Annotated in this window: 51 protein-coding genes and 1 pseudogene (1 of these 52 running past the window's edge); 11 read left to right on the top strand and 41 right to left on the bottom strand. The window is 34.4% G+C overall.

Annotation, left to right across the window (positions count from 1 at the left end; genetic code table 11):
* From AC0L0O_RS08490 to AC0L0O_RS08480, 3 genes are all read right to left on the bottom strand, one after another.
* On the bottom strand, window positions 1-380 hold the 5' portion of the coding sequence (locus AC0L0O_RS08490; RefSeq protein ID WP_001048553.1) for a MarR family winged helix-turn-helix transcriptional regulator. Its footprint begins 40 nt before the window's first position; only the first 380 of its 420 coding nucleotides appear in the window; it begins with the start codon at window positions 378-380; its stop codon lies off the left edge, out of view.
* 282 nt (window positions 381-662) lie between these two features.
* Complete coding sequence (cypD, locus tag AC0L0O_RS08485; RefSeq protein ID WP_473785720.1) at window positions 663-3,860, bottom strand: bifunctional P-450/NADPH--P450 reductase; 3,198 nt, start codon at window positions 3,858-3,860, stop codon at window positions 663-665.
* 600 nt (window positions 3,861-4,460) lie between these two features.
* A complete protein-coding gene (locus AC0L0O_RS08480) occupies window positions 4,461-5,939 on the bottom strand; it encodes a DHA2 family efflux MFS transporter permease subunit (RefSeq protein ID WP_000005124.1) in 1,479 nt (492 codons plus the stop codon).
* A 424-nt stretch (window positions 5,940-6,363) separates the two neighbouring features.
* On the opposite strand from AC0L0O_RS08480, the gene AC0L0O_RS08475 reads away from it, so the two are divergent.
* Window positions 6,364-6,954 (top strand): hypothetical protein, encoded by a 591-nt coding sequence (locus tag AC0L0O_RS08475; RefSeq protein WP_001077883.1) that lies wholly within the window; start codon window positions 6,364-6,366, stop codon window positions 6,952-6,954.
* Between the two features lie 240 nt (window positions 6,955-7,194).
* Here the strand turns inward: AC0L0O_RS08475 and AC0L0O_RS08470 are convergent, their stop codons facing one another.
* The 3 genes from AC0L0O_RS08470 to AC0L0O_RS08460 all read right to left on the bottom strand — a co-directional run bounded on the left by AC0L0O_RS08470 (window position 7,195) and on the right by AC0L0O_RS08460 (window position 8,894).
* On the bottom strand, window positions 7,195-7,734 hold the full coding sequence (locus AC0L0O_RS08470; protein ID WP_001100676.1) for a hypothetical protein: 540 nt from the start codon (window positions 7,732-7,734) through the stop codon (window positions 7,195-7,197).
* Window positions 7,735-8,079: 345 nt separating this feature from the next.
* On the bottom strand, window positions 8,080-8,403 hold the full coding sequence (locus tag AC0L0O_RS08465; RefSeq protein ID WP_000912145.1) for a PepSY domain-containing protein: 324 nt from the start codon (window positions 8,401-8,403) through the stop codon (window positions 8,080-8,082).
* A gap of 20 nt (window positions 8,404-8,423) precedes the next feature.
* On the bottom strand, window positions 8,424-8,894 hold the full coding sequence (locus AC0L0O_RS08460) for a lipoprotein (protein ID WP_001233655.1): 471 nt from the start codon (window positions 8,892-8,894) through the stop codon (window positions 8,424-8,426).
* Window positions 8,895-9,069: 175 nt separating this feature from the next.
* On the opposite strand from AC0L0O_RS08460, the gene AC0L0O_RS08455 reads away from it, so the two are divergent.
* Both AC0L0O_RS08455 and AC0L0O_RS08450 read left to right on the top strand, forming a co-directional pair.
* Complete coding sequence (locus tag AC0L0O_RS08455) at window positions 9,070-9,744, top strand: response regulator transcription factor (protein ID WP_001264530.1); 675 nt, start codon at window positions 9,070-9,072, stop codon at window positions 9,742-9,744.
* Window positions 9,741-11,114: a sensor histidine kinase gene (locus tag AC0L0O_RS08450; protein ID WP_000826694.1), complete on the top strand. Its 1,374-nt coding sequence runs from the start codon at window positions 9,741-9,743 to the stop codon at window positions 11,112-11,114. The genes AC0L0O_RS08455 and AC0L0O_RS08450 overlap by 4 nt, the downstream gene beginning before the upstream one ends.
* A gap of 282 nt (window positions 11,115-11,396) precedes the next feature.
* On the opposite strand, the gene AC0L0O_RS08445 is transcribed toward AC0L0O_RS08450, so the two are convergent.
* The 3 genes from AC0L0O_RS08445 to AC0L0O_RS08435 form a co-directional block, all read right to left on the bottom strand.
* Window positions 11,397-11,612: a hypothetical protein gene (locus AC0L0O_RS08445; protein WP_001104106.1), complete on the bottom strand. Its 216-nt coding sequence runs from the start codon at window positions 11,610-11,612 to the stop codon at window positions 11,397-11,399.
* Window positions 11,613-11,936: 324 nt separating this feature from the next.
* Window positions 11,937-13,382 (bottom strand): L,D-transpeptidase family protein, encoded by a 1,446-nt coding sequence (locus AC0L0O_RS08440; RefSeq protein ID WP_473785719.1) that lies wholly within the window; start codon window positions 13,380-13,382, stop codon window positions 11,937-11,939.
* A gap of 932 nt (window positions 13,383-14,314) precedes the next feature.
* The gene (locus tag AC0L0O_RS08435; RefSeq protein WP_274451250.1) at window positions 14,315-14,734 is read right to left on the bottom strand and encodes a YhfM domain-containing protein; all 420 of its coding nucleotides are present in this window, start codon (window positions 14,732-14,734) and stop codon (window positions 14,315-14,317) included.
* Between the two features lie 100 nt (window positions 14,735-14,834).
* Here AC0L0O_RS08435 and AC0L0O_RS08430 point away from each other — a divergent pair, with 100 nt between their 5' ends.
* Window positions 14,835-15,125, top strand: a complete 291-nt coding sequence (locus tag AC0L0O_RS08430) for a hypothetical protein (protein WP_001176316.1) — start codon at window positions 14,835-14,837, stop codon at window positions 15,123-15,125.
* Between the two features lie 168 nt (window positions 15,126-15,293).
* On the opposite strand, the gene cuyA is transcribed toward AC0L0O_RS08430, so the two are convergent.
* From cuyA to AC0L0O_RS08355, 15 genes are all read right to left on the bottom strand, one after another.
* A complete protein-coding gene (gene cuyA / locus AC0L0O_RS08425) occupies window positions 15,294-16,289 on the bottom strand; it encodes a D-cysteate sulfo-lyase (RefSeq protein ID WP_001046594.1) in 996 nt (331 codons plus the stop codon).
* A 352-nt stretch (window positions 16,290-16,641) separates the two neighbouring features.
* Entirely contained in the window at window positions 16,642-17,874 is a 1,233-nt protein-coding gene (locus tag AC0L0O_RS08420; protein WP_001982454.1) for a DUF4073 domain-containing protein, read from the bottom strand.
* Window positions 17,875-18,070: 196 nt separating this feature from the next.
* Window positions 18,071-19,612 carry a serine hydrolase domain-containing protein gene (locus AC0L0O_RS08415; protein WP_075395706.1) on the bottom strand — a complete coding sequence of 514 codons (1,542 nt, stop codon included), beginning with the start codon at window positions 19,610-19,612 and terminating at the stop codon, window positions 18,071-18,073.
* 449 nt (window positions 19,613-20,061) lie between these two features.
* On the bottom strand, window positions 20,062-21,207 hold the full coding sequence (locus AC0L0O_RS08410) for a hypothetical protein (RefSeq protein WP_000615346.1): 1,146 nt from the start codon (window positions 21,205-21,207) through the stop codon (window positions 20,062-20,064).
* Window positions 21,204-22,541: a F390 synthetase-related protein gene (locus AC0L0O_RS08405; RefSeq protein WP_001038122.1), complete on the bottom strand. Its 1,338-nt coding sequence runs from the start codon at window positions 22,539-22,541 to the stop codon at window positions 21,204-21,206. The genes AC0L0O_RS08410 and AC0L0O_RS08405 overlap by 4 nt, the downstream gene beginning before the upstream one ends.
* On the bottom strand, window positions 22,534-23,385 hold the full coding sequence (locus tag AC0L0O_RS08400; RefSeq protein WP_000695240.1) for an MBL fold metallo-hydrolase: 852 nt from the start codon (window positions 23,383-23,385) through the stop codon (window positions 22,534-22,536). Before AC0L0O_RS08400 ends, AC0L0O_RS08405 begins: the two co-directional genes overlap by 8 nt.
* Window positions 23,382-24,368, bottom strand: coding sequence for an NAD-dependent epimerase/dehydratase family protein (locus tag AC0L0O_RS08395; protein WP_000783231.1), 987 nt, complete (start codon window positions 24,366-24,368; stop codon window positions 23,382-23,384). Before AC0L0O_RS08395 ends, AC0L0O_RS08400 begins: the two co-directional genes overlap by 4 nt.
* Window positions 24,365-25,528 (bottom strand): ATP-grasp domain-containing protein, encoded by a 1,164-nt coding sequence (locus AC0L0O_RS08390; protein ID WP_001093154.1) that lies wholly within the window; start codon window positions 25,526-25,528, stop codon window positions 24,365-24,367. The genes AC0L0O_RS08395 and AC0L0O_RS08390 overlap by 4 nt, the downstream gene beginning before the upstream one ends.
* Window positions 25,518-26,507, bottom strand: coding sequence for a beta-ketoacyl-ACP synthase III (locus tag AC0L0O_RS08385; RefSeq protein ID WP_000833201.1), 990 nt, complete (start codon window positions 26,505-26,507; stop codon window positions 25,518-25,520). The genes AC0L0O_RS08390 and AC0L0O_RS08385 overlap by 11 nt, the downstream gene beginning before the upstream one ends.
* Before the next feature lie 618 nt (window positions 26,508-27,125).
* Window positions 27,126-27,770, bottom strand: coding sequence for a hypothetical protein (locus AC0L0O_RS08380; RefSeq protein ID WP_000583751.1), 645 nt, complete (start codon window positions 27,768-27,770; stop codon window positions 27,126-27,128).
* Between the two features lie 91 nt (window positions 27,771-27,861).
* Window positions 27,862-28,275, bottom strand: a complete 414-nt coding sequence (locus tag AC0L0O_RS08375) for a DUF6892 domain-containing protein (protein ID WP_000520202.1) — start codon at window positions 28,273-28,275, stop codon at window positions 27,862-27,864.
* 70 nt (window positions 28,276-28,345) lie between these two features.
* Entirely contained in the window at window positions 28,346-29,458 is a 1,113-nt protein-coding gene (locus tag AC0L0O_RS08370; RefSeq protein WP_000809067.1) for an aminopeptidase, read from the bottom strand.
* A gap of 349 nt (window positions 29,459-29,807) precedes the next feature.
* On the bottom strand, window positions 29,808-30,632 hold the full coding sequence (locus AC0L0O_RS08365) for a CPBP family intramembrane glutamic endopeptidase (protein ID WP_134188340.1): 825 nt from the start codon (window positions 30,630-30,632) through the stop codon (window positions 29,808-29,810).
* 109 nt (window positions 30,633-30,741) lie between these two features.
* Entirely contained in the window at window positions 30,742-31,536 is a 795-nt protein-coding gene (locus tag AC0L0O_RS08360) for a MerR family transcriptional regulator (protein WP_000288019.1), read from the bottom strand.
* Between the two features lie 145 nt (window positions 31,537-31,681).
* Window positions 31,682-32,596, bottom strand: coding sequence for a class I SAM-dependent methyltransferase (locus AC0L0O_RS08355; protein ID WP_000715168.1), 915 nt, complete (start codon window positions 32,594-32,596; stop codon window positions 31,682-31,684).
* A 209-nt stretch (window positions 32,597-32,805) separates the two neighbouring features.
* Here AC0L0O_RS08355 and AC0L0O_RS08350 point away from each other — a divergent pair, with 209 nt between their 5' ends.
* On the top strand, window positions 32,806-33,399 hold the full coding sequence (locus AC0L0O_RS08350) for an AAA family ATPase (RefSeq protein ID WP_003297926.1): 594 nt from the start codon (window positions 32,806-32,808) through the stop codon (window positions 33,397-33,399).
* Window positions 33,400-33,548: 149 nt separating this feature from the next.
* Window positions 33,549-34,667 (top strand): LPXTG cell wall anchor domain-containing protein, encoded by a 1,119-nt coding sequence (locus AC0L0O_RS08345; protein ID WP_001982154.1) that lies wholly within the window; start codon window positions 33,549-33,551, stop codon window positions 34,665-34,667.
* 64 nt (window positions 34,668-34,731) lie between these two features.
* Here AC0L0O_RS08345 and AC0L0O_RS08340 read toward each other — a convergent pair whose 3' ends face one another.
* Together AC0L0O_RS08340 and AC0L0O_RS08335 are read right to left on the bottom strand one after the other, a co-directional pair.
* Window positions 34,732-35,403 carry an ABC transporter ATP-binding protein gene (locus tag AC0L0O_RS08340; protein WP_000202582.1) on the bottom strand — a complete coding sequence of 224 codons (672 nt, stop codon included), beginning with the start codon at window positions 35,401-35,403 and terminating at the stop codon, window positions 34,732-34,734.
* Window positions 35,403-36,467 carry an ABC transporter permease gene (locus AC0L0O_RS08335; protein WP_000477731.1) on the bottom strand — a complete coding sequence of 355 codons (1,065 nt, stop codon included), beginning with the start codon at window positions 36,465-36,467 and terminating at the stop codon, window positions 35,403-35,405. Before AC0L0O_RS08335 ends, AC0L0O_RS08340 begins: the two co-directional genes overlap by 1 nt.
* A gap of 184 nt (window positions 36,468-36,651) precedes the next feature.
* Here AC0L0O_RS08335 and AC0L0O_RS08330 point away from each other — a divergent pair, with 184 nt between their 5' ends.
* Both AC0L0O_RS08330 and AC0L0O_RS08325 read left to right on the top strand, forming a co-directional pair.
* Complete coding sequence (locus tag AC0L0O_RS08330; RefSeq protein ID WP_000803748.1) at window positions 36,652-37,275, top strand: ArsR/SmtB family transcription factor; 624 nt, start codon at window positions 36,652-36,654, stop codon at window positions 37,273-37,275.
* 69 nt (window positions 37,276-37,344) lie between these two features.
* The gene (locus tag AC0L0O_RS08325) at window positions 37,345-38,604 is read left to right on the top strand and encodes an MFS transporter (RefSeq protein ID WP_000353349.1); all 1,260 of its coding nucleotides are present in this window, start codon (window positions 37,345-37,347) and stop codon (window positions 38,602-38,604) included.
* Window positions 38,605-38,790: 186 nt separating this feature from the next.
* Here the strand turns inward: AC0L0O_RS08325 and AC0L0O_RS08320 are convergent, their stop codons facing one another.
* The 7 genes from AC0L0O_RS08320 to AC0L0O_RS08290 form a co-directional block, all read right to left on the bottom strand.
* Window positions 38,791-40,167, bottom strand: coding sequence for a sensor histidine kinase (locus AC0L0O_RS08320; protein ID WP_000839502.1), 1,377 nt, complete (start codon window positions 40,165-40,167; stop codon window positions 38,791-38,793).
* Window position 40,168: 1 nt separating this feature from the next.
* Window positions 40,169-40,846 (bottom strand): response regulator transcription factor, encoded by a 678-nt coding sequence (locus AC0L0O_RS08315; RefSeq protein ID WP_000781966.1) that lies wholly within the window; start codon window positions 40,844-40,846, stop codon window positions 40,169-40,171.
* A 152-nt stretch (window positions 40,847-40,998) separates the two neighbouring features.
* Window positions 40,999-41,838: a YitT family protein gene (locus AC0L0O_RS08310; RefSeq protein ID WP_000747495.1), complete on the bottom strand. Its 840-nt coding sequence runs from the start codon at window positions 41,836-41,838 to the stop codon at window positions 40,999-41,001.
* 448 nt (window positions 41,839-42,286) lie between these two features.
* Window positions 42,287-43,639, bottom strand: coding sequence for an MFS transporter (locus AC0L0O_RS08305; protein ID WP_000790819.1), 1,353 nt, complete (start codon window positions 43,637-43,639; stop codon window positions 42,287-42,289).
* 40 nt (window positions 43,640-43,679) lie between these two features.
* Window positions 43,680-44,372 carry a LutC/YkgG family protein gene (locus AC0L0O_RS08300; protein ID WP_473785718.1) on the bottom strand — a complete coding sequence of 231 codons (693 nt, stop codon included), beginning with the start codon at window positions 44,370-44,372 and terminating at the stop codon, window positions 43,680-43,682.
* 1 nt (window position 44,373) lies between these two features.
* Window positions 44,374-45,786, bottom strand: a complete 1,413-nt coding sequence (locus AC0L0O_RS08295; RefSeq protein ID WP_000109342.1) for a LutB/LldF family L-lactate oxidation iron-sulfur protein — start codon at window positions 45,784-45,786, stop codon at window positions 44,374-44,376.
* A complete protein-coding gene (locus AC0L0O_RS08290; protein WP_473785717.1) occupies window positions 45,783-46,511 on the bottom strand; it encodes a (Fe-S)-binding protein in 729 nt (242 codons plus the stop codon). The genes AC0L0O_RS08295 and AC0L0O_RS08290 overlap by 4 nt, the downstream gene beginning before the upstream one ends.
* 183 nt (window positions 46,512-46,694) lie before the next feature.
* Between AC0L0O_RS08290 and AC0L0O_RS08285 the strand changes: the two genes are divergently transcribed.
* Window positions 46,695-47,567, top strand: coding sequence for a LysR family transcriptional regulator (locus AC0L0O_RS08285; RefSeq protein WP_283730068.1), 873 nt, complete (start codon window positions 46,695-46,697; stop codon window positions 47,565-47,567).
* Window positions 47,568-47,779: 212 nt separating this feature from the next.
* Here AC0L0O_RS08285 and AC0L0O_RS08280 read toward each other — a convergent pair whose 3' ends face one another.
* The gene (locus AC0L0O_RS08280) at window positions 47,780-48,421 is read right to left on the bottom strand and encodes a F0F1 ATP synthase subunit alpha (RefSeq protein WP_000525535.1); all 642 of its coding nucleotides are present in this window, start codon (window positions 48,419-48,421) and stop codon (window positions 47,780-47,782) included.
* 287 nt (window positions 48,422-48,708) lie between these two features.
* Between AC0L0O_RS08280 and AC0L0O_RS08275 the strand changes: the two genes are divergently transcribed.
* Complete coding sequence (locus AC0L0O_RS08275) at window positions 48,709-49,740, top strand: S66 family peptidase (protein WP_473785716.1); 1,032 nt, start codon at window positions 48,709-48,711, stop codon at window positions 49,738-49,740.
* Between the two features lie 159 nt (window positions 49,741-49,899).
* Here AC0L0O_RS08275 and AC0L0O_RS08270 read toward each other — a convergent pair.
* The 7 genes and pseudogenes from AC0L0O_RS08270 to AC0L0O_RS08240 form a co-directional block, all read right to left on the bottom strand.
* Window positions 49,900-50,166: pseudogene (locus AC0L0O_RS08270) on the bottom strand (IS4 family transposase); the annotation flags it as partial.
* A 211-nt stretch (window positions 50,167-50,377) separates the two neighbouring features.
* The gene (locus AC0L0O_RS08265) at window positions 50,378-50,629 is read right to left on the bottom strand and encodes a Rossmann-fold NAD(P)-binding domain-containing protein (protein ID WP_002036711.1); all 252 of its coding nucleotides are present in this window, start codon (window positions 50,627-50,629) and stop codon (window positions 50,378-50,380) included.
* Between the two features lie 756 nt (window positions 50,630-51,385).
* The gene (locus AC0L0O_RS08260; protein WP_000403245.1) at window positions 51,386-51,598 is read right to left on the bottom strand and encodes a DUF2164 family protein; all 213 of its coding nucleotides are present in this window, start codon (window positions 51,596-51,598) and stop codon (window positions 51,386-51,388) included.
* A 303-nt stretch (window positions 51,599-51,901) separates the two neighbouring features.
* The gene (locus tag AC0L0O_RS08255) at window positions 51,902-53,104 is read right to left on the bottom strand and encodes an MFS transporter (protein WP_001238654.1); all 1,203 of its coding nucleotides are present in this window, start codon (window positions 53,102-53,104) and stop codon (window positions 51,902-51,904) included.
* 74 nt (window positions 53,105-53,178) lie between these two features.
* Window positions 53,179-54,228, bottom strand: coding sequence for a Gfo/Idh/MocA family protein (locus AC0L0O_RS08250; protein WP_001020523.1), 1,050 nt, complete (start codon window positions 54,226-54,228; stop codon window positions 53,179-53,181).
* A 17-nt stretch (window positions 54,229-54,245) separates the two neighbouring features.
* On the bottom strand, window positions 54,246-55,106 hold the full coding sequence (locus tag AC0L0O_RS08245; protein WP_131369054.1) for an HAD-IIB family hydrolase: 861 nt from the start codon (window positions 55,104-55,106) through the stop codon (window positions 54,246-54,248).
* A complete protein-coding gene (locus AC0L0O_RS08240; protein ID WP_000855153.1) occupies window positions 55,093-56,418 on the bottom strand; it encodes a DegT/DnrJ/EryC1/StrS family aminotransferase in 1,326 nt (441 codons plus the stop codon). The genes AC0L0O_RS08245 and AC0L0O_RS08240 overlap by 14 nt, the downstream gene beginning before the upstream one ends.
* A gap of 98 nt (window positions 56,419-56,516) precedes the next feature.
* Between AC0L0O_RS08240 and AC0L0O_RS08235 the strand changes: the two genes are divergently transcribed.
* Entirely contained in the window at window positions 56,517-57,506 is a 990-nt protein-coding gene (locus AC0L0O_RS08235) for a LacI family DNA-binding transcriptional regulator (protein ID WP_000256374.1), read from the top strand.
* Window positions 57,507-57,671 lie beyond the last annotated feature (165 nt).

Raw genomic sequence — 57,671 nt, 5'->3', positions numbered from 1 at the left:
AATACTTTAATTTCTTCCTCGCTCAAATTACTCGTAACGAAATGGTGAGCGTCTGTCACTACAGGCAAAATTGTTTTCTTTAACTCGTCGCCTTTTTCAGTTAAAAACAGGTTGTGTGAACGCCGATCTTGCTCATTCAAAGCCTTCTTTACAATCCCTTTTCTCTCCATTGACTGTATCATTCTTACGACAGTAGTTTGATCTTTATCAATCGCTTCTGCTAACTCTTTTTGAGTAGTGGCTCTTTGGCTACAAAGAACACTAATAATCCCCCACTGCTCTGGCGTAACGCCAAAAGGCTTTAATTTCTTCGTAAAATAATTGGTCATTTTCACATCAGTACGATGAACAAGATAGCCTATTAAATCATGTAAGTTCATGTATCACCTCTATAAATTAATATATAAAAGAGTATAGCATACCAGTCAATTATTCACAGTGAATGTATTCGTTTTATTAATTATATGCTATAGCATATATATTATAGTAGGTCATTTTAATTGTCAAATGAATTACCTATTATTTTTCTACAGTATCCGTACAGCTTATTAAAAATAGGAAAATCCCGTATTGAATAAAAATACGGGATTGTTATAAATAAGTTATTCACTTATTGGAAAGAAATTCATTCGTTATATGTTATTTACCTAATTAAGAAACATTCATATACCAGCCCAAACATCTTTTCCATATCGCCCTTCCTCTTGTACACGATCTAACCAATTCCTTGCTTCTTGTTCACTGACTTCATGAATTTCTTGATAGGCTTGACAAAGGGTGTCTTCTACGTCAGGAGCCATTTTACTTCCATCACCACATATGTAAAGATGAGCTCCATTATCTAATAACGAAATTAAATGGATTCTATCTTCTTTTATTACATGCTGTACATATGTTTTAGGATGTCCTTCTAAGCGAGAAAAAGCTGTGTGTAAAGAGATTAATCCATCTCTTTCATCATTCTCTAGTTCTGTACGATAAAGATAATCCTTTTCAGGATGACGACAACCAAAGTATAGATGTGCTTCTCCTACGTTCATACCTTTTTGCTTTTGAACACGTCGTGCTTGTAAAAATCCACGGAATGGTGCAATTCCAGTGCCTGGTCCAACCATAATAATTGGTGTTTCTGGATTTTCAGGTAATTGAAAGTTTGATTGTGGCGTTCGAATGAAACAGATAATCTCATCTTTATTATGACGCTGAGCTAAATAATTAGAAGCGACTCCTTCATATGTCCCTTCCCCGCTCCATGCAGGCGCATTCACAACACCAACCGTAATGCTCAGACGATCCTGTGCAACGAGTGGAGAGCTTGAAATTGAATAGTAACGCGGTTTGAGCGCAGGAAGAAGTTCTAAAAAGCGTTCAAATCGGATTTCACAAGCCTCATACTTTTCAAGAAGATCCAACATTGAAATACGTTTCTTTAATATTTGTTCTTGATAAACTCCGTCTTCCAATAATGATTCCAATTCCTTTTTATGAGGAGGGCATGCTGTGAATGTCACCATTTCTCGTATTTGTGCTCGAGTGGCTGCTTCTTGCACTTCAACACTATAACTAAGAAGGTCATATAAACGAACAGGACTGTCTAAAGGTATGTGATTTACACTTCGTCCACTTGCACTCAGTATGACTTGATCCTTCCCGTTTAATCCAAAGCGTTTTAAAATTCGGTTGACATTTTTCTCGCTATTAATTGGCAGTACCCCAAGATGGTCTCCTTCTTTATATGTAGCGCCTTCTGGCAATGATATCTCAATATGTCGCGTGCTTCTTTCACTGCTAGATGATTGAAGTTCACGATTTTCTAATATAGATGCATAAACTGCTTCATATGTTCGCGCAAGAGGAGATCCCCCAAGACGACTGACAAATTGTAAACTTAATGTACTGCGTTCTTTCTCCATGTTTTTGTTAAGTTCCAATCCAAATGCCTTCATCGCATCAGACCACATTCTTTGTTTCCATTGCTCGAGCTGTTCCTCGAAATCACCACTTGCATCCGCTTCTCCACGTGTAGAAAATCTTGTTGCTCCTTTTTGCGCCATTTGCTCATCAATGTATCTTGGAATTCGCTGATAGGTACTAGCCCAATTATGGTCTCCACAACCAAAAACTGCGTATTGAACACCTTTTAGCTCATCCCCTTTTAATTCCTCCAGCCACTGCACAAACTGCCCTGCATTACTTGGCGGCTTTCCATTATAAGAAGAAGTTACAATAAGAACCGCTCCTTCTTTTGGCAAACTTCCAATTCGATCGTTAAGAGCTGCCACTTCCGTTTGAACACCTTCTAAACTAGCTGTATCTGCTAGTTCTCTTGCAATACCTTCTGCTACCCCTGTATCTGAGCCATACAGAACAAGAAGTGAAAGATTATCGGCTCCAATAATGGAAGGAGTTTTCTGAACTTGCTGCTTAATTTCATGGTTTTTTAGTTTCTCCTCTGTAGGCGCAAGAACAGTAGTATGGCTAATAGTTTGATTTCGGGGTACAATCCTAATTTTAAAATCACCAGGCTTTAGCGTTAATGTTTGTTTTACATCCAGCTGATAGTCTTCATAATCGATGAATTCAAAATGTTGAAGAAGCATTCCCATCACGAGTGTTGCTTCATGAAGTGCAAACTGCATACCGATACATGCTCGCTGACCATTTCCAAATGGCTTATAAGCATGATGAGGAACCTTATCCAGCTCTTCAAATCGTTCAGGTTGAAATTCTTCCACATTGTCTCCCCACGCGTCTTTATCCCTATGTAGCTGTGGAATAAGAACAGAAATACGATCTTCGCCTTTCTTAATTGGGTATTTTCCACCAATTACTGTATCTTCTTTTGCATAGAGACTAAATGCTGGAGCAGTAGGCCATAGACGTAGTGATTCATTTAAAATCATCCGTATATACTTTAATTTCATAACTTGTTGGTATGTTGGAGTAGAATCTGTCAAAACACGATCTACTTCTTCATAGGCTTTTTTCAATTTATCCGGATTCTTTAATAAAAAATAGATTGCAAAAGATAACAATCCACTTGTTGTCTCATGCCCAGCTATTAAAAAGGTAATAATTTGGAAACGAATATTTTCATCATCTAATTTTTCACCAGTTTCTGGATCCTGCACATTTAACATACGGGAAAGCAAATCATTTTCTTCCTGATTTTCACTACTTTTACGTTCAGCAATAATATTATCTACTAATGAAAACATAGATTGAATATCATGCTGAAATTGACGTTTCGTTCTCCACATGAGTTTGTCTTCTATATCCAACCGCTGTAATTGGTGCATCGCCTCATCTAACGCACGGGTCATACTAGTAATAAAAGGATGAGGGGTCTCACGATAAAAGCTATTAAATCGATAATTAAAACCACATAGACCAATTGTATCTAATGTAAGGCGAGTCATATCTTCCGGAACATCTACGTTTTCATTCGGATTCAGTCTTGCCCATTTTTGAACGAGTTGTACGGCAATATCGACCATCATAGCATGGTAATCTTTCATTGCTCTTTGGCTGAATGTAGGCATCAAAATATTATGAGCTTTTTGCCAGTTAGGCTCTTGAGTCTCGCTTGTAAATAATCCATCTCCAGCAAAAGCACGAACCTTTGCTAAAGCACCCTCTATACTTTTATCGAACCGTGTTTCATCACAGACTTCCGCTACCAGTTCATGTCCCGAAACGACAATGATCGTATCACTTAAAGTTTGAATTCGAAAAATGGGACCATACTCTTCTGCCAGCTTAATAAACGATAGAGTCGGTTTATCTTTATCGATTAATGGGAGATTCCCCAGCGGTCCATATGTTTTCGGCTGAGGAATGGCAGATACTTTTTTATCCATTACAAACACCCTTTCAAAAAGCATGAAATAAAGTGAAACTTTAATCAGTGGGGTTTTCTTCATCCCCCACTGATTATTAGTTGAACCAATCGGACTTTTATGGGCAGTTGATCCCCCACCTAACTTCTTTGCTTTCGCTGAATTTTGAGGTGGGGGTCTTACTGCCCATTAAAGCGGGATAAAATATCCCATTCAATAAAAAGAAGCTAGCAATGAAGCGCCTGGGATAAAAATATATAATTAATTACCTTAATGTATCTTTCCCCTAACTATTCATGATTATGATATTGCTTATAAGGTCGGTAATCTAAGTTGTTTGTTGATATTAGATTTCTAACTTGCAGCAAAAATACTACATTAAAATGAAGCGTATTATTATAATGTTTATCAGAAGTTGAGAGCTAAAGATTGTAGTATGTGGAAATCCAGTAGTTTCTCATGTCAATTCAAACAAATACGATAAGCAAGTATACTGTGTTACGAATGAAAAAGGATCTGATATGAATATCAGATCCTTTTCATTATGTGTAATTATTTCACTTTTTCTTTCAGCTCTTTTTCCCTTTTAGTAGAAATCATCATCTTGATTTTTATTTTGCTCTATCGATTTAACCTCTCAACAGCTTCCGGGCTTGTATCTACACGTTTAACGAAAAAAACTAATAGTAGCGCAACGACATTCATGCCAAGTGCTACATAGAATGAATGCTGAATTCCGGATAATAAAGCCTTCTGCGTTAACATTATCTTCGTAGCTTCTGTGAAGTTTGTTGGATCTACATGAGCCATTAAACTTTCAGCTTTTGTTTTTGTTACAGAATTCATAATGGTAACAAGAATAGCAGTACCAATTGAACCGGATACCTGTTGAGCTGTATTATTAACAGCTGTACCGTGCGGATTTAAGCGAGTTGGCAATTGATTAAGGCCATTTGTCATAAGCGGCATCATCACCATCGCCATCCCAAACATCCGCAGTGTGTAAATAAGAATAATATGTGTGTGACTAGAGTCGAGTTGTAGGTTTGCTAGCATATAAGTTGAAACGGCTGTAATGGAAAGTCCTACTATACCAAGAATACGAGGACCATATTTATCAAATAGTTTCCCTGTAATTGGTGACATAATCCCCATTATTACGGCACCTGGAAGCATCATCAGCCCAGAGCTCAGCGGTGAAATACCGCGAACGTTTTGTACATAAGCTGGTGTTAAAATCATACCCGAAAACATGGCCACTGCGTTGACAATCGCAATTACAGACGCAAGTGCAAACATTGGATACTTATAAACACGTAAATCCAATAACGGTTCATTCATTTTTAATTGACGGATAATGAAAGCAATAAGGGCAATAGCGCCTATGGTTAAGGTTGTTACGACAACTTTATTCGTCCAACCATCGGAGCTTGCAGAACTGAATCCATATAATAAACCGCCAAAACCAATAGAAGATAATAGTAATGAGAGATAATCAAGTTTTGCATTTTTGTTTTGTCTCATGACATTCTCTGATTTCCAAATCCCTAACAGCAAGCTAATGATTGCTAACGGTAAAATCATTTCAAAAAGCAAACGCCAGTCATAATACTCTACAATATAACCTGATAATGTCGGTCCAATCGCTGGGGCTGTAATCATAACTAGTCCAAAAATCCCCATTGCTGTTCCCCTTTTTTCTCTCGGAAAGCTTACTAGCATAATATTCATTAACAAAGGCCCCATGACTGAAGAACCTGCTGCTTGAACCATTCGGCCAGTCAGTAATAAACCGAAGTTCGGTGCTACAGCCGCTAAGGCCGTACCAAGAGTAAAAATCATCATAGATGTAATAAATAAGCTCCTATTGGAGAAGCGCGTTATTAAAAATGCTGATGCTGGAATTAATATACCACTTACAAGCATATATCCTGTAGAAAGCCACTGGATCGTTGAATAATCTTGAATGTCTAAATCCTTCATTATTGATGGCAAGGCTACATTTAAAAGGGAGTTATTTAGAAATGAAACAAAGGCCCCAATAAAAAGGATTACAAGCATTACATATGGTGGTTTTCTTTTATGTAACGTTTCACTCATATATTTATTTGCCCCTTCATTATAAATTGCATTGATTCGTTTAAATTGTTTGCATATACGCACAAGAATACGTTGTCCTTGCAGTATTTTGCCAAACTCTTCGCATGGATATTCTCTTTTTAGCAATTCTACTTGCTCAACTTAAAATTTTGAATGAATATGTAAACATGTTTGTTAACCAAAATTAAATGAGGCTGAAATAAACAAAAGGAGCAAATGAAAATATCCTTCGAAAATAAAGTGAAACTTTAATCAGTGTTTTTTTTACAGGAAGCCGACAACAAACAGCCGGATAAATCAACAAGACCACACACCCATTCCTTTAAATACAGGCTTGGAAATCTAGTTATATAACCATCCATAAACAGGACTAATACATAGACTAAGTCTAATATTACATTTTAAAAGTAAGGGGAATAAGTTTATGAACCAATATTGGTATTTGAATTCAAAAGGAAATGAGAAGCATTATAATAATCAAATTCCAATGTCCTCATTATATGTACAGCCCCAAATAACTAAAGCTGAGGGAATGAATCCTGAGAATTGGAGTTGTCGCTTCTATCCAGTTGGTTGGGATTCACGGGCCAATTATACGGGTTTCAATCCCCAAACCCTTCCTTTCTCTTCAGGTCATCCAATCCATTATGCAGGGATGATACCACAAGGACAGCCTACTAATTGGACTCCATTCCCAGGCCATACAGGTTTTAATTTTCAAAAACCTCCCTTCCCCTGGGCTCAACCTTTCAATCATACAGGAATGTTCGCACAAGGGCATCTTGCAGCTTTACTATCGCCGCCAGCTAAGGCCTTTAAATTTAATACCAATAACGGGGGTATTTTCGGAAACTCTCCAGGATGGGGAGGACAGATAAGTCCCATGGGATGGGGGAATAACGGAGGTTACGGCCAGCCAGGAATGCTTGGAAACTTACTTACAGTAGGAAAAGGCACTATGAATGGAATTGGAATGCTTAGTAGTCTAATGGGTATGGGGAAGTTCTTCTTTTAGTGGATTAATTATTAACCCATAAACTTGCCATGAATGCTGTTGGTTTGTAATAAAGTTTGATCAAAAGCATGCTACAAAAATTGATTTTTCAATAGGAAAAAACCAAATATTTCGAAAGAAAACTCGATCAAAATGCTTGGTTTTTTTGTTGCTAGTGAATAATTTTTCATAAAAAAGTTTAATCATTTTTCTACCTGTGTTTGCTCAACAATCGCGCCCAATTGCGATATTATTAAATTGCTACCCTTTTTTCCTTTTCGGCCAAATAAAATTGCTTATGGCAATCAAAAGATCGATACCCAACACAAGTGTCCATACTTTTAGAAAGCCAGCCAACACTTCTGTTCGCGAAGAATCGTTAATTAAATAGATTAAGACAAATAAAATTCCGGCACCTATTAGAAAAGCAAGCACATGTTGTCCCCAGCTTTTAAAGTAGTGTTTCGCATAATCCATGCCAAATCTTTTAACTGGTTTCGCTCCTTGTTTCATCACATAATATTGAAAGCGTATATCAGCCCACTCAATCATACTCCTACCGAATGCGATTGAGATTCCAATATAAATAGCAGCTATTGCATGCACTTGGGTAGCAGTCGCACCACGATACAAGTCGACACCCGTAACAACTAATAAAATTAAATCAATAACAGGTGTTAAAGCTAGGAAAAACAATCCTAATTTATTTTTCTTAAGGATATATCGTGTGAGCAGACCTAAAGTTATAACAATCCAAAACCCTATTTCACAAGCAACGATCAACCACGCAATTACATTCACTCCAACACCCCCTTGTACAACACAATTACTCGCTTTTCCTTAACAGTACCACAATATGACCCTTTAGTGGAGTAACTTTATTGCATAGGATGGTTAATTATTTTGCTTAAGTTTAGTACTTTCAGGGAATTCATAAGATGTAGAGATTGAGGCACTTAAATGAATGGCAGAAGGATAATTTTATTATTTATATTACAATACCTTAAGAGCTATGGAATAAATTCTTCTTCAACTAACCAGCTAATAGAAGCATAGAGATTCCCCACCTTTTAGGATAGTAACGTATAAACGCGAAAAAACTCCTAACTAATTTTGTTAGGAGTTTTTCACATATATGATATTTTTTTAATCCTCATTATCGATTTCTATTACGCCTGTTCTAGCACTAACTTTTAAAACATTTAATAGATTCTCAGGTGTCTTAATTTCCACTTCATATTCAAATGTAGATTGTGTTAAGCTGTCATCTTCTAATTCGAATTCTTTTTTCACATTCATAATTTCTCCATTTGTATGGGCTAAAGAAATTTCACGAACTTGTTTCTCTGTGTAGTTTTCATTCTTTTTTGCATAATTGTAACCCATACCATAATATCCACCAACAATAGCAATACCACTTACTAAAATAGCAATTACACTTATCATTATTTTCTTTTTATGTTTTAACATTTTCATCCACTCCTTCATGATTAATCCTCTATTCCAAATCTTGCTTCCAGTGCATTTTCTGCTTGCTCTAATTGATCTTCCAATATATCGTGTTCTCTTTCTTGCGTTTGATATTGTTCAATCGTTATCGTTCCAGCACGATAATCTGCTTCTAGCTGATTATCAGATAAATCTATTTTGTCATCTAATTGGTCAATTTCTTTTTTGACTGCTAAGTACGTATTTAAGTTATCTTCTTTTACTCCAACTGGTTTCGTGTTATTTGCCTTTTCTACAATAGATGAGACTTCGTTTTTGAAATCTTGTATTTGCTTCGAATCATTCGCAGCAGGTAGTGTTTTTTGTGGTTCTTGTTGTAGTTGAGCAACTTCTTTTTGTAATTTATCATTTTCCACTTTCAGTTGTTGTACTTCTGTATTGTTATCAGCTTGAGTAGAACAAGCTGTTAACAATAAACAAGAAATTGCTCCAATCAGCATCCATTTTCTCATTCGTTTTTCCTCCCTTTACATGTGCACCTTAACCTTGCCTTTATATTACTGAACAAACATTAAAGGAAGATTAATGTACAAAAAATAAAATGATATAATTAAATCGTTTCTAATCTCTCTTTAATGTTTTGGAATTATAGTGATACATATAAATAAGGAAAAAAGGAGAATGTTAATGCGAGTTCTTATTGTCGAAGATGAACAAGACTTACAAAATATATTAGTAAAGCGATTAAATGCAGAACATTATAGTGTCGATGCATGCGGGAATGGAGAAGATGCCTTAGATTATATAAACATGGCTACCTACGATTTGATCGTGCTTGACATTATGATTCCCGGAATAAATGGTTTACAAGTATTACAAAAATTACGCGCGGACAATCATACAACTCCTGTCTTGCTTCTTACAGCTAAAGATACAATTGATGATCGCGTAAAAGGACTCGACTTAGGTGCGGACGATTATTTAGTAAAGCCGTTCGCTTTTGACGAACTGCTAGCAAGAATTCGAGTGTTAATGCGAAGAAAAACAGGAAATACATCTAATGTGTTTGAAATTGCTGACCTAGTGGTGGATTGTAATATGCATAAAGTAACAAGAGGAGACCAAGTTATTACTCTTTCCAGTAAAGAATTTGCTATTTTAGAATATATGATTCGTAATAAAGAAGTTGTGTTGACACGAGATAAAATTGAGCAACATGTGTGGAATTACGACTATGAAGGTGGCTCAAATATTATTGATGTTTACGTCCGCTATCTTCGAAAAAAAATTGATAGCCAGTTTGAAACGAAGTTAATTCATACAGTAAGAGGAACTGGTTACGTATTGCGAGTAGAATCATGAAAAGACTATCAATAAAAATGAGAGTAACCCTGTGGTATACGGGGCTAATTGTAATTATTATGGCACTCGTGTTAGCTTTTATTTTAACTTCTTCAGATAAAGTTTTGCTTTTTAATATGAAAAATCAATTGAAGAGCACAGTAAAAGAAAGCGTTGAAGATATCGAGTATAAGCATGGGCAATTAAAGATGGACGATGATTTTGAAACCTTTGAAGATGGAGTAAATATCATCATTTATAATAAACAAAGTGAGCTGCTGGCAGGTAATAGTCCAACAAGCTTTAATAAAAAGATATCGCTTAAATCCGATGAAATACAAATTATTAAAGACGGTAATAAAGAATGGATCGTATATGATTTTCTCCATAATGCAGACGGCGGTGAGCAAGTCTGGGTGCGTGGAATAATGACGATGAGCCAATTATCATCAACGATGAATACACTTATCGTATTAACACTGATCTCATTTCCATTACTTATTCTCATTGCGGCAGTGGGAGGATATTTTATTACGCAAAGAGCGTTTCGACCTGTGCAGCAAATGAGTGATTCAGCCAGTAAAATTGGTGATGGTAAAGACCTTTCGAAGAGAATTAATTTAAAAGGTTCACCGAAAGACGAAATGTATCATTTAGCACAAACTTTTGACAAAATGTTTGAGCGCTTGGAGACATCATTTGAAAGTGAAAAACAATTTACATCTGACGCATCTCATGAATTAAGAACACCAACATCTGTTATTATTTCGCAATGCGAATACGCTTTATCGCAGAGAAATAATCCGAAAGAAATGGAAGAATCGTTAGAAGTAATTTTAAAGCAATCACGTAAAATGTCCGCGCTAATCTCACAACTCTTATTATTAGCAAGAGCTGACCAAGGAAACGATAATACTTTCCAATTTGAATGTATCAATATGAGTGAATTAACAGAAATCGTTGTAGAAGAACTTTCATTAATGGTTCAAGAAGCTTCGATTGATATAACAACTCATATAGAGGAAGATCTGTTTATAAAAGCAGATCAAACATTGATGATGCGTTTATTAATGAATTTATTAACGAATGCGATTGCGTATAGCAAAGCGAACGGAACTGTTCATATGCAACTGTTCCGTGACGAAACCAACATAATAGGTAAAGTCTCCGATAATGGCATAGGCATCAGTGAGCAACATATTACGAAAATTTGGGACCGCTTCTATCGAGTTGACGCAGCACGAACATCTTCAAACATTGGAAATACAGGTTTAGGATTGTCAATGGTAAAATGGATTGTCGAACTGCACGGAGGAGAAATTACAGTTGAAAGTGAATTAGGAGAAGGCAGTACTTTTACCTTTAAACTACCAATTGAAAAACAAGCCTAGTTGATGAGCAGCTGTAGCTTCAGAATAAAGATCTCTCTTCCCCCTTATATAAAAGTAATTGACGTATTTTAAACATCATTAATGAACAGGGTAAAATACGAATAGTATTCTAGAAGTTCTTTCTTGATTTCTTTTTACTTGTAAATTTGAAAGAAAGATTTCCATGCTTTAAACAAATTGTCAATTTTATCGTTTTGGACAACCTGTTCCGTTAAGTTGATATACATGTGGAAAAAACGATCGAAATAAAACCCCAGAAATCCAAAGGTCTCTGGGGTTTTATTATATATTTAGCTCTTTTTGCTTTTTGTTTTGTTTACGTCTATAAAGTAATTTTCGACTTATTAGAGAAATCACTAATAAAATCAGGATTAATACGATAAGTTGCATAAATGACAAATCAAAATATTTAGCACCTGTAACGATTAAAAGTGTAGAAATCGTGCCTTTTACAACGAAAAAAATAATAACCCATAATCCGCCTTTTTTCCAGTTCATTTTCTATTACCCTTTCCTACGCTTAAATTCATAAATGGAGCACCTTAATAGAAATCTATTATATTAACAAAAAATACATGTCTAATTAAATGCGACGATTCTATATTAAGTGAAAATGATATTCATTGTCAATTTTATTGACTATTTGAAAACCTGTTTTATCTTAACCTCTTTCCACTTTGTTTCTTATACGCAATAAACTCTTGTATTTAAACAAAAAACACCTCCATTGCATTTGCACACTTAGTATGCGAATGCAAGAGGTGTTTTTCATATATTTTCTGCTTTGTTTATTCGTATAAGTTCTTAATACATAGCTATTTTCTAGTACACAATAACTGGATCATACGTGTTCAAACTATCATATACAGTTTTTGCAACGTTAGGAAGAAGGTTCACACACCCGCCTGATCCCCCTGTTACATACGCATTATTTCCCCAGTCTTTTCGCCAGCCAGCATCGTGGAATCCTTGACCGCTATTTGTGAATGGAACCCAGTAATCTACTTTAACCGCATAATCAGCTTTCCCTACTGCGCTACCTCTTAGCGTGTATGGTGTTCGTTTGTATAGGACGTACCACACACCTGGTGATGTATCTTCACCTGTACTATGTTTACCCGTTACTACATTTGTTGTAACGACTAATTTCCCATCTTTATAAATCCAAATTTGTTGATCTGCAATGGAAACTTCTGCATATGTGTCTCCGATGCCATTATTCGCTGTTGTTTCATAGCCGATCCCTTCCTTCTTCCAACCATTTCCGTGAATATTAGAAGCAGAAAGTGATTTTTCACCTTTCTCAAAGGCTTGTTGAACTTGTTTTGTCTCTTTTTCAACATCAAGTGCCCAGCCGTATCCTTGACCTTTTACTGATATGACCGAACCAGAATGTGTTTTAAAAGCGAAGTCTTTATGTAATGTAGATTTAGCCTTATTAATTTCAGCAACCTTATTCTTAATTTCTCTCGCATCGATTGTCACCTTCATATCTTTTGACATAGAGGCATTTTGAATTAAATCTTTTGCTTTTAATGAATACACTTCATTTTGCACTTTATAATCAACAGACTGCGTAAGAAGATTCTGTAATGCCTTCTCTTCTTTTTTAATAATCGGATCGTTTTCTTTAATAGGCTGTATGTATGCAGACTTTAAATGAATTTCGCTTTTATGCTTCTGCTTATCGTAATCTTTTAGTAGACTCGTAACGTCGTACTGTTTTCCATCAACGCTCTTCGAAATAACAATTTTTCCTTGTTCAAGCTTTGCCATAGCATCTTGAGGTGCCTTTAATTTTTCATTCATAGACACGAGCTTTTCTTCTACAAGTTTTTTCATCGTTTCACTACGATACTGCTCTGCCTTTTTTGGTAGCAATGAATAATCTTTTTCCTTTGAAGAAGGGAAAAATGTCCACTGGCTTTTTAATAGTTTTTTAACTTGCGGCAAATCTTTTTCCGTCAGTTCCGTTTTTGTCTCTTTTTCATCTAAAATTTGTTGTTGATCAATATAAACTTTGTTTGCTAGTCCAGATGTTTTTAATTTCTGTATTGCCTCATCAGCGCTCATACCACCGACTTTTGTATCATTAATCGTAACATTTGAATTGAAGTGAGTTGCCTGATAATAACTCATTCCCCCAATAAGAAGTGCAATTACACCGCCACCCGCTGCGATAAGCTTCCAATTTGTAAAACGTTTTTTTGATCTTACCCGTTTTTTCTCAACTTCTTCAACTGATTCATTTACTGTATTGTTATTCATCAATCTTCCCCCGTATACATTAACGTCAATCGATTTTAAACCAAAACCATTGATTAGTGTACCTTATTTTTCCTGAAATTTCATTGTTTTTAAGTAGGTTTTATTTCATTTAATCGTTAAAAGTTAGATTTTTTATAGAAAGATATATAAATATGGTAGATAAAGTGAAAAAGGAGCTACACCAAGTGAGCTATTACGGGGCTCCTAGCATTCCCCGAATTGTAAAGAGTAATACTCTCAATGAACTTTAACTTAATGAAATAAATGTTAGAAGGTTCAAGTTAGAGGATAGCACCTTAGAATGTCTTCTATTTATGAAAAATATCCACAAAAAAGGGTCTACATGTAGACTCTTTTTTGTGAACATTTTAATATCGTATTTTTATAAAAAAAGAATTCCCCCTATACTTCCCGCTTTTCACCAAGGTTCACAACTTCTACTATTGGTCTAACTCATTTCACCCTATGCCCTTTTATCATCAACAACTTTAAGCTATTATATATGTTTGTACCACGCTTTATTGATACGTTCACTCTTTTCAGGTGTTGAAGTTTTATAATCATTCTTTGTTGTAACCCTATTATTAGAACATCCTGCAATAGTGAGACAGCATGTAGCCAATAACGCTAATAATATTAATTTCTTCAAATAGCCACTCCTACATAAGCGAAATATTATATTAAGAAAATTAAACATAACATCGAATCTTTCTAAAAACAATATATTTCCTAGTATTATTATTCATCGGCGATTTAACGGATATCTTAAGATGTACGAATCCACTTACAACCCTAGAACCTCATGTTCAGTAAGTCAATATCCAATTTCCATTTTATCCGATTTTTAATGTTTATTCCAATATAAAAAGATAGCTATTTTCGTTGAAAACTAAGTGTCTTCCAAAATAAAAAACTGTAAACCCCATATACATTTATTCAACCAACTTCTCTCCTGTAATAATCTGAAACAAAGTGGCTGCATTTTTCCCTTCTAATTGAACGTACTGACTATTCCCCGCTATGATTTCTATTTTATCCTTATTAGGAATTACCCAAATTTGATACAACGTAGCTTTCGCCTCTATTTTCGGATTTTTAAATTGAAAAACAAAATGATAATCAGCTGGACGCGACATTTGCACTTTTTTATTTTCAAAATGAGCATCATTTAATATTTTCTTTACTTGCTGAACTTGCTTATTATCTGTAACTACCTTCAAATCTTCATATGTATCATCTACATGTTTTTGCACTTTGATCGTTTGATCTTCATTTCCTATCATATTCGAACAACCCGCTATTATGAATATAACTATGGCAATAAAAACTACTGATACATTTGTCCCCTTCATATTCATCAACCTCATTTCAATTAAAATATGAATATTGTAAAATAAAGGAAATAACTTTATAGTTAGCAACATAAAGAGCAACAAGAAAGGAGTACCGTCTATGCAGTTAAAAACATACACTTGGAAAAGTTATACGTTTCTCATTGTAAGTATATTCGTTACGATTAATCTTTTCCTTTTCACACCTATTTTAGACAGAGTTGGGATAGAATATGTCGTGCCTTTCGCCTACTTCATATTAGCTTCCGCTGTTATAGCAATTCTATTAGCGATTATCTCTTTTTGTAGCCGAGATGAGAAGAAAATTTTAGCAATTATCGGTTTATGCTTTACTCTATTTAATACAGCAATTATTTTATTCTTCCTTTGGTTCGGTTACCATTTTACTTAAGTGAAATATAAATAAACTCCATAGGCCACAAATAAAATAAATAGAATCGAAATGCTGAGTACTGTATATATGATCCATTTTAAATTTGAACTCATATACTCCCTCTCCCACACTGTGATAATTCCAGTATATAACAAAAAGCATTGGATACCCAATGCTTTTTCATACTTACGCAAATAAAGATGTATTCGCATATAAAGCTGGTGAACCACCTGAATGTACGAATAAAATGTTGTCCTCTTTATTAAATGTACCTTTTCTAATTAAGTCGATTAATCCCGCTACTGCTTTACCTGTATATACTGGATCAAGTAAAATACCTTCTGTTTTCGCTAACAGCTGCACTGCTTCCACCATTTCTGGCGTTGGTAACGCGTAACCTGGTCCTACATATTCATCAAAGCATGTAACCGCTTCGCGCGGGATAAAGTTTGGAATACCAACATGAGCTGACGTTTCATCTACAAGTTTTGCTACTTTCTCTTCTTGCTCTGCTTTTCCTCTACTTACGTTAATTCCGATTACGGGGATGTTACTTTGTGTTCCAGCAAAACCTGTAATTAAACCAGCGTGCATACCGCCGCTACCACTTACGCAAACGACTGAACTGAAATCAATTCCTTGGTCAAATGATTGCGCCATAATTTCTTGCGCACAAGCAACGTATCCCATTGCGCCAGTAGGATTCGATCCACCAACTGGTATTACATATGGTGTATTCCCTTTTTCACTAACTTCTTTTGCTACTTTATGCATCTCTTCCATAAGATCTGCTCCGTTTGGTACAACAATGACATTTTCAGCACCTAGTAAATGATATAAGAAATAGTTTCCGTTAAAGTCTCGCTTCTCTTCTGGCTCAAGCCCTTCTTCTAATACAAGGATACATTTCATTTTTTCTTTTACCGCCGCTGCAAGTGTTAGGCGGCAATGATTTGACTGAATACCACCAGCTGTAATTAACGTATCTGCACCCTTTGCCTGTGCATCCGCAACTAAAAACTCTAACTTTCTCGTCTTATTACCACCAGCTGTTAAACCAAGTAAATCATCTCGTTTAAAATAAATAGTCGGCCCACCAAGTGCTTCTGAAAAATTGTTTAATTTTTCAATTGGTGTATATGACTCTGTATATTTTTTTCTCGGGAATTTAGCTAAATTCATGAATAACGCTCCTTTTGTACTTCTTTCACAATGTATGTAACGTTACTATTATTACATGTAAAAATGATGAAGTCATCTTTCTGGGGGAAAAATGTATTGGAATTCGGTTTTGGTGTATGGAATTGTATTAATAATTTTAACTCCAATACGGTACGTGAAATTATAATAATGATTTTAACCATATTACGGTACATGAAATTTATATCGACGATTTTTCAAATATATCGTTCATAACTTGAAATATATCAACGATTTTTTCAATATATCGACGATTCGACATAAAATATCGACTTACCGACAAAACTTGACAACACAAAAGGACCCACTCGATAAAAAGTAGGCCCTCTTCCAATCACTTATTTGCAGAAAATCGAAGAAGCTGCGTTAATCCTGGTTCTAAATTCATTTCGCCTTTATGGCGTACGTATACGATTTTGTCCCCGTCAAATTTGGGCGGGTTTTCTGGATTATACGTCAGCCACTCGTTCGTTCCTTTTACAGAGTACTCCATATACTCCGTTGCACCAATGATTATATTTTTACTATCATCTGCCGTTACATTTGGTGCCATTTGTGCAATTTTCGAATTACTAATTAATAATTTCTTTATTTCCTTATCACGTTTGTAATCATAAGCTGTCACCATTACATCGCTACCATATGCTTTCACTTGCAACCCTTGTTTGAATGAAGAGCCATCAGGAGCAGTCTTCTCTCCTCCATTTGGTCCAGCCGACATCCAGCCCGTTTCAATCCCGCCCGTATTTACAACAGTAAATCCTTTTTCATCTCCGCCTGCAATTTTCTTTTTACCAGCCCAGTCGGGTAAATTTAAATCCCAATGCGTATGACTCGTGAAGAAAACAACTTGCGGATAGTCTTTTAATATATCGTACAACTTATCGACGTTTAAATAATCTTGTAAGTACGGTGATTGTCTTGATCCAGACACCGTATCAGGTAAAACGTGATGAGAGAAAATGAAAATTGGCTTATTCTTATCTTTTTGACTATACTCTTCTAAATTTTGTTTTAACCAACCTAATTGCTCATCACTCATATATACTTCATCCCACATTTTTGAATCGTGGTATTTCATATATTTTTCCGTTCCTAAAAATAAAAGCGGATAACCGTCTAATTCTTTTTTATGGTACACCTTTTCTTGTCCGCTAAATTGTAAATAGCGATTAAATAACGTTTCTTCCGTTACACCATTTGGCCATGTACTTTGAGAAAGCTTTCCATCAGCTGTCCATTTACCAGCATAAAACTCATGATTCCCAACAGTTGACCATACATTTTCCGGATGCTTATTTTTGTTTAGCACACGCTTCACATCATCATATTGTGACTGTTGTCCAGTTGGCGTTATATCCCCATTCATAATAAGCGCTCTAGAAAGCGGCGTCACTTTGTTCATATCTTTTAATACGTGATCAAAATCTCCTAAATCACCTTGAATGTCACTAATAACGTTAAAAGTTGTAGCTGACTTTCGAACTTGCTCTTTCCCTTCTGCATACACTGAAAACGTCGGCAATAATGCCGCCATAACTGCTAACGAAGCAACTGTCTTTTTCATACAAATTCTCCCCCTAATAATAGAATGTACAAACTGACATATTCTGCTTTCTCTTAGGTGCTTGTCCAATTCACATTATAAGGAGGGATTGTAAAGATAGATGGAGTAAAAAATTAAGTGTTTTTTAAAAGATTTTGTTGTTTTTTGCACTCCAAAATTAATGATTCACGCCAATCTAGCTTTCTAGCCTTTAACATTACATACATGTAAATTTTGATGTTAATTTTTTTCGTTTCATACGTTGTTTTTTATTACTTTTAATTTTCGGGAAAAATCCACTAATTAATAGCGTTATAATCCATGCCATTATTAGAATGAAATTTATTGTATTACCGGAATTCAAACTAAAAACTCTCCACAAATAAGCAGCACAAAAAATGAGAACAGCAGTAACAACAAGTAAAAATGTCCTAACTACTAATCCGATGTAAGATTTCTTCTCTTGCTTAAAAATGAAAGTTCTTCTACCTTTGTACAATCTAATCACAAATAGTAGCAAATATATACTAAGTGTGGCCCCAATAACAATTGATGTAATGAAGTTAGTTTTTCTCTGCTCTGCTAGAGAAAAGTAACTTTCAGGTAATTTTCCCGTTTCATATTCAATCCATGCGTGGTAAATATCCTGTCGTAAGTCTATACCACCTTCACCATTTGTAAGGATTACCAATCCATCCTTTGTATTAGGAATAAAACCATAAAAAGAATGCCAGCCTCGATTGTCACCAGAATGATAAAGTAATTTCCATTGATTAGATAATTTTTTTTCAAATATACCTAAACCATTCTCCCCTAATATCAGCTTTTGCATTTCCTCAACACGTTCACTTTTGATGACACCATTCCCTTTATTATTTGTATCCATGCTTGCAAGTATCAATGTCATCATATCGGTAACATTTGTCTTAAGACCTGCAGCAGCCTGTTCGGTAAATTGGTAACTAGGGAGCTCCTCTCCAAAATATCCATAAGCTTTTGAAAGGTTATGGTTTTCAGGACGTTGTAAAAATGAACTAGATTTCATTCCTAAAGGTTTCATAATTTGTTCTTCCATATAACGATCAAACGGTATTCCGGTAACCTCTTCAATTACAAGTTGTAAAATTGTATATCCGCCACCAGAGTAAATTGTTTCTGAACCTGGTTTATTGGTAACCTCCACTGCTTCATTAAGCCATCCTTTTCCAGACAGAGACTCCTCAATAGAGTCAAGATGTTTCCCTGGTGCAACCCCGAGGTATCCTTTATGTGCAGATAGTCCTGCTGTATGACTTAACAATCTTCTTATGGTTACTTCATTATTATTAAACTCTGAATTAGGTAATTTCCATTTGGTCAGATATTTTCCAACGGGATCATCTAGTAATAAACGTCCTTCATCTACAAGATGCAAGATTCCCCACGCTGTAAGGTTTTTAGAAATGGAACCAGCCTGAAACAAAGTATCATCACTCACCGCTTTTTTTGCCTTTTTATCTACATAACCGTAGTTAAGTGTATAAGCAATACGTCCCTCATGCACAATTCCTATTGCAACCCCCGGTACCTCATAATCCCCCTGCCATTTTGGTACCTGTTCATCCAGCTTTTTTTTGAAATCCTCTATACTCCTATCAGTCAGCATGCCCGATTCTGCCCTCACCACATTTGTAAACCATGCTCCATTCGTAATCAATATGCAAATGATTAAACATAAAATGCTTTTGCATATTATCGATGCTTTTTGTCTATTCTTCATTTGTTCTACCCCTTTTTTCAGAATATTCTACCCATCAATCAGAGTATCCCATTCCAATATCCCGTTCTATCGATTTTTATTACTTAACCTTACAAAATTGTAATAAAAATCAAAGAGCTAAAGTTTTACTGTTCTTTATCCAAAGACCATGATATTCATCAACAAGATAGACATGAAGTTATATTTATGGTTTCAGTTAATGTCCCTAAAATACTAGTTCGGTTAAGCAATTGGATATATTCCACACTACAAATATTCATTTTATAAAAAGAAGAACCCCACACATTTTGAGTAAAATGTGTGGAGTCCTTCTGGCTTCCCTAAGTGTTTATGAAAAAGATTGATTATTTTATGTAGCTTACTAAAAAAACACTTTGTTCAATCAACTAACAGAACAAGATGAAACACTTATAACTCCTACAAATTACGAATCTTATCCCTTTTTTTGCTTAAAAGCGATGTTTTTTTGCCATCGGTTCTATATATGTATTTAATATCCACATTAATACTTTCCATACCTTTTGTTGGCTAGGTGGGAGATGAGCGTTATATACATAACTGTATTCAATTTGCTGTGTTGCACCACGATTTCTTTTGAACTCTCCAGCCCCAGCACTACAATGACAAATTAAATCTTTTTCGATAGAATCCATTGTAATAAGGAGGGAAAGGATACGGTATAAACCTTGTTGCTGGTCAGAGTTTGTATGATAGCCAAGGATTGGCGTTGTCATAACTCCATCCCTAATAAAATAAGCAATGACACCATCAATTGTGTCCCCTTTTTTTATGGCCTTTATCTCAAATAAACGATGCTGAAGAGCATTCCATAAATAAGCGGGTGTAAACATTGGGTTATGGGCGGAATATTTTTCAATATATAGTTGGTTGTATAACTGGGAAATTTGTAAAATATCATCTTTTGTTAATTCCTCATTCGTAATAATTTCATAATTGCTTTTCTCTAATAAACTTTTATCATTTAATAAGTCTTTTCGTTTTTTTCGATTCATTTTTTTATAGTGTTTCGGATCAAATAAGTATATAGAACGAGACATAATTTTATTGTAACCGACTGTAGATAGTGCTTCTGTCGTTGCGGGATATAATTTGTTATTTAAAGAGCGAAATAGAATAGTATGCTCTGGAAATTTCTCAACTAATACTTTCGTTATTTGTTCGATTTGTTGTTCGTTGATAGAGTGATAAAGATTTGTTGAAAGCATCCAATTATTTACGACAATTACTTTATTAATATTCGTTCGTCTTAGCCAATTTCCCATAAGATGAATCGGATAGGTTAATAGCTTCTCTAGCCATGGTTTTTTCAACTCCCATAGCTCTTCTAACGCATAAGATATGTAATGTGTATAAGGAGAACATACATATGAATTTTCGAACTCTGCGTTATTAAGAGTGACTGGCAAGATGAGATCATCAACTTCTAATAGAAAGAGCTGCGTGTTAACATTTTCAATAAATGCTGTAATGCCCTTTTGAAAAAAAGGCAAGAAACTATCTCGTACATACGCTCCATCTTTTTTGGATTCCCAATCAATGCTATGCAAAGAATGAACATCATGTAACTGAATCATTTATGTTCACCACGCCTTACAAAACTTTCTATTCTTTTTAATTTTTTATCATATACTTGAATATCGTAATGTGAAAAGAAAAAATGTGGTATCGCACACTTTTTAGTAGACCATAGTGTATGTAATTCTTGCATTACCTTTGATTGACATAATTCGAGATTTTCAGGTAGTGCTTTAAGTTTCATTTCAATTTTGTCTACGCTATGTTGTATTACTTTAAATTCTTGAATGTCACTAGATGCAAACAAAATTGCTCTTCTAATGAAATCTGGAAAAATAAATATTTCGCTATGATCCACTTCACTTATTCCAATAAATATATCATCACATCGACCATCAATACGTTCTAATGCTAAGAAAGGTGAGCCACAGCTGCACGGCGTCTTTTTCTCAATTAATATGTCATTGAGACGATATCGTATAATCGGCTGTGTTTTCCTCATGAAATCAGTAATAATGGGAACAAATATCCCTTTCTCTTGATCTAAGTATTCTTTTTCAATATGAACGAGGTCTTCATTCATGTGTAATGTCCCCTGCTTGCAGGTGGTAGCAAGAAAACCTTCTGTACATTGGTAAACTTGGTGTACTGTCTGCTTGAAAGTCGCAGAAATAAAGTCTCTATCAATATCTTCAAGCACTTCTGCTACAGAGATAATTTTCTTAGGACAAATTGTAATCAGTCCTTCTTGCTGCCAGTAAGCAATTTTCCGTAACATAGACGGAGGTGCAATTAAAATAGATGGCTTTACTTCATTTAATCGTGTGATATGCTGTTGAAACGAATCTAGTAAATCAAAAAAATGAAATGAGATTCGCTTATTTTTTGTCGCTTCGTATAAATTGCTATTTGCACGTAAGAAAAAAGCAATCGTGTGTTTATGTAGAATGCTAGAAGGAAGCACCTTTCCAATAATCGAGCCAGCCCACAACGTTTGTTCTTCCTCGGAAACGAGAAAAACCCCACGATTTCCACTAGTGCCCGATGATAAACCGACAGTTATATTACGAATGGTTGGTGAGAAATTCCGGGTCTTCTCTGCTTCAAATGCTACATGAAACGCTTCTTTCTTTGAAATATGTACTGTATTTAGTGTATCAAAATGTTCCATCATTACTTCTTTATCAATAATGGGGAGTGCAGACAAATTCCCTTTTTCAATTTCATGTAAAAACGGCTTATATAACTGGCGATAAAAAGGCGATGCCTCTATCGTGAACAAAAGTTGTTTTTCTATTTGTCGTTTATGAAACTGTTCCAATTGTTTGCGATTTGAAAATCTCAAGCCATATTTTGTTTTCAAGTATTGCTTGAGAATCCGTAGTTTATTCATAGTACACCCCTGCTTTAATTTTATCCCATGTATGTTCACAATGAGTTGGTACAATTTCAATCTCAGGTGATGTTTGTGATAAATGGTGTAACTTCTCAATATTCTTCTGATAAGACTTTGGATCGCTCGTTAAAAGGTTGGCAATTTTACTAGGAAATACAAGGTTTTGATACGTTTTACTGAGCCACACTGCGTCTGCACAAAGAAAGACAATTTTATTACTCTGTAAATGGACAAATATACCAAATTGACCAGTTGCATGTCCTGTTAAGTCAACAGCAAATAATGAGCCATCATCAAATACATCATAGCCCTCTTCAAACTTTCCATATGTAGAAGGTAAGTTAAGGGATGGAGTTTGATCAATGAATGACATCCTCTGCTCTAAATCCACCGGCAGTGTATCTTTTAAACACCCTTTTAATAGAGCACCAAATTTACTTCTCTTTTTAATATCCTCATAAGCTTTTGCGAAGGTTAATATTTTCGCTTTTGGAAAATCGGGTAAACCCGCTGTATGATCGCCATGAAAATGAGAAAGAATAATATATTTAATTTCTTCTGGCTGAATACCATCAAGAAGAAGTTGCTGTTTAATAGATTGCTCTTCCGTAAAATGAACAGGCGTCAGTTTTGCATATACAGAGTAAGGGAATTTTTTTGTCGCTTCTTTAAAGTGTCCTGCATATCCAGTATCAAATAGAATATATCCTAATTCTGGATGATGGAGTAATCCTACTGTTGCTGGAAAACAGATTTGTTTCCAACTGCCCTTGGAGTATGCGATTTTTTCTGGATGTGTGCAATATCCTGTATCATATAGCTTTAAAGATTTGATTTTCATTGTATTTTCCACCAGTCTACAAATTTTGTAATTCCTTCTTCTATACTGACCTTTGGAGCATATCCTAGCTCTTCTTTAGCTTTATCAATACTTAACGTCTGGCTTTTTGAAAGGACGCTAACAGTATACTTTGTAAGAATAGGTTCTTTTCCGAATAAAATAGTTTTTGAGATTCCTTCTAATATAGCCGCTAGTGTAAAAGCAGTTTTGTAGGAAATTTTTTTATATCGTACTTCCTTATCAAGGCGCTTCATTACATTTTCTATGACCTCATATAAATTGATACGTTCGTCATTTGTTATATTGTACTTTTGCCCTAATGTATGTTTTGGGGAATGCATACAAAGAAGTAAAGCATCTACAACATTCTCAACATACGTAATATCCACAAGAACATTTTCTGTACCAATTCTCGGCAAAGCCCCTTTTTCACATACTTTAATAAGACGCGGAAGAATCGCGTTATCTCCTGGTCCAAATAAAGCGCGCGGGCGTATTGTGATAACTGGTAAACCATGCGCGAAAGCTTGATCAATAGCTTGTTCAGCCATGTACTTCGTTGTTGCATAGTGATTTACAAACGTATCAGGAAGTTTCGCATTTTCTACTACATTTTGTCGCTCATCATAATAGAAATAAATGCTTGGTGTTGATACGTGGATAAGGCGTTTTATACCGTACTTTTGACTTCCCTCGATAATATGTTTCGTTCCTAACACATTTGCATTATAAAAATCTTCATATTTGCCCCAAGGGGAAGAAAGTGCACCGCTATGAAAGATATAATCTTTATCTTTACAAACTTGTAGCACACGCTCCCTGTCTTCAAGAGGACAATGAACAAACTTGATTCCATTTTGTTCTAATACCTTACCGATTGTTTTATTTCTTCCCGTTGCCGTTACTTCATAGCCCATATTCTTCAGTCGAAAGGCGAGTTTTTGTCCTAGAAAGCCCGTTCCACCAGTTACTAGCATTTTCATAAATCTTCACCATCCCACGATATGTCATATGTTGTTTGCTCTAAAATAGTCCGTTCATATTTATAACTTTCACGCCATAATTTGTACATGCTAAAAAACTGATAAAAAAATGGTTTCCAATCATTGTGACGATAAACGATATCTGGATATGAGCATAGAACTTTTAACCATCGTTTACGTTTTTGTTTACTTTTTAAATAAGGAAATCCATATAGAAGCATCGCTAACCGAATTGCACACTCTGAATTTTGTTTTGGAATGAATGCATTGTTTACTTTTTCATTAAAAAAAGCGGGCAATATTTCCTCATCGAATAAATGTAATCCACTTGTAGTACGTGGATTACATTCAATTGGAATCGCATCTCCATTCTCTGTAACGATAAAATCAAAGGCAATTTGTCCTGAGAAATTTAACTCTTTTACAATATGCGTAACAAACTGAGCAATTTTAGAATGATTTATAGGCTGAAACGCAATGGTAGCACCTAAGCCTGCCGTGAATTCCGTTTTGTACGTAGAGTGAGCTAACACTTCCCCAGATTGTGCAATACTGTAGGAACAATGCTGCGTTCCTTGTATAAACTCTTGCATAATATAATTCGACTTATGTATCATGCTTTCTTTTAGAGCAGCCTCTTTTGTCATAAATTCCACTTTATCAGAAAACCGGGAGTAAATCGGCTTTAATACAAAAGGAGTATGAGCTGGTGTTTTGTGCATCATTGATCTTATCGCTTCTTCATTATTTATTCTATATGTTGCAGGTACTTGCCACCCTAAACTTTCTACGAACTGAATAAATTCCCACTTATTATGCAGTAATAAAAGTTTTTGAAAATCATCTACTAATACATGACAAAATGCACTTAATTCCTCTTTATATTTAGATATATAAAATACTTCTTCACACGTTGGAATAAGCAAATCTACATTGTGACGTTGAATAATGGATAGTAGCGCACGGATACTTTCATTTGTTTTCCACTTTGGAGATGGGATTTCATAAAAGTAATCCGTACTCTTTGAAACTTTACTTAACGGATAAGGAATACTATCTGCAATAATAACGGTATGTCCAGCGTTATGAAACAGTCTGCATAAATGCAAAGTTGCTGGTGCACGTGCCCCTGTAATTAATACTGTTTTCTTAGTATTCAAGAAGGATGCCCCCGATAGAAAGTCCCGCAGAAGTGCCTAATAATAATATTTTATTTCCACGTTGCACTTTCTTTTGCTTAATCGCTTCGAAAAGAGCGACTGGAATAGATGCGGAAATCATATTACCATAGTCTTCAAAAATAGTCATAAAGCGTTCTTCATCTACCCCTAATTTTTTACGAATGAGTCTCATAGCTGGTCCACTTGCTTGGTGAGGAACAATTAAATCAATATCGGCTAGAGAATAACCAGTATCCATAAGGAGCTTGTCGATAAACTTCATTAAATACTTAGAAGATAGTTTAAAAATAGCTCTTCCATTCATATCGAACAAGAAGTCTTCTTTTCGTTCCTCACTATACTCCCTAGGATGAATCATCGTTCCACCGCCACGAATTTCTGATAAATGCGCACCAGAGCTATATGTTTCCATATGGGAAGCAATAATAGAAGATGAATGATCGCCTTTTGTTATGACAACAGCTGCCGCACCGTCACCGAATAAAATACTGCTTTCATTTTGTCCCCAATTTAATCCAACAGAAGAAATTTCAGAAGAAATAATAACAACATTTTTGTATCTCCCGCATTCAATTGCGTATGAAATTGTATCAAGTGCTGTTATGAAACTTAAACATGTTGAATTGATATCAAAACATGGAATACCAGAATGCTGTAGCCCGAGCTGTTCTTGAATAAGTGATGCAGTAGAAGGAATCGCCTGTTGAATCGTTCCGCTTCCGCAAATAATACAATCGATATCATCCCATGTTAACTTCGCATCTTCTACAGCTTTTTTTGCAGCCTCAGCCCCCATATAAGAAGACGTTTCCCCATCAACAAAGTATCGTGTTTTTACCCCAGCTTTTTTTAATGTCCAGCCTTCTGGTACGTCTAACATTTGATCTATTTCAAGAGAATCTACTTTTCGTTTTGGAAGATATGTGCCAATTCCTTTTATACTAATATATCTTTTCATTTTCTATCGCCTCTTAATCTTTTTATAAGTTCAAAAATTCCGTCATATATAACTACTGTTGTGGATGCATACAGATTTTTTTGTGGAATTCTGCTATCCCATTATGTACATCTAATCCTATTTTTCTTCAACAAAGAGCCAGTTCTCTACTTGAGAACTGGCTCTTTTCGCATGAGAATTCTTCAAATACATAATCTAGAAAAAACTTTTATATCAATTTAACTATATTATAACAATTATCCGAAAATAATTAATAGTATTTTTTTGTAAATAAAAGTGAATATGTGGTACAAACTTATGCGGGTTGCTAGTTTATTGAGCAGCAAATATAAATATATGGAGCGTATATACATGTAATTTTAACATCTTCTATTTTCTCTTTTGTTCCCACAAAAGTTACTGTAATTTAAAACCTAAAGTATATATCTTCATATCTTTTATACCAATTTACTATTCTATTTCGATTGAAATATGATAAATCAAACTGAGGTAGTAAATTCAGATGTAATCATATTTGAATAGTAAAAGAACGCTATTTTTTTACTAAGAATGACTTTTTTTATGCTTGATTGTAATTAATATTTTTCAGTTAATAGATGTGTAGCGATATACCTTGTATTAACAGTTATGCGTAACTTCTAGCTCGTTATTAGCATAAATTGTTCCGTAAGTAGCACAAAGTAACATTCCACCACAAACTTCACTACTCACTTGAAAGTTTATGTTATCTTCAAATGTATCTATACTATTAGGTCTAATTGTATCTACAAGTTTTTGGAAATCAAGAACCGGTAAATATTTCGTTATGATTTCATAGCTTAATAAATTATCTTCATTATTATATACATTATATTTCTGAATTTCTCTATAAATCGGACTTTGACTATACGGATCATGTTGCAATTGTCCATTTTCATCTTCGAATTTTTTTATTTCTTCTTTTACTATATAATCTGGATAATCTTCACTCCTTTCATCTTCATCACCAAATTCCCAAAATGGATATTCTATATCACATAAATGCGTTATAACCCACATTAGAAATTGCTCATTTATAAATCCAACATTTGTCTCTAACTCTTTGAATCTATTACCATAATATTTTGTAGCTTTTTCTACCTTTTCTTCTTGATTCATATTGTCCGTCGCCCCTGTTATATCGCATCCATCTAAATCTATAAAAATGCTATTGAATTTACCTAAAATGCCTAAATCAACAGTTTTACTCCAGTAGCCTTCACCATCATTATCGATTATTATCATAGTATCCTCCATTCTGCTTTGTTCATTGCATAAGAAAAAGTGACTCTTTCTTAATAAGAATCACTTCCATTATTATATAACTTGTCTCTCATTAATCCTCAATTTCAATTCCAGCTTGTTTAAATGGTTCTAATACTTTTGGGTAACACATTGAAATATATTCCACTGTTTTTAGATTTTTTAAATTTTGAAATCCTTCAACAGATATAACATCAAATAAACTGTCTTCACCATCCCAATCAGGTTTTAAAATATGATAAATTTCATTCCCACCATCAAAGCAAAGGGATTCAATCTTTTCCAAATCACTTATTTTCAAAGTTAACTCTTCTAAAAAATCTCTGATTTCAACAATTGGCCCAGCTCCTGAATACCATTCAAAATTATTCGTATGCTTATCTATTAAGTCTTTCAATTCTTTTAGAAATAGTGGCTCTTTATCTAATAAAGCTTCAATTACCACTAATTTAAAATTAAAATCTTGAAACATTTCACTCTTTCCCATTTTAATTTCCTCCTATTATTACCCCTGTCCTAGGGTTTTAATCCCCTTTACACAACTTTCAAAAAGCACTTTACCTTTTTAAATTCTCTTCATTTAATCCTAACAGCTCTGGTAAAATAAAACACCCATCTTTCCTAATCAATACATCATCAAACCAAATTTCACCCCCGCCATACTCTGGTCTTTGAATATTTACTAAATCCCAATGTATCGCTGATGCATTTCCATTGTCTGCACCTTGCAACGAATCTCCAATTGCTAGATGAAAACTACCATTTATTTTTTCATCAAATAACGTATTATTCATCGGATATAGTATGTAGGGATTAAAAGCCAACGCGAATTCTCCAATATATCTTGCTCCCTCATCCGTATCAAGAATGCGATTTATTCGCTCTGTATCATTTGCATTTGCCTCTATTATTTTTCCATTCTTAATATGTAACTTAATATTTTGAAACGCATAACCTTGTTGAACAGATACTGTATTAAATGTTATTACTCCATTTACTGAATCTTTGACAGGTGCCGTATATATTTCGCCATCCGGGATATTATCCGTACCATCCCCCTTTAAGACGCCTATTCCTTCAATGGAAAACTCCAAATCTGTTCCTTCTCCAATTATCCTCACTCGTTTTGTCTTTTCCATTAATTCTTTTAATGGCTCCATCGCTTTCGACATGTTGTTGTAATCTAACGTACATACATCATAGTAGAATTTTTCATAAGCCTCCGTGCTCATATTTGCTTCTTGTGCAGAAGCCGCATTCGGAACACGAGTTGTCACCCATCTCGTTTTATATACAGCTTCACTATGAGCTTTTCCAAATATCTTTTGATATAACTTCATTTTTTCTGCTGGTACATCTGCTAATTCATATGCATTTCTAGGACTACGGAGATTAATATACACTTGCATTTTACTTAGTCGATAACATTCCCAATCTGCTAATAACTTAAATTGTTCTTCAAATCCTGATAAAATTAATTGCCTCGTAACAGAAACATCACGCATTGATACATGTGCATATCCACCTGCTTTTTCCACTGACTTAATAATTTCACGAACTACTGCAGGGTTTATTTCTGTAACACTTTGGATCAACACTTGATCACCAGGCTGCACTTTCGTAGAATGGTTGACTAGTATATCTGCTAATTTCGATAATCCTTGTTTCATTATACTTCTCATCCTTCCCTTTCAAAAACTTAGTAAACTAAATCATTCAAGATAGAATATATAAATTCCATAGCGTAGATATCGCAGCTACACTCAAATAAAGAGTTCTTGGTAACAACCAAATGCCGTAAAAAATCATAAAAGTTTTTCTCCTAATAACTGCTGGAAAAGAAGGGAGTAAGGGCATGAAAAATACAGTAATATATACTTCCTTATCGAGCATTTGGTTGCTATGCGGGTTGAAATATAGAAAAACAATTGAAAGAATTAAAATGCTTATAGCAACGACTAATCCTATATAAATACTTATATAATTTTCATAATTCCTCGCCTTCCAATAGCAATATACTTAATACTTTCGATTGCTACTATTTATATCTTCCGCTCCATACAAAACTCTCTTTGGATTTATAACAATCATTACAACTGCTACCACTAAATAAAATATCGCGTTATACATGATTAGATTTATTAAATTTCCGTTTATAATACCAATAAAAAAATTAAAGAATTGATGGATAATGATTGGAATAATTAAATTCTGATTCAAGTTGTAAAATGCAGTCATGACGATTTTTACAGATATGATAGAGATCATAAAAAATAGAATATATTTAATTAGGTCCATGCCAACAAATCCTGTAGTAAACCAAATAGGTAGATGCCACATCCCCCACCAAAATCCAATGATTATTGAAGCTTTCAATGGTGAATACTTCTTTTGAAGCTCAATTTGTGCAAATCCTCTCCATCCTAGTTCTTCTCCTAATGGCCCCGCAAGAAAATTTTTAACAAAGAAATAGATTAGTATTCCCCATGAAGATACAGTAAAAATAGAGTCTACTTCACTATTTTTAGATATTAGAAACAAAATCAATAAAAATATAAAAGCCTGAATCATACTTGCAGTAAGAATCACAGATAATTTAAGTTTAGCCCTGAATTTATCTTTTACAAATTGTATAACGCTCTGCCCCGGATAAATTTTTTTAAATAGCATTACAAAAGCAAAAGTTGAAGACCAAGACGATATACAAAACATTACGTCAAAAATCCATACAGGGAACCCCAACATACTTGTAGCTCCTACAAGTAAAAAAAGTGGCAGAAAAATAATATTGGTTAGTACAATAAAACTAGCTACTGGCTTTTTTAATTTCTTTTCCCTATTCATGCACAATCCCCATTTCAAACTATGTATTTCGCAAATATAATAGTATTTATATTTACAGATACTCCTAGCTTAAACCTGGGGGTTACTCACAGGTCAATACATGTCTGCATTATTTTACAGGTGCATAAATTTCTAAAAATATACGCTCAAGTTCATCTTCATATGTGGTAAGTAATATATTTATATACACTAGCCCCAAAAGTTCATACCCTTGTTCTATTGCTGCTTTTCTTAAACTCGATTCCACGATATGATCAATACTCTTCCCACCAGTTGACCACCTTCCATCCTCAATAACTGTATACATACATTTTGGATGCGATAGAATTTCCCCTTCTAACTCTTTGTCAAATCCCTCTACTTTTCTTACAACTATAAATTTATCTTCTATAATACCTTCTTCATTAAAACTTATAACTCTTCGTAAAGATGTTAAAGTAACTGCTTTTTTTAAACGATCCGTATTCTTTTTCAAAGATTCATACTCATCATACGCAGTAAAATGCTCTATTTCTCCATTTACTTCTAAAGGCTTCATTTCTTTTACTACGTATTCTCCTAAGAATTGCTTTGTTTTTTTGCAATCTTCTTTTACAATTTGAAGCTTTTTTAAAAGGAGTTTTTTATATTCTATTTCCTCTAAAACTTCTTGCTCTTTCTCTTCTAGTAATAGTTTTATTCCCTCTATGCTCTTACTTTTTCTTAATTCCTGAATTTTTTTTATTTCGATATCTATTTCCCTATAGAAATTGACCGTTGTTATATCATATATATCAAAATGATTATATTTTCTATACCCATTCTCAATATCTTGCTTCGGCTTGACCAAATTTTTTTCCTCATAAAACTTCAAAGTATCCCTAGATACACCTAAAAATTTAGCGACTTGTCCAATTGTGTACATCCTGTTCTCCTTTAGCATCACTACTTAATTTGTTACATTCATACTTCATATTCTTTAAATTATCGAATTTCCCTTCCTATTAATGTTTCCCACTTGTTCTCCCACAAAAAAAGACACAGAGATTCCTCCCCGTGCCTACTAATTTTTACTTCTTCACCGCATGCACATAATGCACCGTCTCGAAAGCTTTTAAATAATCGTTTCGTCCTTCAAAATAGAATGTATTTATGTCTTCTGGCGATAAATGCTCATAAATGAGTAAGCCCGCCTTCTCTAACAGTGCTTCCATTTCGGCATAAGAAAAACATGATTTCATCGGTTCTCCGCCTATTGCAGCCATTTTCACCATATTTTCCACTCGATTGGACAGTCCCTTTTCTGTAAATAAGTTTTCATCTGGATAATCGAAAACGATAGAGCTCCCTTCTGGAACCATCGCAAATAGGCATTCTATTAAACTAGAAAGTTCCTCTTTCGTTAAATAGTACGTTACACCTAATAAACTAAAGAACGTCTTTTTATTTTCAAATCCTTCATTCTGTAACTGTTCATAGGAAAATCCTTTCGTGAAATCCATCGAAATAAAATGAAGGTTGTTTGGAATTTCAAACTCTGCTTCTTCTATTCTCTCCTTCTTAAACTGCTGTGTAGAAGGATGATCCACTTCAAATATTTCTATTTTATTTTCTAATTCTCGGTGTCTAAAACTGAACGTATCTATGCCGGCACCGAGTATGACGTATTGTTTCGCGCCTAGTGCAACTTCATGTAGTAATACTCTTTCACAATATGCCGCACGTGCTAAAGGTGTTGGTGATAATTGCACTTGTGTAATCCATTTTAATATTTCTTGTGGATTATCTTGAAACTGCTGTGCAATGTCTGTATTGAAAAAATGTATCCCTTGAACCATATTCATTTCAATGTCGTTACGTTCTTTTTGAGAAATGAACTCTTTAGCTACATAATCATCAAAGATTTTTGGATTATCAAATTCACTATGATATGCCCTTCCGAAAGCTGATACTAACGACGTTATACTTGCTTCACCTTTTTTCACGCACATACACTCCTTCATTTTCACAACAAAAATAGGGTTCCCCTGGCCAGGAGAACCCTATTATACACTTTATTTTTATATTGGTAAATTATAGCATAAATAAGTTTTTTTTGTCAATTTTTTAGCCTACTATCACTTCGGCACTTTGTATATTCTCTAGCAGGAAAATTGTCGATCCACACAGAATATTCCAGATTATAACAATAAACATGGAGGCCAATATGAAACGATTCGTCATTATTACAGTAGGAAAAACACACAGCGGAAAAACTACATTTGCAAGAGAATTAGAAAAAGAGTTCCCTCACTCTTTCGTTATGGATCAAGATAACCAAGCAGAATTTATTAACTCGCATTATGAAAAATTACAACCAGCTGAAGGCACTAATACATTTAAGCACGGTCTTTCTAAATTCATTGTTGATTATGCGAAAGAACATACGAGTTTACACCTTATTATTTGCAATTCCAATCGCAGTAAAAACGGACGACTATATTTACTAAATGAATTATTTCCACAAAATGAATATGTACGCATACTCGTTCATTTTGACATTCCAGATGATGTACTTTACGAAAGAGTAGCTCGAAGCACACGTAGTACCAATATTTTTAGAGGTGGTTATTCTAGTTTCAAAGAAGTGCTAGATCGACAACAAGCTGAATCACTTCACGAAGATGTCGTAGATCCTGTAGAAAAAGAGGCTGATTATTTGTTTGTTATTCGCAATAGTAAAGATATAAACTTTACTATAGAAAAAATTATTCATCTTGCTAAAGATTTGTCCCCTACTCCAAAATAAAAGAATTTCAAAATTACATAATCATAGATTATTATGCAAATCCTTCCTCTAAGCGCCTAACATGGTATATAATGATAAGATAATCTACTTCTATATGCTCATTTTTACACAAAACAGCTCATGCATATGAAAGAAAAGAGGTACAAAATATGAAAACAAAACAAACAATTGCTGCGTCTACACTAGCTTTAGCAATGATTGCTGGCGCAAACTCTGCTCATGCAGAAGTAAATGATGCTACTCCTCAGCAAAGTACGGGAGATCGATTAGCTGAAATTAAGCAACATAAACAAGAGTTAGATGCGAAATTGCAGCAACACAAAGAAAACGTGGATCAAACATTGAATGAACTTAACAAGGTTAAGGAAAATGTTGATACGAAGGTGAATGAACTACATGAACGTAAACAAGTTGCTGATGAAAAAATTAATGAGATTAAACAACATAAACAAGAATTAGATGCAAAACTTCAGCAAGACAAACAAATCGCCGAAGATAAAATCGCGGAAATAAAAGAGCATAAAAAACAAGTAGAAGATAAAGTTGCTGAAGTGAAAGAACATAAACAAAATATCGATAACAAAGTGAATGAGATTAAAGAACATAAACAAACTGTCGATGAAAAAGTGAATGAAATAAAGCAACATAAAGAGAACATCGATCAAAAGGTTAATGAACTTAAGGAAGTTAAAAAACAAGTAGATGAAAAGTTAGCTGAGTTAAAGAAAGCGAAACAAACTGCTGAGGACAAACTTGCTGAACTAAAAGAAAACAAACCGAATACTGGTAACACGTTAGAAGAGCTTAAGAAAATTAAAAGCAATTTAGATAGCCTTTCCGCTAACTTAGAACTAGCTAAACAAGATGTGAAAAACAAACTAGCTGCATTACAAGAAGCTAGACAAGATTTAATTAATAAAATTAACGAAATTAAACAATCGAAACAAACTGTTTCAGACGATTTATCAAAGAAAAAACAAGACTTAGATATTAAAATCAACGACTTTAAACATACTGAGAAAAAAATTGATGACAAATTAGCTGAGATACATACAACGAAGCAAAATGTAGATAACAAGATCAATGAAGTATCTCAATCGAAACAAACAGAAACAAAGACTGGTACTACAAATGCAAACAATAATGCTAGAGAACTTCCTAACGCTGGTAGTGAGCAATCAAATAATATGGCTTTAGGTATGTTATCTGTATTAGGCGGGATTTTATTAGTAACACGAAATAAAATTAAAACGTTATTCTCAAAATAAAGCCATTATACTTATTAAAAACAATTATACAAAGGCCAACCGCATGTACGGTTGGCCCTTTCCTTTATATTAACTGTCCATCTCGAAGCGTCAATATACGATCACATACATCAAGCATTCTTTCATCATGTGTAATCATAATAGCTGCTTTTTTGCTTTCTTTCACTTCGCGTTTCATCATTTCTACGACTTCACGTGCGCGTTTTGAGTCTAAGCTTGCCGTTGGTTCATCTGCTAATATTAAATCTGGGTTGTTCATGAACGCACGAGCGATTGCTACCCTTTGCTTTTCCCCACCAGACAGTTGATTTGGATAATGATTTTTTCTTTCTCCTAATCCAAATGCCGCTAATAAATGATCCGCACGCTTTTCTGATTCTTGTTTGTTTTCTTTTTTCAGCTTTGCAATGTACAGTAATTGCTCTTTTACATTTAAATATGGAACAAGGTTTGCAAACTGGAAAATGAAGCCGATTTTTTTCAAACGAATGTCTGTCATTTCCTTTTCTGATAACTTCGTAATATTTTGCTCACGAATGTATATATCCCCTTTTGATGGTGATAGTAATGCACCCGCGATTGATAATAACGTACTTTTCCCTGATCCAGAAGGACCGACGATTCCGATAAATTCTCCAGCTTTTACATCAAGCGATATCGGATGAAGGGCTGTTACTTCCGTATTCCCTTCTCCGTACACTTTACTTACTTTGTCTAATTTTAATAATGAAGTCATTACATCCCGCCTCCAATTGCTTCTAATGCATCAACTTTTAATACTTGATATAACGAAATAAGTGTTCCTAAAATACTAATGACGATAAAGATTGCTGCATATTGTGCAATCATCGGTGCTGTTAATAAGAACGGCATGCCTGCCGGTAAAATTTGTTCTAATCCTTGTACAAGAACAATACTAATTCCCATCGCAACGACTGATAAGAATAACGCCTGCACGACTAAGCTATTTGCTAAATACGAGTTCTTTGTACCAATCGCTTTTAATACGCCTAATTGCTGTGTTTTTTGCAGCGTAATGACGTAGAAGAATACACCGATTAATAACGCAGCGATAACTAGTAAGAATGCAATGATCATCGTTAACGTTCCTTGCTCTTCTTTAAACCCTGGAATACTTTGTAGTACTTCTTTTTTATTAATAACGTGAGCATTTTTAATCTCTTTATCTGTGTTAAGTGCAATTGCGCTATAATCTTTTTGGTTCGGTTGTGTAATAGCACCCCATACGTCTTCATTTACATATACGACTGGTGTATGGCTAAACATTTGGTCTTTCGTAAATCCAACGATTGTAAATTCTTTCTTTGAAACAGGATCAATAATTGTATCTCCAATATCGATTCCTTTTTCTTTAATCGATTCGTCCGCAACCATTTCATTATTTGCTGTACCTAATTTCTCACCTTTTACAATGTTCGGTTCTAAAAATGTATCGCGTTCACTTGAGAAAATAGCGATATCCACTTTTTTCGAACTATCTTTCTTTTCATACGTTGAAACTTTCACGCGAAACGGAACGGCCTCTTTCTCGCTTGCTTGATTTACTACGTTATCTACATCGTCTTTCTTAATTTGTGAACGAAGTAATTTATTTTCCGCATCATCTGCTAAAACGAACTTATTTGCCTCCATATTTTGAATCGATGAAGCATTATCATATGATAATCCATTTGCTAATCCTGAAATAACGAGGACTAAAAATGATAATAACACCATAATCAATCCGATTAATCCGTATCTTAATTTTGATTGTTTCAATTCACGCAGAGCTAAAAACATTTCGCTCGCTCCTTCCTCTTTCTTTCTATGCACTTATCATAAAAAAGAAATATGAACGGAATATGAACAGAAGATTACAGAGGAAAGATTAAATTTTCAGAAAGTATTGAAAATAAATAGAATCCTTGATACAATTCAGTCAAATAATACTGACCGAGTAAATTTATTCAAGGAGTTGATCATTTTGAAGCCCATGTTCACACTAACTACTTATAGCCAACTAAAAGCAATGAGCGATCCACTACGTGTCGAAATGATGATGCGTCTATGCGAACGTCCTTATACAGGACAACTACTATCTGAGAAATTCGGCATTTCAAGGGCGAAAATTCATTATCATTTAAAAGAATTAGAGAAAAATGGTTTTATAGAAATTGTATATACAGAAGAAAAAAATGGCATCGTTCAAAAGTTTTATCAATCTGTCGCTAGGGGCTTTACCCCTGCCGCAGAACTATTACCTCATTTAGAAATATTAAGTGAATCAGGTCGCCAAATTTTTTTACAAATGGCAGAAACAACGAAAAACCATATTCTCGCTGCTCCTGAAGAAGCTTTTATATTAAGAAAAGAAAGCGAAGACCCGGCTGAGTGGAATTACGTTTCATCCTGCTGGGAGTTTGACGCTACGCCAGAACAATTTCAAGTGTGGGTGAAAAAGTTTTATGAATTGATGGCTGAATTAAATGAGATCGCAAAAGACGCGGATAAAGATCCGAATAGTAAATCTTATTACATTTCTACTACTGCACTACAAATCGATGAAAAAGCAATGCAACGATTTGTGAAAAAAGAAGAAAAATCGTAATACGATTTTTTTTACATAAACGGTCAAATTTATTTTACCGAATAAATTTATTATAAAGGAGTAGATTAAATGGACATATTGAAAAACCGGAATTTCCTCTTATTATTTTTAGGGAGAATCTTTACAAACATAGGAGATAGCTTGTACTATGTAGCCGCGATGTGGCTCGTATATAAGCTAAGTGGTAATCCTTTTTATTCTGGATTGGCTGGTTTCCTTACGTTACTACCTTCTGCATTACAATTTCTTACCGGTCCATTCGTTGATAGATGGCCAATTAAAAACACCCTCGTCATCACACAAGTACTGCAATGCATTCTTATATTAATCATTCCTATTACACACTACTTCGACCTACTAACCGTCCAATTACTACTCATCATTATGCCAATCGTAGCTTTTATCGAACAATTCGCCTATCCCGCACAATCAAAAGCTTTACCACTTCTACTGCATAAAACACAATTATTAAAAGGAAACTCACTCTTTTCATTTGCATATCAAGGCATTGATTTAATTTGCACGACGCTTTCTGGCATATTAGTAGCGCTATTTGGCGCCATTACTTTATATGTAATCGACTCTTTTACTTTTGCGATTACTGCCCTTTTGTTCTTTTCATTGAAAATGCCACAGCAAACTGAAACAGGCACATCACTTTCAACTAAACAATATTTCTCTGATTTAAAAGAAGGCTTTTCAATCGTCTTTCGTTCATTAATGAGCGTCTTCTTAATCGGTTCAGTTGTTGCCAATTTTTCTATCGGTATGACGATGGCGATACTCCCTTCTTTCGCTGATTCTTTAGGAGGCGTGCAATCATATGGCTTCTTCTTAGCTGCTATATCAGCAGGTAGTTTAATTGGAGCATTATTCAGTTCATGGGTTGGCAAACGTAACGTTGGCCGCGCTTCTATTATTAGCTTTGCGACTGGTGCTATCTTTTGGTTTCTCTCTACGGTTGTACCGTTTCAATGGTTATCTATTTTCTTATTCGGCCTAGCTTGGGTACCGATTGGTGCAACCAACATATTATTTGCGACAATTAGTCAAATTTTAATTCCAAATCGATATATTGGACGCATCAACTCAGTGATGCGAAGTATGGGCACAATTGCTATGCCATTCGGTTCTTTAATTGGTGGATATGCTGCAAATATATTTAGTAGCCAACTCATTTTCGCACTCGCTAGCATCGGGATTTTATTTATTTCTCTTGTATGGCTACTCCATCCGAAATTACGAGCATTGCCGAAAGCTGATGAAATTACAGCGGATACTTTTGGGGTGCAGTTTAAGGAAGAGCACGGGAAAGGTGCGGCTCTATAATAGGAGTTAGGGTACGTGAAATTTATATCGGCGATTTTTCAAATATATCAGCGCAACTCGAATTATATCGGCGATTTTCACAATATATCGGCGCAACTCGAATTATATCGGCGATTTTTCGATTATATCGATTTACCGACAAAAAACGACAAAAAGAAGAGGCCGTTCCCACACAGCCTCTTCCTTCTATTTTGGAAGCTCCACCCGAACAGTAGTCCCTTCCCCTTTCGTGCTATAAACCGAAACGTTTCCGTTATGCAGTTCAACAATCTTCTGCACAATCGATAACCCTAAACCGCTGCCTTCTACATTTCTTGCTCTTGCTGTATCTACTTTGTAGAAGCGATCAAAAATACGATCCATTTCTTCTTTTTCCATTCCGATTCCATTATCGGATATAGAGATGATAACGCTAGACTCTAACTCTTCGACGAAAAACTCAATGGTCCCACCCTCATTTGAAAACTTGATGCTATTCGTGAAAATGTTACTCCATACTTGATGAAGTAAGTTCTCATCACCTTTTATAGTGATATCCGGCACATCAAATTCAATGGCAATATCTTTCTCACGCCATTTCCACTCGAGCATAAAAATGACGTCTTTAATTTGCTTCTGCAAATTGAATTCTTTTATTTGTAAAACTTTCTCTTCTTTATCTAATGAAGCGAGCGTAAGTAACTGTTTACATAAACTAGACATTCGCTTACTTTCGCCCTCAATAATTTGTAAGTAATGGTTTCTTTCTTCCACACTCATCTTTTCTGTTTGCAATGTCTTTGAAAACCCTTGTATGGAAGAAAGTGGCGACTGAAATTCATGTGAAACGTTTGAAACAAACTCTTGTCTCATTTCATCTAATTCTTTAATACTTTTCGTCATCTTTTGGAAGCTTGTAGATAGCGTCCCTATTTCATCTTTTCGTTTTACGTCTAATTCAATTTCATATTCCCCACTCGCAATTTTTTGCGTCGCGTTCGTAAATTTACGAATGGGACGAACGATGTAACCTGCTGCAATCGCAATAAAAATAATACTTAATAGTACGATAAACCCAAGTAACACCGCTAAGAAAATTCGCATCTCGCCGAATTGGTTTTGAATGTCAGGGCGAATAAATAATGCGTACTGTTTATCACCGTGCTTTAGTGGTACACCGACACTATTTATTAATTCATTATCGAAAAAACCGGTAATAAAGAGACGAGTCGGATATGTGGAAACACCATTAAACGTTTCGCCATTCAACACTTTACGGATTGTATCATCACTTATCGTCGTCTTACGAAACGCATTGCCGATACGCTTTCCATTCTTTTGATCATCTACAATATAAATTTCATACCCTAACTTCGCAATAGATTGTAAGTACGCCTCTTGATTTTCTTCGCTTTGCTTTTCATATAACGATTTAACTTCTTCCGCATACTTTAAAATCTTTTCGCTGTTATACGGTTTTAACTTCACTTGATAATATACGTTCGTTAATAAAAAGCCGATAATACTACTAAGTAGCATAATACCGACTGTCATAAATACAAATCTAGAATATAATGATTTCATTTTATTTCAGCTCCAACTTATACCCGAGTCCGCGTACTGTCGTAATTTGAAAATCATCCGTTCGTTTTGAGAAACGATCTCGGAGCCTTTTCACATGAACATCAACTGTTCGTTCATCCCCTTCAAAATCCATTCCCCATACTAGTTCAATTAACTCTTCTCTTGAAAATGTTCTTCCAGGATAGCTAGCAAGTTGTGATAATAACTCAAATTCCTTTAATGGAAGCAAAATCGTCTGCCCGTTACACTTTACTTCAACACCTTTACGATCAATTGTCGTCCCGTGAAGTGTAATTATGTCTGCACTTAGCATTTGATAACGGCGTAATAAAGCTTTCATACGGAAAATGACTTCAGCTGGTTCAAATGGTTTTACAATATAATCGTCCGTACCAGAAATGAATCCTTTTTCTTTATCAACTAACTGATCTTTCGCCGTTAATAAAATAACAGGAATATCATGATACTTACGAATTTCTTCACATAACGTATAGCCATCAACGAACGGCATCATAATGTCTACGATCGCAAGATGAATATTTTCCTTCTCTAATACTTCTTGCGCTACCTTTCCATCTTCTGCCTCAAAAACTTTAAACCCCTCTTTTTGTAAATGGTAATGTAACAACTCTCTAATATGTTTATCGTCATCAGCTAATAAAATATGTATCATCTTCATTAAACCCTCTCTTGTTCATCCTTCTACATCACTACATTAAGAAACAATTGCATTTTTTGCAAGAAAAAGAAAAAGAATCTATTTTGAAAACAGATGATTCAAAATAGATTCTTACGTTTTAGTATTAAGATTATTTTAATGAAAAACAATTTTTAAGCCTTCGAAATATCAACAAATCCTTCTCCGAACACGTCGCGAACATCGTGTATAGCGATGAACGCAGCCGGATCTGTAGTTTGAACAATCCTCTTTAGCTTCACTACTTCTTGCTTATTAATAACAACATAAAGAATGTCCTTCGGCGTTTTCGTGTAATAGCCATGACCTGAGTACACAGTAACTCCTCTACCCATTAAGCTAGTCACCTTCCCGGCAATTTCATCCGGCTTATCGGAAATAATCGTAATGGCCTTTTTCGGATTTAAACCTTCAATTACAAATTCCATTACTTTCGTTCCTACATATAACATAATAATTGTCAGCATCAGCTTTTCTGCACCAATGATGAAATAAGATGAAAACGCAACGATTAAATCAAAGAACAGTAGACCGTAGCTAATGCTCCAACCTAAGTACTTATGTGTCATCCTCGCTAAGATTGTAGTACCTGCTGTCGTTCCACCAACGCGAATGATGAGACCAATCCCGCACCCGATAAATATTCCACCGAAAATAGCATTTACGAGCATTTCATCCGAAGCAATCGTCCATCCTTCTGTTAAATGAAGAAATAGCGAGTTCGTAACTACAGCGATAATCGTATAAATCGTTGTGATTTTATTCAAAAATTTATAGCCGACTATTAATAAAATCGCATTTAAAATTAAATTGACTAAACCTGGTGACCACTCAAATAAGTAGTACGTAATAATCGTAATACCTGTTACCCCGCCTTCACCGAACTCATTCGGGATAACAAACAAATTCACACCTAACGCAAAAAGGAATGCACCAATAATAATAAAAATAATGTCTGTCGTTCTTTTTTTCATACAGTACCTCACTTCTTATGCAAATATTTCTTCAGATATAAACTCTCACCATTATATCGTGGAATATTCAAATCGAACAGTGGTTTATTTTTATTTTCATATAGGATGATAAATCAACTTTATTCTATATCCACATGTAATTTTAAAAGGGTAACAACTGTATTTATTATGTACTACAAGTAAAGTTTTGATTTCGCATGTTATTCACGCTAAAAAACAAATATGGGAAGCCATAGAATAGACTTCGTATCAAGCATTTCATTACAGAGATTTATATACAATTTTATACTTCTGTATGTTGTTGATTATTTCACTTTATTTCTTCCGGGTAATGAAAAAAACTCCATTAAATTTGCATAGTTAGTATGCAAATTCAGGAGTTTTTTCATATACTACCATTCGGTTTCATTTCTAATGCATTCAACTCACTTTTTACATCTTACTTGGCTCATTCAAAATTAGCACGAGGTTCCTCTAACCGCTTCTTACCTCTCCAGTTAAATAAGCTTTCCGTCTTCGTCTGCTGCCCTGGTTTCACAAACAACATTGCCCCCATTGCAATAGCGGCCAAAATGGCAGCTACGATAAACATAGAAGGATAGCCATAACTTACAACTAAGTATCCAGTTAAAGTCGGGGCTAAGATTGTCGCGATATTAGCGATGAAATGCATAATTCCACTATATGTTCCTGAGTAAGTAGGAGCGGTATCGACAATAATTGCCCAAAATAATGAACTTGGTAAAAAAGCAAACGCATTTCCAAGCGACATGAGTGCTAATACAGCTACGTAATTATTCATCGCTGGAATGAAGCTAAAACAAATTGCTGTCAGTAATAAAGCAATAATCGGTAACCCGGTTCGAGCTAAACGAAGGTTTCCTGTTTTACGTAAAATACGATCAGATAGCTTCGCCCCTAGTGGCAATGTGATGCAAGCTCCGAGCCAAGGAATCATCCCAAGATACCAAAGGGAAGATAATTGAAAATGGAATACATCTTGCAAGTATTTTGGTGTCCAAGTTAATATTAAAAAATTGATATATTGGAAGCAAAAATATGCTATCGTAACCATAACGAATGTCGGAACTTTAAAAAAGGAGTACCATGGCTCTTTTGGAATTTCTTTCTCTACTTTTACTGATTGAAGCACACCTTCCGTACTTCGTATTTCAGCTAGTTCTTCTTTTGTCACTCGTGGATGATCCTCAGGCATATTCGTAAAAGTAAAATACCAAATAATCGCCCATACAATCCCTATTGTACCGAGGATAAAAAACATGATTTTCCAACTAGTGAAAGATAGCAACAGAACCGCTACAGGTGCTGTTAATACTGCCCCTAACGGAACGCCAACAAAACCAAGGGATGTTAGAAAAGCCCTTTCTTTTGGAGCTGCCCAGTTTGCTGCTGTCTTATTCGAAACCGCAAAAGATGGACCTTCTGTTAATCCAAATAAAACGCGGAAAATAGCAAATCCTATTAAAGCAGACCCTCCAAAAACAGCAATCCCTATTTCTCCAGCAAAAGCAGTCGCAATTTCAAAAATAGACCAAGCCGTCGCTGCTACAATCCATACAAATTTCGGTCCTTTTTTATCTGAAAAAATACCTCCTAATAAAGAACCAATCATGTAACCGTAACCAAAATACCCTAATATAGCTCCCCACTCCTTCGGGTCAAAGCCATATTCCTTTATAATGAAAGACTGCGCATAAGCGATGGCCCCTCGATCAATATAATTTACCATCGTAATAAACGTGAGCATTGTAAAGACATAATAACGAAATTTATTCTTCATCAAAAGTCCCACTCCCCCTCGCATTCTTTTGTTTTTCATTCTAATCCTTTAATAGAATGACATGGACCTTGCCTGGGCCATGAACTCCAAAAGCTAATTCCATCTCAATATCACCTGTCCGGCTAGGCCCAGTGATAAAATTAATACAGGCAGGTAATCCATTCGAAACCTGTTCATGAATTCTAGTTACTCCTTCTGTTAAGTGTCTATAAATTGTATGTTCTGAGAGAATTGCTACATAAACTGCTGGCAAAACGCTAACTAAACGCCCGCGTCCACCACCATTCCATAAAACAACGGTTCCCGTCTCAGCGAGTCCCATTTCAGCATATGTAATTCCCATATCCACTTGAGCTGCATAATCCCGTAGTTCTCTTTCACCTTCTTTCCTTTGCCACATTCGATGAGAAACGAAATTTCCTGTTAAACACTTTCCTATTTCAAGCTGGTGTAATCTATCATCATCCCAATACACCGCAGATTGAACATTAAATTTATGTACAACATACTGAAGTGCACTCTCTATTTCTGAACGGTGTATATGACTTACTTCAGTATGTAACGTATGCAAGTTTGCAATAAACTGCTCTACTAAACTTTTGTGATCTATCTCATTAGAAAAGTGGCTAAGTGGATTGTTTTTCCACCTGGGAGGAGTAACTCCCGAGCTACGTTCTCGATTTAATTTACGTGCGATATTGTTTAAAAAAGACTCTTGTACATCCGTATTCATATTATGAATCCCTCGTTTCTTTTTTCCACCAATCACGGAATGATTGTTTCGCAGGTTTTGGAAAATCTCTACTTTCTGTCCATCCTTTTAATGGACCTGGGCCATTCGCAATATAACCATCTTTTGCAAATATCGATAACCCTGTATGTGCCATTTTAATTGCTTTCTCATAAACGAATGGATGACTCACCATAAACGTGAAACCTTTAAAGGCAAGTTGCTCAAATTTCGTTATAAACCCTTGTTCCACGACATCTTTACGATGTTCAATGAGAAGGTCATGCAATGGAATTTTCACAGGACAAACATCTGTACATGCTCCGCACAAACTTGATGCAAAAGGTAATTCTTTTAACTCTTCATATCCTTCTAATAAAGGCGCAAGTACCGCTCCAATTGGCCCGCTATAAACACTTCCATAAGCATGGCCTCCAATATTGCGATACACAGGACAAACATTTACACAAGCTCCGCACCTTATACACTTTAATACTTCTTCATAAGCAGTTCCTAAAATATCAGACCGGCCATTATCTAAAATAATTAAATGAAATTCTTCAGGTCCATCCATATCTTCATGTAAACGCGCCCCATTAATTCCTGTTACATAAGATGTAATCTTTTGGCCTGTAGCACTTCTTGTTAACATCGAAATGACTACATCAAGATCTTTCCATGTCGGAACAAGGCGTTCCATCCCCATAATCGCAATATGAACCTTTGGCAATGTCGTAGTAAGGCGAGCATTTCCTTCATTACTTATAAGCACAACTGATCCAGATTCCGCTACCGCAAAGTTACAACCGGAAATACCAATATCAGCCTCTAAAAACTCTTTACGCAATTTCTCCCTTGCAAATTGTAGTAATTGATTCGTATCAACTGGGATCTTTCTTCCTGCTTCCTTAGAAAAAAGCTCTGCTACTTGTTCCTTCGTCTTATGAATGGCCGGGGCGATTAAATGGGATGGCGTTTCTCCAGCTAATTGAATAATATACTCCCCAAGATCAGACTCTACTACTTTTACCCCCATCTCTTCTAAGTTTTTATTAAGATGTATTTCTTCTGAAACCATGGATTTTGACTTAATTACTGATCTCGCTCCTTTTTTTCTTACGATTTCAGAAACATATGATACAGCATCTTCCGCTTTGAAAGCGAAATGCACATGCCCCCCATTTTTCCGAACATTAGTAGCTAATTGTTCCAAATAACTATCTAAATTTTCGATTGTGTGCATCCGAATTTCAGATGCTGCCTCGCGCCATTCTTCCATGTTCCCTAATTCATGTGTAGCCTGTTCCCTTCCCATCCGAAGCCGATCTTGTGTAAACGGAACCGCGCTTCTCATCTGCGGATCATGCAACGCTTTATCTACTCTTTTCAAAAAATCTAGTTCCCCCGCCACACTCATTTATTCAGCCCCTTCGCCAGTACTTCTGCTACATGTAACACTTGAATATTTTTATTTTCCTTACGCAATCTTCCCCCAATATTCATAAGACATCCCATATCTGCTCCAATTAAGAGATTTGCTTCTGTCGCCTCAATATGTTTTATTTTTTCATCAACCATCGTTTCAGAAATCGAGCTCATTTTCACTGCAAAAGTACCACCAAACCCGCAGCAATCTTGGCAATATGGTAATTCTTTTATGTCTAGACCTTCTACTTGCGATAATAACTTCAGTGGTTCCTCTTTGATCCCGAGCGCCCGACTCATATGACAAGATTGATGGAAAACAGCTTTCTCAACCAACTTAGATTTCCAATCATTTTTCCCAAGTACATTTACTAAAAAGTCCGTCAACTCATACGTTCTATCCGCTAAATGAACCGCTTTTTCATACCATTCACTATCACCTTTAAACATCTCTTTATAATAATGATGAACCATGCTAGCGCAAGAACCTGAAGGGGTCACAATATATTCACTATGTTCAAATGCTTTAATCATTTGCTTTGCTGCTAGTTTTGCATCTTCTTGATATCCACTATTGTAAGCTGGTTGTCCGCAACAAGTCTGTCCTTCAGGGAAATCTAGTTCCACTCCACATTGATTCATAATTTCTACGACACTCTTACCTACTTGAGGAAAAAACACATCTGATAAACAAGTAATAAATAACGAGACTTTCATCAAAATCCCCCCTCAAAACGATATGATCTATTTTCAAGTTATTACTTTTTTGAAAATTATTTTAAATTTTTAGAATTTTCTATTTTTAAAACTTTTTGTTTATGATATCATGTGGGAGATTATATGAAAACTATCTATAAGGTTGTTTTCCCATACAAAAATGGTATAGAAAGGGACTTTGACATGGATATAAGAAAACTTCGTTACTTTATTGTAATCGCTGAAGAAAAGCAGCTTACCCGTGCTGCCCAACGACTTCATATGGCACAGCCACCTCTAAGTAGACAACTATCGCTACTAGAACAAGAATTATCAGTAAACCTCTTTGAAAGAAACGGCCGAAATATGCATTTGACTGAAGAAGGAAAAATTTTATATACGAAAGCAAAAAACATTATTCATCAATTAGAAGAAACTATTACGGAGATTAAAGATACCAGTGAAGGGCTAAGGGGCAAGCTATCTATTGGAGCATTTCATTCTTGCATTCCTTTTCTTTCTGAAAAAATACGCTATTTTCAAGATAACTATCCAAATGTGAACTTAAAAATATGGGAAGGTGGCCCTTCATACTTAATAGAGCAATTAGAAAATCGGCATATCGAACTCGCTATCTTGCGTACACCTTTTAATAAAGATGTTTTTTCTAGTATTTGTTTATCAAAGGAACCTTTCGTATTAGTCATGCCTGCTAAATGGGAACTATATCGTTCTCACCTCCCAATCCCTCTAACCGAATTAAGCCATATTCCCCTTTTACTTTTACATAAAGATAAAGAAAATAGCTATCATCAGCTCGTCATCGATGAATGCAAGTACCTTGGTATAACTTTAAATATAGCATGTGAATGTCCTGACTCAGCATTTATTCTTATGCTTATTATGACTGGCATCGGTGCCTCTATCTTGCCGAAAAGTGCTATATCTCATATCCCGCAAGAATTTATAAAAATAGTAGATTTAATAGATTTCCCTTATGAGTCTGAATCATCAATTATATGGCTGAAAGATCGGAAGCTTTCTAAAAGAGCGCAACGATTTATAGAATGTACATAAATGAATTTTAGAGGTGTAGCGATGTATTTCTACGATTCTTCACCACTATTACCTCGTTTATCAAATTATTTCTTCTATTATTATTGAACATGTTATATTAGTCGCTTATGTGAATACGAGAATAGCTTATTAATCCTTTTAAACAGAAAGTACCCACCAAATGATCATTTGATGGGTACTTCATGATACATTTATTATTTACAGGAGTTTAATTAAGACCAAATCCAAACATCATCATTATTTTCAACGTTGCTCTTTACCTCATAAACCTTTTCGATATGATCCGTTGTGTTCCAGTTAATAGAACTTCCACCCCAGCCTACATACTTCATATCAATTTTCACTTTCTCACCCGTATGAAATACTTGTCCCTTTGTTAAGAAAACATCAATAATCACTTTCTTCCCGTTTAGCGATGGATACTCCACTACGACATATTTAGTAGCACCGTCTCCCTGATCTTCCATCGTTCCTACTTTTGCTACTTCCCCAATTACATAATCAGGTGAGCCATCTTCTTTCATGTGCATGCCTAACTTGTTTGTTGTATTTTCAACTGCAGTTGCAACCATATATTCTGTAAAATTACGCATCATAGATCCAGTAGCTTTTACTTCATCTCCTACTTTCACATTTGAAAGTGAATCTATATATACGCTAACAGGTTCTTCGTATTGCTTAGATTTTACAACAATTACACCGTTATCTACTTCTACTACTCGTCCTTCTAACGTCGAGAAATTCGATTCAATAGAAGCTGCACTCGCTTTTGTTAGTTCTAATCCTGGTACATTCGTTCCTGATAATGCTGCGATTCCTAAAGCACCTGCTAAAATTAATTTTTTCATACCCATTATGAAACATCTCCATTCATGATGATTTTATTTTTGATTGGATACAACCAACCTGTAACTATTATAGTTACAGGTTATAAAGAATAGCAACCCTCTTTCTCATGCAATGATGCATACTGTACTTTTTAAATATAAAGCGTTTTTCTCTATATTCAATACTACTGCTAAATTCTTGTACACCAGCAGGTAAACGGATTGATGATGAAGAAACTAATGACATGCATCATATTTTCAATGCTACGGTTTGTATAATCGTATTTCATTACATTATGTAGGGCGGAATTCATATGTTAATAAAACCAAACAGATTACAGCCAGGAGATATCGTGGCAACAGTAAGTCCTTCATGGGGAGGCGCAGGTGATCCTGAAATAAGATGGCGTTATGAACAAGGAGTAAAGAGATTAGAAGAGGTTTTCGGTCTTACGGTTATCCCAATGCCCAATAGTTTAAAAGGTAGCGAATTCATTTATAACAACCCACAGGCTCGTGCGGAAGATTTAATGACAGCATTTAAAGATGCGCGCGTGAAAGCAATTATTGCAAATATTGGCGGTGAAGATAGCATTCGTTTACTTCCTCATATAGATTTTAATGTGATACGTGAAAACCCGAAAATTTTTATGGGATACTCTGACGTTACCGTCTCACATTTATTTTGCCATAAAGCAGGTCTTTCCTCTTTTTACGGTCCAGCAATTTTGACCGACTTTGCCGAGAATATAGAGATGGATCCATATACGGTTGAAATGGTAAATCGAACTCTCTTTTCAAATGAAATGATTGGCGAGATTCAACCAGCTCATAAATGGACGAGTGAGCGTTTAGAATGGATCGAAATAAATAAGGATACAAGACGTACGATGCAGCAAAACAACGGATATGAGTTACTTCAAGGCTCTACTACTGTACAAGGGCGCTTAATTGGTGGTTGCATTGAAGTACTTGAATTTGCAAAAGGAACGGAACTTTGGCCTGAGAAAAAACATTGGGAGGATAGTATTATCTTCTTTGAAACTTCTGAAGATCACCCAGAACCAAGTTATATAAAGTATTGGTTACGAAATTATGCAACGCAAGGCATTCTGAAAAAAGCAAAAGGAATCATTTTTGGTAAACCGAAAGATGAACAATACTATGAAGAATATAAACATGAAATACTGCAGGTTATGAAGGAACATCATTTAGAAAATTTGCCGATTCTTTATAATTTAAATTTCGGCCATACTGAACCGAAGTTTATTTTACCTTACGGTGCGATGGCAGAAATTGATTGTGAAAATGGATCTTTCTCTATTTTAGAGAGTGGCGTGGAATAAAGTGAAACTTTAATCAGTGGGGGTTCCATTCACATCGCTATCAAGTTAACATTTTGAAGTTCTCCCAGAACGAAAATTTATTCTTTTCATAGGTATTCAAGGAAATTTAGTTTATTTTTTTCGTTTTAGGGAACAATTAATTTCTTAAGTTGATAGCGATGGGGTATTGGTAACATAAATGTTCATGCTAGTTAATCGTTTACTTTTTTTCTGAGTACGTAACACCCTTTTTACTTTCTGTATACACTTGTTTTTTCTTACGTTCTCAAAGTTGTTTTTTAGTTAATCAATATATATTAACTCGTGTAAATAGTTTTTTATCCTTCCAATATAAGCATCTGTTATTTCATAGACCTGTCCTGGTTTTAAAGTATTCATAATATGTTTTAAATCAACTTTGATATACTGAGATTGTTTTTTTATAGATATTTTATGTTGTTTAATACATAACAGGTTTTAACTTATCAGAAGACTTCACCCAGTTCTTATGATTTCAGATGATTTGCTCTCTATAACCATGAACGAACTCTTCCATGGTAATTGGTTTTTACCTAGCAACTCTAACAAGCCTGACGTAACTCTTTTGGCTAGCCCTAATTTAGCTGCTGGATATATAGCAATCATCACTATGATAAAATCAGGTTTGAGTCCTTTTTGAATCATCTTTTTCTAATTTTCCATATACCGGGATTTTTATAGGTTGTTTGTTCATTTCCTTTGAAATAATTTCAGTAATTTCATAATATGTCAATGCTTTAGTCCCTGCTAAAGCGTATGATTGGAATTCGTCACCAGCTTCTGTTAATACTTTTACAGCTACTTCTCCTATATCTCGCACATCGATAAAACTCGTTCTTCCTCTTCCTGCTATTACCTCAATTTTTTTCATTTCTTAACTCTTCACCATATTGTAATAATACGTTTTGCATAAAAAGCTCGGCCTTAAAAATGTATAAGAGATTCCTGAATTTTTTCTTATTTCTTCTATTTTCACATGAGGTACTATGTTTTTTTCCACACCTAGTAACCATAGAAATACAATATGTTGAACACCAACTTCTTTCGCAACATCAACCATAGGCTGAAAATCCATCTTTCCATCAGCAAGATATGAAGGGTGATAGCCTAGCAGTAGGTCGGTGGTGAAGTTCGATTCCTGCGTAAAATATCAACCGTATAAAGAGAAATCCAATCTTGGACATCTAGAGGTGGAGCGCCCAAAAGGAGGGATTAGAGAGACGAAAGGGTTATTTTCGTCGTGGAACTGAGAAGCTCCCACTTCAAGCTTTGCAAAGTCGCGAGTAGTTCATGAGAATATCCCTTAATTATGTATATTAAAAATCTTTTTAGCCAATTAAACTCCTTATTTCAAAACTAGTAAAATCATTTTGTTCATAGAGACTACATTTTTTTAGTTTTTAGTTTTAGTTATAGCAAATGATATAGAATACAAAAACGCGTGACAGTCTTTAATGTAGACTTTCATCGACAGGTTTTTCATAACATCCTATATGAAGGAAACACCCATCCTTTATAATCAATACATTTGGATGAGTGTTTAGTAACGCATTACTTATTCTATTCTTACTGGCTATTAAGATATCTAAAATGATACCTTATTATTTCAATTTTCATTTAAACTCTATTAACTGTATATATCTTTTTCTATACTCTTTAACAACATTTCTAACCTATCCCTAGTAACTTGATTAAAATGTGGATTTAATTCCTTTATTATGAATTCAAGTAACTCATAGCTTATGTATTCACCCAATTCCAGTGAATATTGTTCAGCTAAAAAAGACTTTAATTTTTTAGAGATATCAATCTTATCCTTTTTACTAATCTTTATCTCCATTCGATAACAAACCCCTCTTAGATTAATCTTACATGCTAATCAAAATAATTTTTTAATATTTATGAAACTTTGCTGTTTACTACCTTATTGGATATACAACAAGGTAGCCTATTTATGTCATAGTATTCAATCACCTGAGAACTAGTCACTGTTGCTTATCATTTTTATTTTTGAAGTATCTCTGATGTATATATTACACATTACAATATATAAAACAAAGCCCAAATACGGAATTTTTAACTTTATCAATTTTTTTAGAGTTTCCACATAAAATTACCTTTTTCATATTATAAAAAATTTTTCCTATAAATTTTTCATACTTTCTACTTTTTTGGCACTTTCATTACTGTAAGTTGAAATTTTCCTCATTTTTAAAATAATACAGCCTAGACTCAATGCAAAAAGTGAAAATATCCCAAAAGTAACAGTGATAGTATTTAATGATAGACTCCAGCTAATTAGGAAAGATACTAGTGCCCCCCCTAAACTAGCCGATGCAATAAATAAACTAGTCACTTGATCAATATTATTTTCCATAATACGGGAAGCTAAAATTAATGTTATTGGAAAAACCCCCGCTATGACTAAACCAATAATAAAGATGATAAACAAATACATACCTGTACCTCGAACAAAGGGAAATAGAGATAAAAGAATCACTAATGTAAAGCAACTAGATGTAATGTATGTCCAATAATTAAATTTATGGGCTAGCTTACCTACAAGTATTCTTCCTATAACTATTGCTAGCCAAAAACAAGATATACTTACTGAACTGATTAATTCATTATTGGTAAGAATCATTATTGTAGATAAAAAATTTGCAAGATTAGTTTCTATGCCTGCATATAAGAATGCAAAAAGTGAAATAAATAATATAACTGTAATCTTTTCACTTTTAAATTTCAGAGTGAATGAGGAAAGGGATGCTCCTCCCTTTTCATTATTTTGAGGAGAAAAATTTAGAAATTTTGTACGTCCAAACACGTACCAAACAAACAGTGTAAAAATAAAGAATAGTAATATCCCATAAAGAATAAAATACCATTCGTAAAATCTTATAATATAATTAACTAGTAACGGAAACCCTAGCGCCCCAACCCCAAACCATACTTCAAGAATGCTAAATTTAGCAGCACTATTCCTTTCTGCTGAAATAATAAAGGAACCCACCGTAGTTTCTAACACCCCTGCTCCATAGCCTAATACAAAGCAAATAACAGATAAATATGCCCATTCTTTTATATATATAAAACCTCCTAGAACGATGGACATTACTAAAACACCTAATGTTATTGTTTTAAAATAATGATACTTTCTTACTAATATAGGTGAACTTAGAACACCAAATAAAAAACCTGTAAATTGAAAAAATATTAAAACACCTAATTGATCAGGGGTTCTTCCATAATATTGTATTAATGAAGGAATTAAACTACCTATACAAACATGTATGATTCCTACAATAAAATAAAACAAGCAACCATAATAAAACATTAACCGCATCTTTTCTCAACTCCAATCCAAAATAAAAACAGGGATTTAAGTAAAAGTTCTAAACCCCTGTTTTTACCATAAAACTAAATAGTTGCTACAGATCGCTCTTTATTACTACTGCTTTTATCAAAAAACATATCCAAAATAACTTGTGAACGAAATCCATCTTCAAATGTTGCTACAGACTTTTTAGGACCATCTTCCGCAGCCTTTGCCCATTCTAAAATTTCACTTCTAAAAGAATCAGACCATTCAAAAATCTCGTTTTCTGGATCGACTAGTAAAGGTAATGGTAATGCGATTTCATGTTTTTCCAATCCATCAAAGAGTATATATTTATTTGGCTCTTTAGAAGAATACTTATATTCTTTTTTCGTACCTATTACCTCTATACTAAAACCACAATCATCTGGAAATGAACTTTTAGATGTTGTAATATTAACAAAAACCTTATTTTCCAATTGGCCATAAACCTCAGCATAGTCATCAACAAAAACTGGTTTGCTTTCTTTTTCCTTAACATTTGTTTTGATTTTAGTTCGAACGGTATCCTCTCTAAAATCACTCTCAAATAAAAACCATAGTAAATCTATTAGATGAATTCCCAAATCTCCCAAGGCTCCACTAGTTCTATTACTTTGAAAATCATCTCGCCAAGTAAACGAAGTTCTCCTAAAAGCGCTATTTTTTTTAAAATGCAATCTTATTACTACTATTTCCCCTAATTCTTCATTTTGAATTAATTGCTTTAAAGCCTTAACATAGGATAAGTAGCGATAATTAAACCCCATTGAAGCGACTAAATTAGTATTTTTCGCTATTGTCATCATGTACTTTGCTTCCTCACAAGAAATCGCCATAGGCTTTTCACATAACACATGTTTGTTTGTTAATAATGCTTGAACAGCTTGAGATTTATGACAAAAATTCGGGGAAGATATTATTACCCCATCAACTACTTCTAGTAACTCTTCATAGCTATCAAAAACCTTCCCACCAAAATCCCCTACCAATTTATCGGCATTCTCAGAATTAACATCATACACTCCAACTAATTTACAATTATCAATAGTTGATAATGCTCTAGAATGAGCTCTTGCAATACTTCCTGCACCTATAATTCCAATATTCATTATATGAACATCTCCTTTTAATTAATAATGTGCTTTAGAGTATTTAAAATTCCAATCGAGTATTCACCTTGAGCTAACATTAAGTGTATTTTTTTAGCCTCTTCTGTTGCATTTTCTACTAAATAACCATGTCTTACAGCTTGTAGCATTCTTAAATCATTCCCACTATCGCCAAAAGCAATTGCATTTGATTTATCTAGTTCGTACTTGTCTAAAATAAATTTCACTATCTCATCTTTACCTGTTCCAAGTGGAATAAAATCTACATCATAGCAATTTTCTGGGTCACCAGCTAATGGATTACATTTGTTAATATTAACTCCAACTTGGAATATCTCTCCGATTTCTTCTATCTTTTCTAAATTCTTTGCATCAATAAATTCATTTTGCTCTTCATAATAAAAATTAAATTTGTACTTAGAACTTCCTAATTGTGTCTGAGGTCTTAAAAAAATTTCATATTTCATTTCTAGCAAGTGAATAATTCTTTCAATTTTTGAAGAATCAAAACCACCCTCTATAATTCTCTCTTTCCAAATTTGATCATCTATAGTAGTCCCATTACTATCAAAGTACGTTATTTCTGTACCTAATCCACTCGCCACAAAATGAGGAAAATACTGTATACCACCCTTTTTCATTTTTTCAACAATTGATTCTAAACTACTTCCCGTTACCCAACCAATTACTAAATCCCCTTTACTTCCTTGTTCATACAAATACTTTTCTAACAATTTCATATTGCTTCTTTTAGAATCATCCATGCTATGAGGATAATAAGTTTCATCAAAATCACAGAACACTACATATTTCGGGTTTTTAACCTGTGGTAGTCTTTCAAAATTTAAAGACTTCAAAACTTCATTACTTATTGACATTGAATAATCCCTCCAAAACGAAATTTTGCTCTTCTAACATCATATTTGGATGTAAAGGTAGATGTAATATTTCTTTATGAACTTGCTCTGTATTGAACATATTGTTTTGCAAATCATTTTCCTTTAACCACTTAGTATTTTGTTTATGAGATAATACCGGATAATAAATATCTGTTTCAATGTTATACAATTGGTACAATTTATTTTTCAACTCGTCTCTTCTTCCATTTTCAACTCTAATCGGAAAAAGGTGCCAGACATTATCTTCTGTCATCATAGGTAGCTTTATTAATTCTCTATCCTCTAAATCCTTTAACTCACGAATATATCGTTGAGCTAAATACGCTCTTTTTAAATTGTTGTATGATAAATACTTAATTCTTTCCAAACCAATAGCTGCTTGCAAATTATCAATTTTAGAATTGAATCCAAAGTCTAATACCTTTTTATTTTTTTTATCAATTTCAAATCCATGATAACTATATTGATTGCAACGTATTGCAAGATTTTCATTATTAGTAACTATTGCACCTGCCTTACCACATACACCAAAATTCTTATATGGATTAAAACTAAGGACAATAATATCTCCATATTCTCCAAGATTTGAAGAACCAATAGCTTGACATGCATCTTCAATAACTCTTAATTGATATATATCCGCGATTTCACGAATTTTTTTCATTTCACACTGCTTACCATACAAATGGACAGGTAAAATGCATTTCGTTTTTTGGGTGATAGCTTCTTCTATTTTAGATGGATCAATACAATAACTCTTCTGATCTATATCTACAAATATAGGTTTTGCTCCGACCGCTAACACAGCATTTTCAGTAGCAGCAAAACTATTAGCTGGCATAATTACTTCATCTCCCGGCTGAATACCAATAGATAACAATGACACCATAAGAGCATCTGTACCACTGCTTGTTGCAATTACAAAATTTTTATTTAAATAACTTCCGATTACTTCTTCTAGCTTTTTTGAAAATGGTCCACTTGTAAATTGACCTGTCGGTAAAACATCTTTTAAAGCTCCAATAATTTTTTCAACCTCATCTTGAGAAATCAACCGATTAACTGGCATAAATTCTATTTTCTGTATATTTTTTCTGCTATAATTGAAAATATCTTTTTCTATATCAATATCTATTTTCAATTTGTTTTTCCTAAATAATTTCTCTTTCATCTTGTGATTCGGTAATATATTACTAATTTCAAATTCTTTTTCTTTTGTTTCCCCCTGTAGGCACTTTAATAAAGCTAAATTGTCTTTACTATGTCCAGAAATTGTAGTAAGAGTTTTCACGTTAAATCACCTCTAAGAAATTATTTTGAAAATCATGAGTAGACTATATTTTATGTTATCGATTACATGTCAACATATTTTTTACGGAGGGTTTTTCTATGGTAACAATTAATGAAATAGCTAAATTATGTAATGTATCAAATGCTACCGTTTCAAGAGTTCTAAATAATCATCCTTATGTAAATTCAGAAAAACGTGAGAAAATAATAAAAGTAATGCAAGAATTCAACTATACTCCTAGTGCTATTGCTAGAAATCTTAGGATAAATAAGACACAAACCATTGCTCTATCAATTCCAAATATAGATCATCCCTTTTTCGGGAAATTAGCTAGAGAAATTTCTAAAGAATTATTAAAACACAATTACAAATTACTAATTTATCAGACTTTTTATGAGAAAAAAATAGAGCTTGAATTACTTTCATTACTAAAGAATAAAGCTGTAGATGGTGTAATTCTCGCATCTCTAGAAAATAGTTGGGAAAATATAGAGCATTATTTAGCATATGGGCCCATAATACTTTGTAATGAGTATGAGGAAAATGCACCTATTCCGATAATTTGTTACGATGAATTTGAAGCTGGATACAAAGCTGTTAAACATTTAATAAGCAAAGGTTATAAAAAAATTGGCTTTTGTTTTGACTCTCTTAATAGTCAAGCACAATTAAAACGCCAACAAGGTTATCTGCATGCCTTAAAAGAAAAACAATTACCATTCAATAAAAAATGGCTATTTGGAGATGCAATTACTATTAATGATGGATTTAAAATTTTTGAGAAGCTAGATAAATTAAAAGATAAACCTACTGCATTATTTACTGGAAATGATCAAGTTGCTGCTGGAGTCATTAAAGGAGCTACTATTAGGGGGTATTCTATTCCAAGTGACTTAGCTGTTTGTGGTTATGATAATCAATTAATTTGTACAGTTACAACCCCAACAATTAGTACTATTGATATTCCAATTGTTGAACTGAGTAAACGTACCGTTAAGGAGATACTACTATATATAAATACAGATGAATCTATTAAACGTAAAATTATTGAATACCCTACAAACTTAATTATTCGTGAATCTACATAATTAAATTAAAGTTTTTGCTTAAACTGATGTGATTAATAAAAAGAGGTCGTAAATAATAATGCGTCCTCTTTTTATCGTTTTAGGTATTAAATTCTACGTACATTCGACATGAATTGATTAGTTTTTATGAATTTTATTGAAAAAATTGTAAAACACCTCCATTTT

Source organism: Bacillus sp. GS3m_15504 (assembly GCF_055825275.1).
This window is presented reverse-complemented; position numbering and strand designations above follow the sequence as displayed.

Excerpts from the sequence above, each read along its gene's own strand:
- AC0L0O_RS08445 (WP_001104106.1), bottom strand. The coding sequence starts at position 11,612 with ATGAACTGGAAAAAAGGCGGATTATGGGTTATTATTTTTTTCGTTGTA.
- AC0L0O_RS08440 (WP_473785719.1), bottom strand. The coding sequence starts at position 13,382 with ATGAATAACAATACAGTAAATGAATCAGTTGAAGAAGTTGAGAAAAAA.
- AC0L0O_RS08250 (WP_001020523.1), bottom strand. The coding sequence starts at position 54,228 with ATGAATATTGGAATTATAGGTGCAGGAAGTATTGCAAGAGCTCATTCT.
- AC0L0O_RS08280 (WP_000525535.1), bottom strand. The coding sequence starts at position 48,421 with ATGGGTATGAAAAAATTAATTTTAGCAGGTGCTTTAGGAATCGCAGCA.
- AC0L0O_RS08345 (WP_001982154.1), top strand. The coding sequence starts at position 33,549 with ATGAAAACAAAACAAACAATTGCTGCGTCTACACTAGCTTTAGCAATG.
- AC0L0O_RS08420 (WP_001982454.1), bottom strand. The coding sequence starts at position 17,874 with ATGAAAAAGACAGTTGCTTCGTTAGCAGTTATGGCGGCATTATTGCCG.
- AC0L0O_RS08455 (WP_001264530.1), top strand. The coding sequence starts at position 9,070 with ATGCGAGTTCTTATTGTCGAAGATGAACAAGACTTACAAAATATATTA.
- AC0L0O_RS08410 (WP_000615346.1), bottom strand. The coding sequence starts at position 21,207 with ATGATTCAGTTACATGATGTTCATTCTTTGCATAGCATTGATTGGGAA.
- cuyA (WP_001046594.1), bottom strand. The coding sequence starts at position 16,289 with ATGAATTTAGCTAAATTCCCGAGAAAAAAATATACAGAGTCATATACA.
- AC0L0O_RS08285 (WP_283730068.1), top strand. The coding sequence starts at position 46,695 with ATGGATATAAGAAAACTTCGTTACTTTATTGTAATCGCTGAAGAAAAG.
- AC0L0O_RS08465 (WP_000912145.1), bottom strand. The coding sequence starts at position 8,403 with ATGTTAAAACATAAAAAGAAAATAATGATAAGTGTAATTGCTATTTTA.
- AC0L0O_RS08310 (WP_000747495.1), bottom strand. The coding sequence starts at position 41,838 with ATGAAAAAAAGAACGACAGACATTATTTTTATTATTATTGGTGCATTC.
- AC0L0O_RS08235 (WP_000256374.1), top strand. The coding sequence starts at position 56,517 with ATGGTAACAATTAATGAAATAGCTAAATTATGTAATGTATCAAATGCT.
- AC0L0O_RS08395 (WP_000783231.1), bottom strand. The coding sequence starts at position 24,368 with ATGAAAATGCTAGTAACTGGTGGAACGGGCTTTCTAGGACAAAAACTC.
- AC0L0O_RS08360 (WP_000288019.1), bottom strand. The coding sequence starts at position 31,536 with ATGTACACAATTGGACAAGTCGCTAAATTTTTAGGTGTATCTAGGGAT.
- AC0L0O_RS08375 (WP_000520202.1), bottom strand. The coding sequence starts at position 28,275 with ATGGGAAAGAGTGAAATGTTTCAAGATTTTAATTTTAAATTAGTGGTA.
- AC0L0O_RS08385 (WP_000833201.1), bottom strand. The coding sequence starts at position 26,507 with ATGAAAAGATATATTAGTATAAAAGGAATTGGCACATATCTTCCAAAA.
- AC0L0O_RS08315 (WP_000781966.1), bottom strand. The coding sequence starts at position 40,846 with ATGAAGATGATACATATTTTATTAGCTGATGACGATAAACATATTAGA.
- AC0L0O_RS08320 (WP_000839502.1), bottom strand. The coding sequence starts at position 40,167 with ATGAAATCATTATATTCTAGATTTGTATTTATGACAGTCGGTATTATG.
- AC0L0O_RS08380 (WP_000583751.1), bottom strand. The coding sequence starts at position 27,770 with ATGATAATAATCGATAATGATGGTGAAGGCTACTGGAGTAAAACTGTT.
- AC0L0O_RS08400 (WP_000695240.1), bottom strand. The coding sequence starts at position 23,385 with ATGAAAATCAAATCTTTAAAGCTATATGATACAGGATATTGCACACAT.
- AC0L0O_RS08475 (WP_001077883.1), top strand. The coding sequence starts at position 6,364 with ATGAACCAATATTGGTATTTGAATTCAAAAGGAAATGAGAAGCATTAT.
- AC0L0O_RS08370 (WP_000809067.1), bottom strand. The coding sequence starts at position 29,458 with ATGAAACAAGGATTATCGAAATTAGCAGATATACTAGTCAACCATTCT.
- AC0L0O_RS08255 (WP_001238654.1), bottom strand. The coding sequence starts at position 53,104 with ATGCGGTTAATGTTTTATTATGGTTGCTTGTTTTATTTTATTGTAGGA.
- AC0L0O_RS08245 (WP_131369054.1), bottom strand. The coding sequence starts at position 55,106 with ATGTCAATAAGTAATGAAGTTTTGAAGTCTTTAAATTTTGAAAGACTA.
- AC0L0O_RS08325 (WP_000353349.1), top strand. The coding sequence starts at position 37,345 with ATGGACATATTGAAAAACCGGAATTTCCTCTTATTATTTTTAGGGAGA.
- AC0L0O_RS08295 (WP_000109342.1), bottom strand. The coding sequence starts at position 45,786 with ATGAGTGTGGCGGGGGAACTAGATTTTTTGAAAAGAGTAGATAAAGCG.
- AC0L0O_RS08430 (WP_001176316.1), top strand. The coding sequence starts at position 14,835 with ATGCAGTTAAAAACATACACTTGGAAAAGTTATACGTTTCTCATTGTA.
- AC0L0O_RS08260 (WP_000403245.1), bottom strand. The coding sequence starts at position 51,598 with ATGGAGATAAAGATTAGTAAAAAGGATAAGATTGATATCTCTAAAAAA.
- AC0L0O_RS08300 (WP_473785718.1), bottom strand. The coding sequence starts at position 44,372 with ATGAATACGGATGTACAAGAGTCTTTTTTAAACAATATCGCACGTAAA.
- AC0L0O_RS08265 (WP_002036711.1), bottom strand. The coding sequence starts at position 50,629 with ATGAAAAAAATTGAGGTAATAGCAGGAAGAGGAAGAACGAGTTTTATC.
- AC0L0O_RS08350 (WP_003297926.1), top strand. The coding sequence starts at position 32,806 with ATGGAGGCCAATATGAAACGATTCGTCATTATTACAGTAGGAAAAACA.
- AC0L0O_RS08480 (WP_000005124.1), bottom strand. The coding sequence starts at position 5,939 with ATGAGTGAAACGTTACATAAAAGAAAACCACCATATGTAATGCTTGTA.
- cypD (WP_473785720.1), bottom strand. The coding sequence starts at position 3,860 with ATGGATAAAAAAGTATCTGCCATTCCTCAGCCGAAAACATATGGACCG.
- AC0L0O_RS08460 (WP_001233655.1), bottom strand. The coding sequence starts at position 8,894 with ATGAGAAAATGGATGCTGATTGGAGCAATTTCTTGTTTATTGTTAACA.
- AC0L0O_RS08340 (WP_000202582.1), bottom strand. The coding sequence starts at position 35,403 with ATGACTTCATTATTAAAATTAGACAAAGTAAGTAAAGTGTACGGAGAA.
- AC0L0O_RS08365 (WP_134188340.1), bottom strand. The coding sequence starts at position 30,632 with ATGAATAGGGAAAAGAAATTAAAAAAGCCAGTAGCTAGTTTTATTGTA.
- AC0L0O_RS08435 (WP_274451250.1), bottom strand. The coding sequence starts at position 14,734 with ATGAAGGGGACAAATGTATCAGTAGTTTTTATTGCCATAGTTATATTC.
- AC0L0O_RS08275 (WP_473785716.1), top strand. The coding sequence starts at position 48,709 with ATGTTAATAAAACCAAACAGATTACAGCCAGGAGATATCGTGGCAACA.
- AC0L0O_RS08335 (WP_000477731.1), bottom strand. The coding sequence starts at position 36,467 with ATGTTTTTAGCTCTGCGTGAATTGAAACAATCAAAATTAAGATACGGA.
- AC0L0O_RS08290 (WP_473785717.1), bottom strand. The coding sequence starts at position 46,511 with ATGAAAGTCTCGTTATTTATTACTTGTTTATCAGATGTGTTTTTTCCT.
- AC0L0O_RS08405 (WP_001038122.1), bottom strand. The coding sequence starts at position 22,541 with ATGAATAAACTACGGATTCTCAAGCAATACTTGAAAACAAAATATGGC.
- AC0L0O_RS08450 (WP_000826694.1), top strand. The coding sequence starts at position 9,741 with ATGAAAAGACTATCAATAAAAATGAGAGTAACCCTGTGGTATACGGGG.
- AC0L0O_RS08305 (WP_000790819.1), bottom strand. The coding sequence starts at position 43,639 with ATGAAGAATAAATTTCGTTATTATGTCTTTACAATGCTCACGTTTATT.
- AC0L0O_RS08415 (WP_075395706.1), bottom strand. The coding sequence starts at position 19,612 with ATGAAGAATAGACAAAAAGCATCGATAATATGCAAAAGCATTTTATGT.